This window comes from Pseudomonas sp. CCOS 191, from assembly GCF_001007005.1.
Lineage (GTDB): Bacteria > Pseudomonadota > Gammaproteobacteria > Pseudomonadales > Pseudomonadaceae > Aquipseudomonas > Aquipseudomonas soli.
In genome coordinates, this window is sequence record NZ_LN847264.1 from 1,405,001 (window position 1) to 1,461,665 (window position 56,665).

The following is a 56,665-nucleotide window of genomic DNA, read 5'->3' on the forward strand; positions in this document are numbered from 1 at the left end:
CGGTTACCACGGTGTGATTCATGACTGGGGTGAAGTCGTAACAAGGTAGCCGTAGGGGAACCTGCGGCTGGATCACCTCCTTAATCGAAGACATCAGCCTGCTGATGAGCTCCCACACGAATTGCTTGATTCATTGTGTAAAGACGATGCTGTAACGCGACCCTGTTATAGGTCTGTAGCTCAGTTGGTTAGAGCGCACCCCTGATAAGGGTGAGGTCGGCAGTTCAAATCTGCCCAGACCTACCAATTACTTGGTGCGGCTGGTCAAATGGGGCCATAGCTCAGCTGGGAGAGCGCCTGCCTTGCACGCAGGAGGTCAGCGGTTCGATCCCGCTTGGCTCCACCACTCTTTCAGGTTTCGCAGCACTGCTCAGAACTTAGAAATGAACATTCGTTGATGAATGTTGATTTCTGACTTTTGTCAGATCGTTCTTTAAAAATTCGGATATGTGATAGAAATAGACTGAATGCCAGTTTCACTGCTGGTTATTCAGGCTAAGGTAAAATTTGTGAGTTCTGCTCAGTAATGAGCGAAATGCGAATTTTCGGCGAATGTCGTCTTCACAGTATAACCAGATTGCTTGGGGTTATATGGTCAAGTGAAGAAGCGCATACGGTGGATGCCTTGGCAGTCAGAGGCGATGAAAGACGTGGTAGCCTGCGATAAGCTTTGGGGAGTCGGCAAACAGACTGTGATCCAGAGATCTCTGAATGGGGGAACCCAGCCAGCACAAGCTGGTTATCTTGTACTGAATACATAGGTGCAAGAGGCGAACCAGGGGAACTGAAACATCTAAGTACCCTGAGGAAAAGAAATCAACCGAGATTCCCTTAGTAGTGGCGAGCGAACGGGGACCAGCCCTTAAGCTGGTTTGAGATTAGTGGAACGCTCTGGAAAGTGCGGCCATAGTGGGTGATAGCCCCGTACACGAAAATCTCTTGCCAGTGAAATCGAGTAGGACGGAGCACGAGAAACTTTGTCTGAACATGGGGGGACCATCCTCCAAGGCTAAATACTACTGACTGACCGATAGTGAACCAGTACCGTGAGGGAAAGGCGAAAAGAACCCCGGAGAGGGGAGTGAAATAGAACCTGAAACCGTATGCGTACAAGCAGTGGGAGCCTACTTTGTTAGGTGACTGCGTACCTTTTGTATAATGGGTCAGCGACTTATATTCAGTGGCGAGCTTAACCGAATAGGGGAGGCGTAGCGAAAGCGAGTCTTAATAGGGCGCTTTAGTCGCTGGGTATAGACCCGAAACCGGGCGATCTATCCATGGGCAGGTTGAAGGTTAGGTAACACTGACTGGAGGACCGAACCGACTACCGTTGAAAAGTTAGCGGATGACCTGTGGATCGGAGTGAAAGGCTAATCAAGCTCGGAGATAGCTGGTTCTCCTCGAAAGCTATTTAGGTAGCGCCTCATGTATCACTGTAGGGGGTAGAGCACTGTTTCGGCTAGGGGGTCATCCCGACTTACCAAACCGATGCAAACTCCGAATACCTACAAGTGCCGAGCATGGGAGACACACGGCGGGTGCTAACGTCCGTCGTGAAAAGGGAAACAACCCAGACCGTCAGCTAAGGTCCCAAAGTCATGGTTAAGTGGGAAACGATGTGGGAAGGCTTAGACAGCTAGGAGGTTGGCTTAGAAGCAGCCACCCTTTAAAGAAAGCGTAATAGCTCACTAGTCGAGTCGGCCTGCGCGGAAGATGTAACGGGGCTCAAACCATGCACCGAAGCTACGGGTATCACCTTTAGGTGATGCGGTAGAGGAGCGTTCTGTAAGCCTGTGAAGGTGAGTTGAGAAGCTTGCTGGAGGTATCAGAAGTGCGAATGCTGACATGAGTAACGACAATGCGAGTGAAAAACTCGCACGCCGAAAGACCAAGGTTTCCTGCGCAACGTTAATCGACGCAGGGTTAGTCGGTCCCTAAGGCGAGGCTGAAAAGCGTAGTCGATGGAAAACAGGTTAATATTCCTGTACTTCCAGTTATTGCGATGGAGGGACGGAGAAGGCTAGGCCAGCTTGGCGTTGGTTGTCCAAGTTTAAGGTGGTAGGCTGAGATCTTAGGCAAATCCGGGATCTCAAGGCCGAGAGCTGATGACGAGTGCTCACTAGAGCACGAAGTGGTTGATGCCATGCTTCCAAGAAAAGCTCCTAAGCTTCAGATAACTGGGAACCGTACCCCAAACCGACACAGGTGGTTAGGTAGAGAATACCAAGGCGCTTGAGAGAACTCGGGTGAAGGAACTAGGCAAAATGGCACCGTAACTTCGGGAGAAGGTGCGCCGGTGAGGGTGAAGCACTTGCTGCGTAAGCCCACGCCGGTCGAAGATACCAGGCCGCTGCGACTGTTTATTAAAAACACAGCACTCTGCAAACACGAAAGTGGACGTATAGGGTGTGACGCCTGCCCGGTGCCGGAAGGTTAATTGATGGGGTTAGCGCAAGCGAAGCTCTTGATCGAAGCCCCGGTAAACGGCGGCCGTAACTATAACGGTCCTAAGGTAGCGAAATTCCTTGTCGGGTAAGTTCCGACCTGCACGAATGGCGTAACGATGGCGGCGCTGTCTCCACCCGAGACTCAGTGAAATTGAAATCGCTGTGAAGATGCAGTGTATCCGCGGCTAGACGGAAAGACCCCGTGAACCTTTACTATAGCTTTGCACTGGACTTTGAGCTTGCTTGTGTAGGATAGGTGGGAGGCTTTGAAGTGGGGACGCCAGTTCTCATGGAGCCATCCTTGAAATACCACCCTGGCAACCTTGAGGTTCTAACTCAGGTCCGTTATCCGGATCGAGGACAGTGTATGGTGGGTAGTTTGACTGGGGCGGTCTCCTCCCAAAGAGTAACGGAGGAGTACGAAGGTGCGCTCAGACCGGTCGGAAATCGGTCGTAGAGTATAAAGGCAAAAGCGCGCTTGACTGCGAGACACACACGTCGAGCAGGTACGAAAGTAGGTCTTAGTGATCCGGTGGTTCTGTATGGAAGGGCCATCGCTCAACGGATAAAAGGTACTCCGGGGATAACAGGCTGATACCGCCCAAGAGTTCATATCGACGGCGGTGTTTGGCACCTCGATGTCGGCTCATCACATCCTGGGGCTGAAGCCGGTCCCAAGGGTATGGCTGTTCGCCATTTAAAGTGGTACGCGAGCTGGGTTTAGAACGTCGTGAGACAGTTCGGTCCCTATCTGCCGTGGACGTTTGAGATTTGAGAGGGGCTGCTCCTAGTACGAGAGGACCGGAGTGGACGAACCTCTGGTGTTCCGGTTGTCACGCCAGTGGCATTGCCGGGTAGCTATGTTCGGAAGAGATAACCGCTGAAAGCATCTAAGCGGGAAACTTGCCTCAAGATGAGATCTCACTGGAGCCTTGAGCTCCCTGAAGGGCCGTCGAAGACTACGACGTTGATAGGTTGGGTGTGTAAGCGCTGTGAGGCGTTGAGCTAACCAATACTAATTGCCCGTGAGGCTTGACCATATAACACCCAAGCAATTTGCGCTGAGGCCAAATTGTGGTGGTGAAGACGAAACGAACCGAAAGTTCGCGACGAACCACACATATCGCATATCCGAATTGGCTGGCATGTCTGCAAAGACGTACTGGCAACCGAATTTCTTGACGACCATAGAGCATTGGAACCACCTGATCCCATCCCGAACTCAGTAGTGAAACGATGCATCGCCGATGGTAGTGTGGGGTTTCCCCATGTGAGAGTAGGTCATCGTCAAGATTCATTTCGCAAAACCCCTATCTGCGCGAGCAGGTAGGGGTTTTGTCTTTGTGCCCGAAAAATCGGCAGGCCATATCAACAGCAAGCCAGTTCTCACGGGTACTGCGCGGTCAGTGTGGGAGCCGGCTTGCCGGCGATGCGCCGCGTAAGCGGCGCTCTCTATGGCTGATTGGCTTCATCGCAGGACATCCCTGCGTTCACCGCAAATATCCTTTGCTCATCGACTACCTCACACCGCCTCGTCACAGGTGCGACAATATTGCCGTCACATTAAGTGACTTCCCCGCACCTACCCTGCGTCAAGGCTTAGGTTCGGGGCAATCCTGGCACCCGGACCGAGCGATGCCAGCGTACCGTGCTGCGCATTTCTGGACTTTCACCGTCCTATTACTTGAGGTTAGAAGCAAGATGGCCAAGGCCGCCGATGTCGTTGTGCAATGCCTGGAAAACGAAGGTGTCGAGTATGTGTTCGGCATTCCTGGTGAGGAAAACCTCGACCTGCTCGAGTCCCTGCGCAAGTCGAAGATCAAGCTGGTACTGACCCGCCACGAACAGTCTGCGGGCTTCATGGCCGCCACCTATGGCCGCCTGACCGGCAAGACCGGCGTCAGCCTGTCGACCCTCGGTCCTGGCGCGACCAACCTGGTGACCGCCAGCGCCTACGCCTACCTGGGCGGCATGCCGATGATGATGATCACCGGCCAGAAGCCGATCAAGAAGTCCAAGCAAGGCCGCTTCCAGATCATCGACGTGTGCGGCATGATGGACCCCATCACCAAGTACACCCACCAGTTCGCTTCGGCCGACAACATCCCTGCGCGCATGCGTGAAGCCTTCCGCCTGGCCGAGGAAGAGAAGCCGGGCGCCGTGCACCTGGAACTGCCGGAAGACATCGCCGCCGAGCAGACCGACGCCCTGCCGATCCCGCGCAGCCTGCACCGTCGCCCGCTGGCCGAGCACGTGGCCATCGAAGCCGCCGTGCAGAAGCTGCAGAACGCCCGCAACCCGATCCTGGTGATCGGCGCCGGTGCCAACCGTAAGATGACCGCCAAGGTCCTCAAGCAACTGATCGACAAGACCGGCATCCCGTTCATCACCACCCAGATGGGTAAAGGCGTGGTCGACGAGCGCCACCCGCGCTTCCTGGGCAACGCCGCGCTGTCCTCCGGCGATTTTGTACATCGTGCGGTTGAAGCCGCCGACCTGATCGTCAACATCGGCCACGACGTGATCGAGAAGCCACCGTTCTTCATGGTTCGTGGCGGTACCGAAGTGATCCACGTGAGCTTCCGTTCGGCCGAGGTGGATGCCGTGTACTTCCCGCAGGTGGAAGTGATCGGCGACATCGCCAACGCCGTGTGGCAGATCAGCGAAGCGCTGACCGACACCAGCCACTGGGACTTCACCCGCCTGATGGCCATCCGCGAAGCCAACGAAGCGCAGATCGCCGAAGGCGCCGACGACAACCGCTTCCCGGTCTACCCGCAGCGCATGGTTGCCGACATCCGTCGCGCCCTGCCGTCCGAAGGCATCGTCGCCCTGGACAACGGCATCTACAAGATCTGGTTCGCCCGCAACTACAAGGCGCACAAGCCCAACACCGTGCTGCTGGACAACGCCCTGGCGACCATGGGCGCCGGCCTGCCATCGGCCATGGCCTCGCACCTGGTCTACCCGGATCGCCCGGTGATCTCGGTCTGCGGCGACGGCGGCTTCATGATGAACAGCCAGGAGCTGGAAACAGCAGTTCGCTTAGGGATGCACATCACCGTGGTGATCCTGCGTGACGACGGCTACGGCATGATCCGCTGGAAGCAGGCCAACATGGGCTTCACCGATTTCGGCCTGGACTACGGCAACCCGGACTTCGTCAAATACGCCGAAGCCTACGGTGCCAATGGCCACCGCGTGGAGAGCGCCGAAGGCTTCCTGCCGCTGCTCGAACACTGCATCAAGACCCCAGGCGTGCACGTGATCGACTGCCCGGTCGACTACAGCGAGAACGACCGCATCCTCAACAGCGAGCTGCGTGAGCGCGCGCTGGCGGTCTAAACCGTAGCACCCTCATCGCGGGGCAAGCCCGCTCCCACGTTGTGCAAGAACAACGTGGGAGCGGGCTTGCCCCGCGATCGTTTTATTGGCGCGGTGAATGCCTGCGCCGCTTTTCCCATGTGTTAGGGTGCACCCATATTTTGTTTCCTCAGGACTCCTACCCCATGCTCCCCGCGCTCAGCGAAAAAGAACTCGACCGCCTCGAAGACCTGCTGATCACCTACGGCAACGATTATTCGGTACTCAACCTCGCCGAGCTCAACGGTTTCTTCACTGCTCTGGCCAGCTCCCCCAGCAAGGTCAACCCTGAGCAGTGGTTGCCTTCTGTCGCCGGTGGCAAGGTGCCCAAGTTCAAGAAGCCCGCCCATGAAGAAGCGTATACCGCGCTGATGCTGCGTTATGCCAGCCAGGTGGCCGAAGAGTTGGCCACCGATCTCGAGGGCTTCGAACCGATGTTTGAAGAGGGCGAGAGTGAAGAGGGCCCGGCGATCATTCTCGAGGAATGGTGCTTCGGCTACATGCGCGGCACGCAAGTGGCCGAGTGGAGCGAGCTGCCGCCAGAGCAGGATCGTCTGCTCAAGGCCATTTCGCTGCATGGTTTGGAAGACAACTTCGAGCTGCTCGACTCGATGAGCTTCGATGAGCGCCAGGCCTGTGTACCGCTGGTGGTCGAGGCGGCGCGGGGGTTGTACCAGCACCAGAAACAGCACCGGCATTGAGATCGTAACCGCGGGTGCGTGGGAGCGGCGATGCGGCGACCCGACCTGCTCCCCGATCGTGATTATTCCACTTGCCGAAATACTGGATTGCTCCCAGCACTGATTCTGCTGCCGGTCGATCCAGTGCAGCATGTCCTCCAGCAGCGCCACTCCCGGCGCTGACCTGGAGCCCCGCACATGCCAAGCCCGATCAAGCTCTACAACTTCCCCAAGTCCGGCCACGCCCACCGTATCGAGCTGATGCTGTCACTGCTCGAACTGCCTACCGAGCTGGTATTCGTCGACCTGGCCAAGGGTGAACACAAGCAGCCTGAGTTCCTGGCCATCAACCCCTTCGGCCAGGTGCCGGTGATCGATGACAACGGCATCGTCATCGCTGACTCCAACGCCATCCTCGTCTATCTGGCCAAGGCCTATGGCGGCGAGCGCTGGTTGCCCGAAGATCCGGTCGGCGCCGCCCGTGTGCAGCGCTGGTTGTCGGTGGCGGCAGGCCCGCTGGCCTTCGGCCCGGCCGCCGCACGCCTGGTGACTGTATTCGGCGCCTCGTTCAACACCGACGAAGTGATTGGCCGCGCCCATACCCTGCTCAAGGTGATCGACGCCGAACTGGCCAAGGGCCCGTTCCTGGTTGGTGACCAGGCGACCATCGCCGATATCGCCAACTACTCGTACATCGCCCACGCCCCCGAAGGCAATGTGTCGCTGGAGCCGTACGCCAATGTGCGCGCCTGGCTGGCCCGGATCGAGGCGCTGCCGGGCTTCGTGCCGATGCCACGCACTGTCATCGGTTTGCAGACCACGCTCTGAACCCAGAGGAATGCCGCCATGCGATCGCCCTGGCATGCAGGTGAAAAGCGGCTGCAGGAGCAAGTCGGTGTTGCAGAGCGCATGGAGGTGTTCGGCCAGAAGGTCATCCGCGACTTCATGCCCGACCAGCATCGCGCGTTCTACCAGCAGTTGCCGTTCCTGGTGGCCGCTGCCGTGGATGCCGCCGGCACCCCTTGGGCGACGCTGCTCGAAGGCGCGGAAGGTTTCGTCAGCTCGCCCGATCCCCGGCAACTGCTGATCGGCGCCGCGCCTGCCGCTGATGACCCGGCCACGCCGGGCCTGGTGGATGGCGGTGCCATTGGCTTGCTGGGGATCGAGCTGCATACCCGGCGACGCAACCGGCTCAATGGCCTGATCCGTCGGGCAGGCAACGGTCAGCTGGAGGTGGTGGTCGAGCAGTCGTTCGGCAACTGCCCCCAGTACATCCAGCTGCGCGAATACACCCGCGTCGATGAACCGCCGCAGGCGCGTCGGGATTCATCGGCACTCGATGCCGCGTCCCGCGCGATGATCGAAAACGCCGACACCTTCTTTGTCGCCAGCTACGTCGAGCAGGAAAGCGGCCAACGTGCCGTGGACGTGTCTCACCGCGGTGGCCGCCCTGGTTTCGTCAGGGTCGAAGGCAATCGCCTGACCATTCCGGACTATGCCGGCAACCTGCATTTCAACACTCTCGGCAATTTGCTGGTCAACCCGGTTGCCGGCCTGTTGTTCGTCGACTTCACCACGGGCGATGTGCTGCAGGTTTCAGGGCGAACCGAGGTGGTTCTCGAAAGCCCGCTGATCAGCGCTTTCGAGGGGGCCGAGCGCATCTGGACCCTGGACATCGAGCAGGTGGTGGTCCGCCCGGCTGCGATGTCGTTGCGCTGGGCCTTCCAGGAGTACGCCCCCACCAGCTTGATGACCGGTACCTGGAGTGAAGCCGAAGAGCGCCTGCAACAGCGTGAGCGCCAGCGCCAATGGCTGACCTGGCGCGTGCTGCGTATCGAGCAGGAAAGCCGCGATATCCGTTCGTTCTACCTGCAACCCGAGGAGGGTACGGCGGTGGCCTTCGCGCCCGGCCAGCATATTCCCGTGCGCTTGCAGGTTGATGGAGAGGCACCGCTGATCCGCACCTACAGCCTGTCCAGCGCACCGTCTGATGGCCACCTGCGCATCAGCGTCAAGGCGCAGGGGCCTGCCTCACGCTATCTGCACCAGCAACTGGAGGTCGGCGACCCTTTGCAGGTGCGCCTGCCCATGGGCAGCTTCACCCTCGATCACACCAGCGACTGCCCCCTCGTGCTGGTCGGGGCGGGCGTCGGCATCACCCCGTTGATCGCCATGCTGCGCGAACAATTGGCCTTGGGGCTGGGGCGGCGCATCTACCTGTTCCACGGTGGCCGTACGCTGGCCGACCTGCCGTTCCAGCACGAGCTTGCCGAACTCCAGCAACACGCCGGTGGCCTGCTGAGCATTCACCGCGCCTTGAGCCTGCCCGAACCCCAAGCCGTGCAGGGCCGCGACTATGCGTTCGCCAGCCGCCTGAGCATCGAACAGATCAAGGCCACGCTGCCATTGGACGACTACGACTTTTACCTGTGTGGCCCGGCCAGCTTCACCCAGGATCTCTACGAGGGGCTGCGCACGGTGCATGTCCCCGACGCCCGCATCCATGCCGAAGCCTTCGGCCCTTCGACCCTGCGCCGCCATACCGACGACAACCAGCCCACCCTGCAGCAACCGCCGCCCGCCAGCGAGCCGGTGCCGGTGTACTTCGCCAGCTCCGCCAAGGAAGCGCGCTGGGCACCTGGTGGCGGTACTTTGCTGGAACTGGCGGAGAGTCGTGGCCTGTCGCCGGACTTCAGTTGCCGCGGTGGCTCCTGCGGCACCTGCAAGACCAAGCTGGTCAGCGGCCAGGTCCACTACCCGAACCCACCAGCCGAGCTGCCCGAAGCCGGTAGCGTGCTGATCTGCTGCGCGATTCCGGCCCAGGCCGAGGACGGCGCGCAAGCCGTGGTGCTGGAGCTCTAGCGTGCGCACAGGGATAATCGCCCCACGACAACGCGTGGGGCGCGGCATGGACCAGATCCACCTGATGAAAGTGTTCGTGGCCGTCGGCGAGCTGGAAAGCTTCGCCGCCGCCGCCCGCCGCCTGGCCATCTCGCCAGCGGCGGTGACTCGCGCCGTCAGCGCCCTGGAGGAGCAGCTCGGGGTCAAGCTGCTGCTGCGCACCACCCGCAGCGTGCGCCTGACCGAGGCCGGCGGGCGCTATCTGGAAGACACCCGGCATATCCTCGCCAGCATTATCGAAGCCAACGAAGCCGCCGCCGGTATCAATGCCGCGCCTAAGGGCGACCTGGCGGTGACCGCGCCGATCCTGTTCGGCAAGAAGTTCGTCATGCCCTGCATCGTGCGTTACCTGCAGCAGTACCCCGAGGTGGACGTCTCGGCGTTCTTCCTCGACCGCGTGGTGAACCTGGTGGAGGAGGGCATGGACGTGGCCGTGCGCATCGGCCAGTTGCCCGACTCGGGGCTGAAGGCGCTGCGGGTGGGCAAGATGCGCCGGCTGCTGTGCGCCTCGCCCGAGTACCTGGAACGCCATGGCACGCCGCGGCATCCCTCGGAGTTGCAGAAGCACGAGGTCATTGCCGCCGGGACGCTGTCACCTCGCACCGACTGGCGTTTCGGCGCCATAGACGACCCGACGCTGATCCGCATGAAGCCGCGCCTGACCGTGACCAGCAACGACGCCGCCATCGCCGCGGCCAGTGCCGGGCTGGGGATCGCCCGGCTGCTGTCGTACCAGGTGGCGGATGAGGTCGCGGCCGGGCGCTTGCAGGTGATCCTGGCCGAGTACGAGGAAGCGCCCTGGCCGATCCATATCCTGCATCGCGAGAGCAAGTATGGGTCGACCAAGGTGCGTACCTTCATCGACATGCTGGCCGAGCATCTGCGTAGCCATGCGCACCTGAGCTGACTCGATAATTTCAGTCAGATAACGTGACAGGGGCCGCTTTGCGGCCCATCGCCGGCAAGCCGGCTCCCACAGGTAATGTGCAGGCTTGAGGAATTGCGCGGTGCCTGTGGGAGCCGGCTTGCCGGCGATGGGCTGCGTAGCAGCCCCATTGACCTAAACTGACTGATATCAGCCTTGTCCCGCCTGCTGTGCGCATTCCGCCAGCGCTCTCAACCCGCCCATCACCTCCGGCGTAATCACCCGCCCAAGGCACACCCGCAACCCCGTGCCACATTCCCCATCGGCAAAGAACATCCCGCTGTCGCCCACCTTGCATCCGCGCTCGGCGGCAAGCCCTCGCAACACCGCCATATCAGTCCCTTCCGGCAATTCGAGCCAGTGGATGAATCCTCCAGCAGGCGCCACATACCGCGTCCCCGGCGCAAACTCCGAGCGCACCAGCGCCTCCATCACCTCGGCCTGCGCCGCCAGCCGCCCACGCAGCTTCGCGCAATGTGCCTCCATGTACCCGCGCCCGATGAACTCGTCCAGCACGCGCTGGGCCAGGCTCGACACCGCCAGGTTGCGCGAAAACAGCTGGGCCAGGATCGCGTCCCGATAACGCCCGGCCACGCACCAGCCCACCCGGTAGCCCGGCGCCACGGTCTTGGAGAACGACGAGCAGTAGATCGTCTGCCCGGTCGCGTCGTAGTGCTTGATCGCCTTCGGGCGCTGCGCCTCGTCCACCAGGTCGAAGAAGATGTCGTCCTCGATGATCGGCACATCCGCAGCCTGCGCCAGGCGCGAAAGCTCGGCCCGCGCGGCATCGGGCATGATGAAGCCGCGAGGGTTCTGCAGCGTCGGGTTGAGGAAGACCACATCGACCTTCTTGCGTTTCAGCGCCCATGCCAGGTGGTCGAGGTCCATGCCGCTGCCTGCGTGGGTGCGCATGGGCAGGGCGCGCATCCCCAGGCGTTCGATGGTCTGCAGGATGCCGTAGTAGGTGGGTGTCTCGATGGCCACCGTGGCACCCGGCCGGGCCACGGCCTCGAGGGCCAGCTCCAGGGCCACGGTGTCGCCCGAGGTCACCAGGATTTCATCCGGGCCGCAGGCCACGCCGCGCTGCAGCATCAGCCCGGCGATACGTCGGCGCAGCGAGGCCAGGCCAGGCGGGGCGATCAAGCCGGCCAGCGGCTGATCGGCCTTGCTGGCCAGGGTCGTCAGGCATTTGTTCAGCAGCACCTGGGGCGTGAGTTCGTCGTGCAGTACCGCCGAGCTCAACGACAACCCGCCGTTGCTGGCGGCCTGGGCGAGCATGGCGACCACCGCGTGGTTGACGTTGACGCTGACACTGGCGAGGTCAAAGCCCTGCACCTGGGCCGCGCCCTTGGCGACGAAGTACCCTACCCGGGGCGTGGCCTGCACATAGGCATTGGCTTCCAACTCCGCGAGTGCTCGTTGCACCGTGGCCAGGCTGCTGTCGAACAGCCGCGCCAGCTCGCGCACCGAGGGCAGTTGCGTGCCGGTGGGCCATTCGCCGCTGTCGATCTGGCGCAGCAGCCAGGCGTTGACCGTGTGCCAGCGTTTGTCGGGCTTGGGGGTGCTGTCCATGGGGGCCTTGTGTCGTGTCAGGCGGGGGCTCCGGAAAGGTAGAGCAAAACCACGCCGGTTGCAGCCACGATGACGATGTTCAACAGCACCAGGGCGAAGCCGAAGCGGATCAGCCCGTGCTCTTCTTCGCGGTTGGCCCCGGCCAGCCCGATGATCAGCGACAGGATCGACAGCGAGCCCAACGCGCCATGCCCGGCGGCGCTGTTGACCATCGCCGCCAGCCACGGGCCGTGGACCGTGGACAGCGCCGCGATGGAGGGCATCACCAGTGTGTTGCCGCCGACATTGGAGCCGGTGACATAGCCAGCCAACCCCGCCAGCAGCGACACCGTCGAGGCCAGCGACACCCCGGACAGCGCCTGCAACGCCCGCTGCGCCTCGACCAGGAAGCCGGCCTTGACCATCACCTGGGACAGCAGCAGGAACAGGAAGATCGTCGCCACCGGGAACCGCGCCCGAGTGACCAGCGCCTGCCACGGGAAGCCCGAGCCCTGGCGGCCAACCATCATCAGCACCACCAGCAGCAAGGCCAGCCCCGGCGAAGCCAGCGGCTTCCACGACACATTGGCGCCGTGCACCACCCACAGCCCGTCCCAGCCCGACAACAGGAACAACGCCCGCGACGCGATGATCACCGCCAACAGGGCCAGGTAAGGCCACGCGGCCTGCGGCCAGCGCACCAGTGCCCCGCGCCGCGCCCAGGAGATACCCAGGCCGACCGCGGCCACTGCAAGCCCGGCCAGCACACCCGAGGCCTCCGGCCCGATCCAGCGGTTGACTGCATACAGCACTGTGCTGAACAGCAGCGAGATCAATCCCAGCCCGAGCCATGCCCGTACACTGCGAACACCCGCCAGGCCCAACGCCACGGCGGCCAGGCAGAGGAACACCGGAGCGCTCATCAATGCCGAATGGCTGCCCAGCTCCTGCGCCGGCACATGCGCCAGCAACGCGCCGATTACCGTCGCCAGCCCGAGCGTGCCCCAAGGCATCACCACCATGCCGGCCAACGCCATCTTCATGCCCACCTGGCGCGAGAACAGCCCCATCAACAGCGGCACGGTAGCGATCAGCGATACGCCGAACCCGGTCATCGCCTCCAGCAGCGGCGCCAGGCCCAGCACGATGAAGATCATCTGCATCGGCGGCGTCCAGCCCAGCTCGCGCACCCAGGCGCCAATCGCCTGCGGCGCGCCAGCCCGCTCGACCAGAATGACGAAGGCCAGCCCCGGGACGATCACGCAGGCGGTACTGAGGAACAGGATCAGCGTGTCTTGCAGTATCGCGCCGGACACCGCCGTCGACAGCGGCTGCGCGGCGCCCAGGCCCCACAGCAGCAGGACACCGGCCACGCCGGCCAGCGCGGCCTGTACGGGCGGACGGCGCAGCAGCAGGATCAGGGCGATCACCAGGCCTATGGGGGACATTTGCAGCAGCAGGGCAGCCATGATGCGGGTTCCTTTAGCCATCCGGGGGAGTGTGGAAGGGATGGTGGAACGAAGGACTAGGCAGCGACAGATACAGGGGGTGGGGGTTTTTCAATACAGACCCGGGGCTTGTGGCGTTGGAGCCACCTGTTTGCACCTCCTCTCACGCCAATGCCCGGATTTCTGGGCACTGACTGCGATATTGGCCGTTAATGCCTGCAATCCGAGGCGTTATCTGGCCAAACCTTCCAGCACCTTCCCCAGTTTCACCATCGCCTCCCTCATCTCGGCGGGCGCCAGTGCCGCAAACCCCATCAGCAAGCCAGCATCGTTCCTCGGCACCGCGTACAAACTGCCCAGCCCCAACAGATCGATCCCCGCTCCGCGTGCCGCCCTGACCACAGCGTCTTCCGCCAAGTTTTGAACGAAGTGGCAGGGCATCTGCAGCCCACCCACCGGCACTTGCGGGCGCAGGAACGCCCCCAGGTGCCGCTGTACCAGATCCGCCAGCACGTCGCGTCGCTCGGCATAGAGGCTGCGCATGGCCCGTACATGGGCGTTGAAGTGCCCGTCTTCCATGAACCGGGCCAGGGTCAGCTGGGCGATGGATGCATTGTGGCCATCCTGCAGCGTTCGCGCGGCGGTCATTGGCGCGACGAGCTGAGGTGGCAGCAGCAGGTAGCCGATGCGCAGCCCGGCGCCCAGCGACTTGGTGAAGGTGCCGATGTACAGCGTGCGCGCATGCGAATCCAGTCCCTGCACGCAGGCGGTGGGGCGACCGGCGTAGTGGAACTCGCTGTCGTAGTCGTCCTCGATGATCCACGCCCGCTGCTGGCGCGCCCATTCGATGGCCAGCAGGCGTCGGTCCAGCGACAGGGTGGCACCGGTCGGGTATTGGTGCGAAGGGGTGAGGAACAGCGCCCGGGCATCCGGCGCTAGCTGGGCCATGCCGTCCACCTGCAGGCCGTACGCGTCCACTGGCACCGGCACGCCTTGCAGCCCGGCGGCGCTGATGGCCTTGTGGGTGCCTTGGTACAGCGGGTCCTCGACCAGCACCCGGTCGCCTGCGTCCATGAGTACCTGGGCGCACAGGCCCAAGGCCTGCTGCGAGCTGGTGAGGATCAGGATGCGGTCAGCGGATGCCTGCGCGCCGCGTTCGAGGTTGAGGTAGTCGGCGATTGCACTGCGCAAGGCGAACATGCCCTGTGGCTCGCTGTGTTCCAGGGCGCGAGTGCCGTATTCCTTGTACACCTGCCGCTCCAGCTTCTCCCAGACGGCCAGGGGGAAACGCCGGGTTTCTGCCACGCCCGGGGCGAAGGGGCGGGGTGATTGGAAGTTGTGAACGCCACCGCTGTGCAATAGCGCTTCACCTCGGCGGCTCAACTGCACCGGGGCCTCGCTGTGTGACGGCCGATGGCGCTTGCGCAACGGCAGGCAGCGGGCGCGTTGCGACACGAAGCTGCCGCTGCCTACGCGCCGTTCGATAAAGCCCTCGGCGTGCAACTGGCTGTAGGCCGACTCCACGGTGTCCCGCGAGACGCCCAGGGAACTTGCCAGCGACCGCGACGCCGGCAGTGGCTTGCCGACCGACAGGGCACCCTCAAGGATCAATTGGCGGATGGCCCGCTGGATGCGCACATGCCGCGCCAGTGCGCCATGGGCGGGATCCGTTAGCCAGGCTTTTACCGATTCCAGCTGGGCGTGTTTGAACATTGGCCTGGTCCTTGGCGCGTGGATTTGAAAGGTGCCTGCCTATCCTGGAACGGATCGCGCCCCTGAAAATGGTCTGGTAACTACCGAATAATTGGCAGGTAAAAACCAGCCATTTATCCGCTATAAAACCCAGGTCCGCAAGCAATCACCAAGGAAGGCAAGCGCTGCGGGCAGGCCGGCCCCCTCACTCATTCAGCTGTGTTGTCCAAAAGGGGTTTCAACAATGAGCACCACCCAACTGCCCGTTTTCGTACGCGAAGTGAAGCAAGCCGATCAGCAGCCATGGTCCGCCTACTGGGCGCAATACCAGGCCTTCTACCAAGTGGAGCTGGGCCCGGCCATCACCGAGCGCACCTGGGCGCGCTTCTTCGACCCGGCCGAGCCCATGCACTGCGCCGTGGCCACGGACGGCGAGCAAATCTTCGGCTTCGTTCACTATGTGTTCCACCGCTCGACCTGGGGGCGCAATGATTTCTGTTACCTGGAAGACCTGTTCGTGTCGCCGAGTGCGCGGGGGAGGATGATCGGCAAGCGGCTGATCGAGTTCGTCCAGGACCAGGCCCGGCAGCAGCGGTGTGATCGGTTGTACTGGCATACCCAGCAGACCAACAAGACTGCGCAGCGGTTGTATGACTGGATTGCCGAGAAGCCGGGGGTGATCGAGTACCGGATGCCGTTGGATGTTGCTCACTAAGTCCATAGTGAGCAGATGAGGGCGTGGGAGCGGCGATGCGGCGGCCCGACTTGCCCCGCGAAGGGTAGCACCGGCTTCGGGGTGTAGGTCCCTGTGGCGCACAGCCGCTCCCATGCCCAGGCATCAGAAATTCCCATTCGAAATCTGCCCAAGTCTTAAGGTGCTGTCAGACCATTCAGAAAGATGAATCCCTCCCTGGCAGAGGAATACTTAATCCAATATTTTGTGCCTTAACTGCCATCTATTCAGATAACACACATGAATATGGATTTAAGTCTTACCAAACCCAGTGAACTCATGAGGGCGCTGTGCGAGCGCTTGCGCACCGAGCGGCTCGCGCAACAGATGTCGCAAGCGGAAGTGGCTGCTCGGGCTGGCATCGGCACCAATACTGTGTCCAACCTTGAAACGGGACGTAATGTCGGTTTTGAGAACCTGATCCGAGTGGCGATGGTTCTAGGCCGAAGAAAAGAGCTTGAGGCGCTGTTTTTGCCGAGGGTGGAGTGCATAGCCGACATTGCTCGCTACGAGCTCGGTGCCAAGCGCCAGCGCATCCGGAAGAAGTCAGGGCAGGGTTGAACAGGGCTGCATGGCAGCCCTTTCAGTGGATCGCAGGGTTCAATCGCCAACCCCATGCAACCGCAACGCCCGCTGCGCACATTCCTTCCAGCTCAACTTGCGCCGCTCGGGCACTACCACGGGCAACTCCGCCGCCATCACCACCGGCATATCCCGCATTCGTACCCAAGGCTCACTCTGCCAATACAACAGACTCGCCGTATGCCCACCCGGCCAGCACATCCTGCCCAGGCGCGGTAGGTCTTCCAGCGCCGAGTCCTGCCCATCGCGCAGCACCGCCACCACCTCATGGGTCAGCCAGTGCCGCAGGTGGCGGTTTTCCGGAATGTGATGATGGGCCAGCAGGGTATAGGCCCCGGACTCGCTGACCATGGTGGTTTCGCTGTACTGGCCGTAGCGCATCAGCTGCACGGTGCGATGCTGGTCCGGGTCGAGCTTGCGGATGCAGTGTTCGTCGAAGAAGCGCCCGGTCATCCGGCCGAGTTCGTGGGCGCAGAACCAGGCTTGGGATTCGAGCCAGAGGGTGTGGAGGGGGCGGTTGTGGCGGGTGAAGAGGGAGGGGGAAAAGTGGTTGTCCATGATTGGCCTTCCAAAATCAGGAGAGCCGTTTCTAACGGGAACGGGATTCCGCTGCGTGAGCGTTCTTAAGCGCTTGGAGGATGATGGGCGAACTCGAGAGGAATCGGTTGAGGATTTGAGTGTTTTTAGAATCGGAAGATTCTGAAAGATTGGTCAAGAAATCCCGACACGCTTGAAGGGTGGTTGGTCTTGTGCTTCGATGATGGCGTTTGGCTACTTTTCGCTGGAGGCGTGATGCATATAAATGATTATGTTGCGGGCTTTAGTAACCACCCGGTGCTTTTCGTGGGCACGGGATTCAGTTTGAGGTATCTGGAAAAGTCGTACACGTGGGATGGACTCCTAAAGTTCATTGCATCCGAATTTACAGGAAGTAATGAATACTATTTTGATGTTAAAGCTCGTAGTTGTGTTGATGGGAAATTTCAGTTTGATTTGATTGCAAGCAGGTTGGAGGAGGATTTTACAAAGGCTCTTGAGCTGGATCGGAATGGTAAGTTCAAGGCGGTTAATGATAGCTTCTATGAGTATATGGAGCAGGGAAGGTTTATAAGTAGGCTGAAGATATATATTTCCAAGCTTTTGGACTGCTCGGCTGTTAATGAAGAGAAGAGAGAGGAGTTGGCTGATTTAAAAAAAGCAGTCAAGAATATAGGTTCAATAATTACGACGAATTATGATCAGCTTCTGGAGGAGGTTTTTGAATTTAGCCCTCTAATAGGAAACGACATATTGCTAAGCAATCCATATGGTTCTATATATAAAATTCATGGGTGTGTGTCTAGTTCTGATCGGGTCATAATAACTAAGGATGATTATGATAAGTTTGATAAAAAATATGAGTTGATTCGAGCTCAATTGTTGTCGCTGTTTATTCACAATCCTATTGTGTTTGTTGGATATAGTATTAATGATGATAATATTAAAAAAATACTTAGGACTGTGTTTACATATGTTGAGCCTAACTCTGAGCAAGCGGCAAGAATAAGAAGAAATTTCCTATTGGTCGAGTACGAAAGTGGGTCTGCCTCTGAAGATATATTTGAACATGATATTGAGTTGGAGGGGATGGCAACAATCAGAATTAGCAAGATAAAAACCGATAACTTTTCATCGGTTTATCGCGCTTTGTCTTCGTTGAATCTTCCAGTCTCAGCGATGGACGTTCGGAAGGTCCAAAATATAGTTCATGACTTAAAATCCGGCGGGGATATTAAGGTTCACGTCACAGAGGACCTTGATGAGCTTGGTAATGGAGACAAAATTATCGCCATTGGTTCAAGTAAATCAATTACCTACAGGTACATGAATTCGGCAGAAACCATTTCTAACTACTTCAAGATTATTGATGAAGAGAACTCCCAGCTTCTTTCTTTGGTTAATAAATTCACAATTGGTAAGCAGCAATTCTTCCCTGTGTTTGCCTTTTCAACGATTCAGCCTGATATAGAGAAGGTTGACAAGCTTAAAGAGCAGCAAAGAAGAAAGGTTACAGAGGCACTTGGAGGAGTTTTAGACAGCTGTAAGATTCCACACTCTGAGGTGGAGGCTATTATGGCGGACGCTCAAGTTGCTGCTAGCTACAAGACGAGAACACTATTTTGGTGTGCTCATGAAGGACACATTGCTCTTGACGCATTGGAGGTTTATCTCAGAAACTCCAACGACCATAAGAGTACAGAATATCGCAAGCTACTCTGTCTATATGATGTTATGAGATATTCGTGATGCTGTTATAAAAAGGCCGCCATGATTGGCGGCCTCGTAGTTTTTAGTCCCAGCTCAACGCCCCACCAGTCTGATACTCAATCACACGAGTCTCAAAGAAGTTCTTCTCCTTCTTCAAGTCCATGATCTCGCTCATCCATGGGAACGGGTTAGTAGTCCCCGGATACTCTTCCTTCAACCCAATCTGGGTCAGTCGACGGTTGGCAATGAACTTGAGGTAATCCTCCATCATCGCCGCGTTCATGCCCAGCACGCCGCGTGGCATGGTGTCACGGGCATATTCGATCTCCAGCTGGGTACCCTGCAGGATCATCTGGGTAGCCTCTTCCTTCATCGCGGCATCCCACAGGTGCGGGTTCTCGATCTTGATCTGGTTGATCACGTCGATGCCGAAGTTCAGGTGCATGGACTCGTCGCGCAGGATGTACTGGAACTGCTCGGCGACGCCGGTCATCTTGTTGCGGCGGCCCATCGACAGGATCTGGGTGAAGCCGCAGTAGAAGAAGATGCCTTCCAGTACGCAGTAGTAAGCGATCAGGTTGCGCAGCAGCTCTTTGTCGGTTTCGACGGTGCCGGTGTTGAACTCCGGGTCCGAGATGGCGCGGGTGTACTTCAGGCCCCAGGCGGCTTTTTTCGCGACCGACGGGATCTCGTGGTACATGTTGAAGATCTCGCCTTCATCCATGCCCAGCGACTCGATGCAGTACTGGTAGGCGTGGGTGTGGATCGCCTCTTCGAAGGCCTGGCGCAGGATGTACTGGCGGCACTCGGGGTTGGTGATCAGGCGGTACACGGCCAGGGCCAGGTTGTTGGCAACCAGGGAGTCGGCGGTGGAGAAGAAGCCGAGGTTGCGCATCACGATGCGGCGCTCGTCTTCGGTCAGGCCGTCCATGCTCTTCCACAGGGCGATGTCGGCGGTCATGTTGACCTCTTGCGGCATCCAGTGGTTGGCGCAGCCGTCGAGGTACTTCTGCCAGGCCCAGTCGTACTTGAACGGGACCAGCTGGTTGAGGTCGGCGCGGCAGTTGATCATGCGCTTTTCGTCAACGGCGACGCGGGCCGAGGAGCCTTCCAGCTCGGCCAGGCCTTCGGCGATGTCCAGGGCGTCCAGGGCAGCCTTGGCGCGCTTGACCGCGTCGGAGTCGGCGGCGGTGGCGGCGCGGGCTTCCAGGGCGGCGGCACCGCCGGCGCTGTCGAGCTTGTCGAGGGTGGTGGTGGCAGCGGCCTGTGCGGCGGTGTTGCCTTTGGCGGCGACTTCGCCGTCTTCTTTGTCGAATTCGTCCCAGCTCAGCATGGTGAGATCTCCTGCTTGAGGGCCATCAATGAGTATGGCCGGTGGATCTTGGTTGCGGTGCGGTGCACGCAAATCTGGAGTGCCCGGGGAGGGCTGACCGGGGCGTTGGGCCCCGGCTTGTTATGTCTGGCTGTGGGGAGGTGCTGGCAGTGCCGGCCTCATCGCTGGCAAGCCAGCTCCCACAGGGTTCTGCGCCGTGGCGCAGAAAAGAGGCTACCCGGGGGTAGCCTCTGCGCAGCCCTTATTGGCAGGCTTCGCAATCCGGCTCGTCGATGGCGCAGGCCTTCGGTACCGGGGCTGGGCCCGCGGCCTGGACCGGGGCGCTGTCGCCGCCGCTCGACACGGCGTTGAGCTTGCCGGTGTTGATGGTCGACTTCTCGGTGCTGGTCGCGGCCAGGGCACGGAGGTAGTAGGTGGTCTTCAGACCACGGTACCAGGCCATGCGGTAGGTCACGTCCAGCTTCTTGCCCGAAGCGCCAGCGATGTACAGGTTCAGCGACTGGGCCTGGTCGATCCACTTCTGGCGACGCGAGGCGGCATCGACGATCCACTTGGTCTCGACTTCGAACGCGGTGGCGTACAGGTCTTTCAGCTCTTGCGGGATACGCTCGATCTGCTGCACGGAACCATCGTAGTACTTCAGGTCGTTGATCATCACCGAGTCCCACAGGCCGCGGGCCTTGAGGTCGCGGACCAGGTACGGGTTGATCACGGTGAATTCGCCCGACAGGTTCGATTTCACGTACAGGTTCTGGTAGGTCGGCTCGATGGACTGCGACACGCCGGTGATGTTGGCGATGGTCGCGGTCGGCGCGATGGCCATGATGTTCGAGTTACGAATACCTTTTTGTACGCGCTCGCGCACCGGTGCCCAGTCCAGGCTCTCGGTCAGGTCGACGTCGATGTACTTCTGGCCACGGGCCTCGATCAGGATTTGTTGCGAATCCAGCGGCAGGATGCCCTTGGACCACAGCGAACCCTGGAAGGTCTCGTAGGCGCCGCGCTCGTCGGCCAGGTCGCAGGAAGCCTGGATCGCGTAGTAGCTGACCGCTTCCATCGACTTGTCGGCGAACTCGACGGCAGCATCGGAGCCGTACGGGATGTGCTGCAGGTACAGCGCGTCCTGGAAGCCCATGATCCCTAAGCCGACCGGGCGGTGCTTGAAGTTCGAGTTACGCGCTTGCGGCACCGAGTAGTAGTTGATGTCGATCACGTTGTCGAGCATGCGCACGGCGGTGTTCACGGTGCGTTGCAGCTTGGCAGTGTCCAGCTTGCCGTCGACGATGTGGTTCGGCAGGTTGATCGAGCCCAGGTTGCAGACCGCGATCTCGTCCTTGTTGGTGTTCAGGGTGATCTCGGTGCACAGGTTCGAGCTGTGGACCACGCCCACGTGCTGCTGCGGGCTGCGCAGGTTGCACGGGTCCTTGAAGGTCAACCATGGGTGGCCGGTCTCGAACAGCATCGACAGCATCTTGCGCCACAGGTCTTTGGCCTGGATGGTCTTGAACACCTTGATCTTGTTGTACTCGGTCAGGGCTTCGTAGTACTCGTAGCGCTCTTCGAAGGCCTTGCCGGTCAGGTCGTGCAGATCAGGCACTTCCGATGGCGAGAACAGGGTCCACTTGCCGTCATCGAAGACGCGCTTCATGAACAGGTCAGGGATCCAGTTGGCGGTGTTCATGTCGTGGGTACGACGACGGTCATCACCGGTGTTCTTGCGCAGCTCGATGAATTCTTCGATGTCGAGGTGCCAGGTTTCCAGGTAAGCGCATACGGCGCCCTTGCGCTTGCCACCCTGGTTCACGGCGACGGCGGTGTCGTTGACCACTTTCAGGAACGGCACGACGCCTTGCGATTTGCCGTTGGTGCCCTTGATGTACGAGCCCAGGGCACGTACCGGGGTCCAGTCGTTGCCCAGGCCACCGGCGAATTTCGACAGCATGGCGTTGTCGTGGATCGCGTGGTAGATGCCCGACAGGTCGTCCGGCACGGTGGTCAGGTAGCAGCTCGACAGCTGCGGACGCAGGGTGCCGGCGTTGAACAGGGTCGGGGTCGAGGCCATGTAGTCGAAGGACGACAACAGGTTGTAGAACTCGATCGCACGGGCTTCTTTATCTTTCTCTTCCAGCGCCAGGCCCATGGCCACGCGCATGAAGAACACCTGCGGCAGCTCGAAGCGCACGCCATCCTTGTGGATGAAGTAGCGGTCGTACAGGGTCTGCAGGCCCAGGTAGGTGAACTGCTGGTCGCGCTCGTGGTTGATCGCCTTGCCCATGCGCTCCAGGTCGTAGCCTTTCAGCGCCGGGTCGAGCAGTTCGAACTCGACGCCTTTCTCGACGTAGGCCGGCAGGGCCTTGGCGTACAGGTCGGCCATCTCGTGGTGGGTGGCGCTGTCGGCGACGTTGAGGAAGCCCAGGCCTTCGGCGCGCAGGGTGTCCATCAGCAGGCGGGCGGTGACGAACGAGTAGTTCGGCTCGCGCTCGACCAGGGTACGGGCGGTCATCACCAGGGCGGTGTTGACGTCCTTCAGGGCCACGCCGTCGTACAGGTTCTTCAGGGTTTCGCGCTGGATCAGCTCGCCATCGACTTCGGCCAGGCCTTCGCAGGCTTCGCTGATGATGGTGTTCAGGCGCGCCATGTCCAGCGGCGCCAGGCTGCCGTCGGCCAGGGTGATGCGGATGCTTGGGTGCGGCTCGACCACGCTGTCGGCGTTGGAGCGGGTGGCACGCTCCTTGGCACGCTGGTCGCGGTAGATGACGTAGTCACGGGCGACTTTCTGCTCGCCGGCACGCATCAGGGCCAGTTCGACCTGGTCCTGGATTTCTTCGATGTGGATGGTGCCACCCGATGGCATGCGACGCTTGAACGTGGCGGTGACCTGCTCGGTCAGGCGCGCGACGGTGTCGTGGATGCGCGACGAGGCGGCGGCGGTGCCGCCTTCAACTGCGAGGAACGCCTTGGTGATGGCAACGGTGATCTTGTCGTCGGTGTAGGGGACGACAGTGCCGTTACGCTTGATCACGCGCAGTTGGCCAGGGGCGGTGGCGGCCAGATCCTGGTTCGAATCGGCGGCCTGAGGCGCCTTGGCCTGCGGGTTCTCGCGAGTTGTGTCGGTTTGCATGGGTGGGTGTCTCCACAGTTTCTAGTTTGTTCAGGCGCCGTTGTCGGGCGCCACCGTTCCGTCCACTTGCTCGATGGCCCGGGCGGGGATGCGCGTGAAGCACACGCATCCGCCCGCTCGGGCTTACCGACTTCGGGACAGACTCAGGAATTAGGGGCAGTAACCTGCCGCTCCCTGGCCGAAGTCAAAGGTTCTGGGCGTACCCAAAATCTGTTGCTGATGAGTGCGGGCATTGCCTGCAACACTCATACCCGAACAAGGCCGTCTGCGGCTTGCCTCGGTCGCCCTCCGCAGGAGCGGTTTGGCTGTTGAAATCACCTTAAGTTCAGTCAGTAAATTCGCTTGAATTTGCCTGTTGACTTGTGTTTGTGATTTTGCGCAAAACCCAATATCTAGTGGTTCGCTGCGATAGGGATACAAGATAATGCGGTCCATGGGGCTTTGCAAGGTCGGCGCCTGTGGATAACTTGTGGGTACTTTGTGAGTCATCCGTGGGTATTCGCTGTAGGCCTTGTCCCAAGAGGTTTGCACTATTTTTTGCCTGTGCTACGCCGCCGCGAAGATTTTTTAGGGCGCGCACCCTATCACAAAAAACGGTTCAGTCGAGGGCTGTTTGCGGTGGTTGGCAGGGGTGGGGGCGGGACGTAGTATCCGGGGCTGATGTTGCGCTTTGGTGAAAGGGAATACCCGTAGGATCAGGCATTTACATTGCCTGCACCGGCCTCATCGCCGGCAAGCCGGCTCCCACAGGTACGGCGCGGCTGTTGTGGGAGCCGGCTTGCCGGCGATGAGGCCGCTGCGGACAACGCAAAACAACAATAAAAGACCAGCACACAAGGGAGAGGCCATGGACCAGCCAATCAACCGCATCCTGATCGTCGAGGACGACCAGCGCCTGGCCGAACTGACTGCCGAATACCTCCAGGCCAACGGCTTCGAAGTGGCGGTGGAGGGCGACGGTGGCCGCGCCGCGCGGCGTATCATCGACAGCCAGCCGGACCTGGTGATCCTCGACCTGATGCTGCCCGGCGAAGACGGCCTGAGCATCTGCCGCCGCGTGCGCGGCCAGTACGCAGGCCCCATCCTCATGCTCACCGCGCGCAGCGACGAGCTCGACCAGATCCAGGGTCTGGACCTGGGCGCCGACGACTACGTATGCAAGCCGGTGCGCCCGCGCGTGCTGCTGGCACGTATCAATGCTCTGCTGCGCCGCAGCGACGCCCCGGAGCGCCGCCAGGACCTGACCTTCGGTCCCCTGCATATAGACAGCCGCCAGCGCGAGGCACGCCTGCACGGCCAGTTGGTCGACCTGACCGGCGCCGAATTCGACCTGCTCTGGCTGCTGGCCAGCAACGCCGGACGCGTGCTGTCCCGCGAGGAGATCTTCACCTCGCTGCGCGGCGTCGGCTACGACGGCCAGGATCGCTCCATCGATGTGCGCATCTCCAAGATCCGACCCAAGATCGGCGACGACCCGATCACCCCGCGGCTGATCAAGACCCTGCGCAGCAAGGGCTACCTGTTCGTCGGCGAGGCGCCATGAACTCGATCTTCCTGCGCATCTATGGCGGCATGCTCGCGGTGCTGGTGCTGGTGGCCGTGCTCGGTGTGCTGAGCCTGCACCTGCTCAACGAGATCCGCGCCGGCCAGCACCGCGAGCGCCTGGCCCAGGGCACCTTCAGCCTGATGGCCGACAACCTGGCGCAGCAGAACGCGGTGGAGCGCACCCGTTCGCTGGTGATCTGGGAGCGCCTGCTCGGCGTGCCGCTGGACCTGCAACCGCTGTCGGCCTTTACCCTCGACGGCGGGCAGCGGGCGCGCCTGTACCGAGACCTGGTGGTGGTGGAGAAGACCGGCCCGCATGCCGCCCGGGTGCTGCGCCGGGTTGGCCACGAGGACCTGCTGCTGGTGGCCGAGGTCAAGCAGATCAGTGAGCAGCTGGCCCGCGCCACCCTTTATCTGTTGGCCGACGAGCTGGTGCGCTACCCGGTGACCGAGCAGCAGGCGCGCCTGGCGCAGCTACGGCAGAGCAAGGGCTTCGGTTTCGACATCGCCTTGCAGCGCATCGAGCGCGCCGCCCTGGACGACGACCAGCGCCGTCGGGTGGAGGAGGGCGATACGGTGATGGCCCTGGGCAGGGACGGTGATTCGATTCGCGTGTTCTCGGGGCTGTCCGGTTCGCCCTGGGTGCTGGAGATCGGCCCGTTGTATCAGCTCAATCCCTATCCGCCGCAGTTGCTGATCCTGATCGCCTTTCTCGGCCTGTGCCTGATCGGCCTGGTGGTCTACCTGCTGGTGCGCCAGCTGGAGCGGCGAGTGTCGGGCCTGGAGGTGGCGGCCACGCGTATCGCCCAGGGCAGCCTCGACACCCGGGTGCCGGCCGGCGATGCCGACTCGGTGGGGCGCCTGGCCGAGGCCTTCAACGGCATGGCCGAGCATCTGCAGCGTTCATTGACCATGCAGCGCGAGCTGGTGCGGGCGGTGTCCCACGAGCTGCGCACCCCGGTGGCGCGGCTGCGCTTCGGCCTGGAGATGATCGAGAGCGCCGGCAGCGACGAGGCCCGGGCCAAGCACCTGGCGGGCATGGACGGTGATATCCAGGACTTGGACAAGCTGGTCGACGAAATGCTGACCTACGCCCGCCTGGAGCAGGGCGCGCCGGCCCTGCATTTCCAGGTGGTGGACCTGGACGAACTGCTGGCGCGGGTGATCGAGGAGCTGGCGCCGCTGCGCGCCGAGGTGCGGGTGGTGCGTGGCGAATGCCACGGGCTCGACGGCGGCGACGCCCGGGTCGAGGCCGAGCCGCGCTACCTGCACCGGGCCCTGCAGAACCTGGTGCGCAATGCCATGCGCCATGCCGAGTCCGAAGTGCGCGTGAGCTATCACCTGGGACAGCAACGTTGCCGCATCGATGTGGAGGACGACGGCCCCGGGATTCCCGAGGGCGTGTGGCACCGTATCTTCACCCCCTTCACCCGCCTCGACGACAGCCGCACCCGGGCCTCGGGCGGGCATGGCCTGGGGCTGTCGATCGTGCGGCGGATCATCTACTGGCACGGCGGCCGCGCCCTGGTCGGGCACAGCGAGCAGTTGGGCGGGGCGTGTTTCAGCCTGAGCTGGCCGCGGGAGCAGCCACGCGACTAAACGCTGATCAGGCTGAGCAGATGGCCGTCCTGCAGGCAGAACTGGCCATCCAGCTCGACGCCGTGGTGCCACTCGGCCGACAGGTCGGTGAGCAGGCGCAGGCGGGCGTGGCCGTCGGCGGACCATTCCAGCAGTTCGGCGTGCTCGAAATAGAAGCGCTTTTTCGTCAGCGGGTAGAGCGTCTTGAACAGGCTTTCCTTGAGCGAGAAGGTCAGGGTCACGGCCAGGGCCTGTTGGCTGCGGTCCAGGCGTTCGAGTTCCGCGGGGGTGAGGATCTCCCCGGCGAGGCGTTCGGCGCGGTCCTCGCCGAGCAGGGTTTCCTGGTCCAGCCCCAAGCCGCGGCATTGGCCGTCGGTAGCCACCACGGCGGCGGCCCAGCCCTGGCCGTGGGTGATCGAACCGTGGATGCCGGCGGGCCAGATGGGCGAGCGGTCTTCATGAGGGGCGGGAGCGTAGCTGCGACCGTCGAGTATCCGTAGCGCCTCGCGGGCGCAGACCCGACCGGCCAGGTACTCGGCCTGGCGCTTGGCCACCGAGCGTTGCAGGCTGGCGGTCTGTTCGATGCCGGCGCGCTGGAAGTCGTCCGGCGCGAGATTGGCCGGATCGAAGGCGCAGCTGACCAGCACCGCGCCAGGGACCGGGCGTGGCAGGGGCCAATGGTGCTGGAGCGGGGCGCAGCAGGTGGGGAGTCTGTTCATGGCGGGTATTGTGCCAGCCTGGTGGCTGGTGGTGGAGCACAGATTTTGGGGCTGCTGCGCAGCCCTTTCGCCGGCGAGCCGGCTCCCACAGGGGGCGTCGCCATCTTTGTGGGAGCCGGCTTGCCGGCGAAAGGGCCGCAAAGCGGCCCCGGCGATCATCAGTCGAGCGCATCCTTCAGGAACGCCTGCATATCCTTCCATGAGCTTTCATCCGCCGCCTTGTCATAGCCGATATCCGGCCCGCCATGCTCGCCATGGCTCAAGCGGTCGGCATCCGGGTTGGTGAAGCCATGCTTGGCCCCCGGGATCCCGACGAACTTGTAGTCGGCGTTGACCGCATCCATCTCCGCCTTGAACGCCGCGACCTGCTCTGGGGTGACCATACTGTCGGCCTCGCCATGCTCCACCAGGATCTTGGCCCGGATCACCCCCGGCTTGGCCGGCGTCTGGGTCACCAGCGCGCCATGGAAGCTCACCACGCCGTCGAGCTTCTCACCGCGGCGCGCCGCGTCCAGCACCACCTTGCCGCCAAAGCAGTAGCCGATGGCCGCCAGCTGGTGCTTGTTGGTGTTGGGCTGGATCTTCAGCAGCTCCAGCCCGGCATCGAAGCGCCGGGCGGCGGCCGCTGGGTCCTTCATCGCCGCGGCCATGAACGCCTGGGCATCGGCGGGGTGCTCGGTGTTCTTGCCGTCGCCGTACATGTCGATGGCCAGGGCGTTGTAGCCCAGCGCCGCAAGGTCGCGGGCGCGGCGCTTGGCGTAGTCGTTCAGCCCCCACCATTCATGCACCACCACCACGCCTGGGCGCTTGCCCTCGACGGCGTCGTCGTAGGCGTAGTAGCCGATCAGGCGGTTGCCATCGGCATCCTGGTAGGGGATCTCGCGGGTCTGCACCGCCGCCTGGGCGAGGGTGGCGCCGCACAACAGGGCCAGTGCAAGCAGGGTACGCATGGTCGAGCTCCTTGTTCGGTTCGTTCAGCCCAGGTTCAGGCCGGGTTCAGCAGGGGTTCAGGGCGCCCTCCCTACTCTAGTCCCCAGACAGAAACAACGCATCCAACCCGGAGTACCTGAACCATGAAAACGCTCAATACCCTGATCGCCGCCATGGCGGTTTGCGCCGCCGGCCTCACCACCGCCGCCCAGGCCGATGACAACTTCGCCAGCCTGACCTACGGCCAGACCAGCGACAAAGTGCGCAAGTCCGGCCTGTTGCAACGCAACACCGACGGCCTGAATGCCGACGGCATCATCGGCAAGGACAGCACCTGGGGCGTGCGCCTGGGCAAGATCAACGACCAGGGCCGCTACTACATGACCTACGACAACGTCTCGGGCGATCACAGCGGCGTCAAGCTGCGCCAGGAAAACCTGCTCGGCAGCTACGACCTGTTCCTGCCGGTGGGTGATACCACCAAGCTGTTCGGTGGCGGCACCCTGGGCATGACCAAGCTGACCCAGGACTCGCCGGGCGCCAGCCGCGACACCGACTACGGCTATGCCGTGGGCCTGCAGGCCGGCGTGATCCAGGAAATCACCGACAAGGCCTCGGTGGAGATGGGCTACCGTTACCTGCGCAGCAACGCCGCCACCGAGATCGGCGCCCACGGCGGGCCGAAGGACGGCACCCTGCGCCTGACCAGCAGCGCGCAGACCTACCTGGCGGCAAGCTACAAGTTCTGAGGTCGCTGTTATCCTGTACCGGCCTTATCGCGAGGAGTGCATGACCCGTGGGAGCGGGCTTGCCCCGCGATGAGGCCGGTACAGGCATTCGCTATTCAAAGGAGAACTGCATGAAATTGCTGGTGGTCGAGGACGAGGCGCTGCTGCGTCATCACCTGTTCACCCGCCTCGGCGAGGGCGGCCATGTGGTGCAGGCGGTGGCCAACGCCGAGGAAGCCTTGTACCAGGCCGAGCAGTACAACCATGACCTGGCGGTGATCGACCTGGGCCTGCCGGGCATGAGCGGGCTGGACCTGATCCGTCAGTTGCGCAACCTTGGCCAGACCTTCCCGATCCTGATCCTCACCGCCCGTGGCAACTGGCAGGACAAGGTCGAGGGCCTGGCCGCCGGCGCTGACGATTACGTGGTCAAGCCGTTCCAGTTCGAAGAGCTGGAGGCGCGCCTGAACGCCTTGCTGCGCCGCTCCAGCGGCTTCACCCAGTCGACCATCGCCGCCGGCCCGCTGGTGCTCGACCTCAACCGCAAGCAGGCCACCCTGGACGAGCAGCCGCTGGCGCTGACCGCCTACGAATACCGCATCCTCGAGTACCTCATGCGTCATCACCAGCAGGTGGTGGCCAAGGACCGGCTGATGGAACAGCTGTACCCGGACGACGAGGAGCGCGACCCGAATGTCATCGAGGTGCTGGTCGGCCGCCTGCGCCGCAAGCTCGAGGGCGACAACGGCTTCAAGCCGATCGATACCGTGCGTGGCCTGGGCTACCTGTTCACCGAGCGCTGCCGATGATCCGCTCGCTGCGGGTGCGCCTGATGCTGGCGGCGGCGTTGCTGGCGCTGCTGTTCATGCTGGCGCTGCTGCCGGCGTTGCAGAAGGCCTTCAGCCTGGCGTTGCAGGAGTCCATCGAGCAACGCCTGGCCTCGGACGTGACCACGCTGATTTCCGCTGCGCGCATCGAGCATGGCCAGCTGCAGATGCCGGCGCTGCTGCCGGACGAACGCTTCAACCTGCCGTATACAGGCCTGCTCGGCTACATCTTCGACCGCCAGGGCAAGCTGGTGTGGCAGTCGCGGGCCACGCGCAACCGCAACATCAACTACCACCCGCGCTATGACGGGCGTGGCAACGAATTCGCGCGTATTCACCAGGACGACGGCGAGGAGTTCTTCGTCTATGACGTCGAGGTCAAGCTGCTTGGCGGCAAGAGCGCGGCGTTCAGCATCGTCGCCCTGCAACCGGTCCGCGAATACCAGGACACCCTCAATGGCCTGCGCGAGAAACTCTACTTCGGCTTCGGCGCGGCGCTGCTGGCGCTGATGGTGCTGCTGTGGGCCGGCCTGACCTGGGGCCTGCGCTCGCTGCGCCGGCTTAGCTCCGAGCTGGATGACGTGGAGAGCGGCGCGCGGGATGGGCTCAGCCGTGAACATCCACGCGAGCTGCTGCGCCTGACCGGCTCGCTCAACCGCCTGCTGCGCAGCGAGCGCGAGCAGCGCCAGCGCTACCGCGACTCGCTCGACGACCTGGCCCATAGCCTGAAGACCCCGCTGGCGGTGCTGCAGGGCGTGGGCGAGAGCATGGAGCAGGGCGACCGCGAGCAGGCGCGGGTGCTGCAAAGCCAGATCGAGCGCATGAGCCAGCAGATCGACTACCAATTGCAACGCGCCAGCCTGCGCAAGAGTGGCCTGGTGAAGCACCAGGTCGAGCTCAAGCCGTTGCTCGACAGCCTGTGCAGCACCTTGGCCAAGGTCTATCGCGACAAACGCGTCGAGGTCGGTTTCGATCTCCCGGCCGATGCGCGGGTGCCGATGGAGCAGGGGGCCTTGCTCGAGCTGCTCGGCAACCTGCTGGAGAACGCCTACCGGTTGTGCCTGGGGCAGGTGCGGGTCAGCCTGCGCGAAGCGCCGGGGCAACTGGAGCTGTGGATCGAGGACGACGGCCCGGGCGTGCCGCCTGACCAGCGTGAGCGCATTCTCGAGCGCGGCGAGCGGCTGGACCGCCAGCACCCCGGGCAGGGGATCGGCCTGGCGGTGGTCAAGGACATCATCGACAGCTATGACGCCGAGTTGAGCCTGGGCGACTCCGAATTGGGCGGGGCTGCGTTCCGCATCGCTTTCCGGCTCGATTGAAATCGCGCAAGACTTGTAGGAGCGGCTTTAGCCGCGATCACCGGCACAGCCGGTGCCATGCACCGCGTCGCTGACTTCGCGGCTAAAGCCGCTCCTACAGGATGCGCGCTGGGCGGAAATCCGCCAACCAGCCCTGTACGATTTCCGCCATCGGGCGGAAATCCGCCATTTCCTACCGGCTATTACGCCCCGTCCCAGGGCATTCACACCCTGTAATCATTGGCTGTGCACCTCGAGCGGGCACTTTGGCATCGCCCTTGCTATTCACCTGGCAGAGGCCTGCCCAGGCGCTCGAACACAACGACAAATCCCTCCGGGTACAGGAGGGTTCGCGATTCAGGTGCCCCGACATCCTGGGAAGGATGCGCCGGCCCACTTGAGGAAAAACTAGCCATGACGACTCGTCAGCCGCTGTACAAATCGCTGTATGTCCAGGTGATCGTCGCGATCACCATCGGTATCCTGCTCGGCCACTACTACCCAGAAACCGGCGTAGCCCTCAAACCCTTGGGTGACGGCTTCGTCAAGCTGATCAAGATGGTCATCGCGCCGATCATCTTCTGCACCGTGGTCAGCGGCATCGCGGGCATGCAAAGCATGAAGTCGGTCGGCAAGACCGGCGGTTACGCGCTGCTGTACTTCGAGATCGTCTCAACCATCGCCCTGATCATCGGCCTGGTGGTAGTCAACGTGGTGCAGCCGGGCGCCGGCATGCACGTCGACGTCAGCACCCTCAACGCCAGCAGCGTGGCTGCCTATGCCGCCGCCGGCGCGCAGCAGACCACCGTCGGCTTCCTGCTCAATGTCATCCCCAACACCGTGGTCGGCGCCTTCGCCAACGGCGACATCCTGCAAGTGCTGATGTTCTCGGTGCTGTTCGGCTTCGCCTTGCACCGCCTGGGCAGCTACGGCAAGCCGGTGCTGGACCTGATCGACCGCTTCGCCCATGTCATGTTCAACATCATCAACATGATCATGAAGCTGGCCCCGATCGGCGCCTTCGGTGCCATGGCCTTCACCATCGGCCAGTACGGCGTGGGTTCGCTGGTGCAACTGGGCTACCTGATGGCCTGCTTCTACATCACTTGCCTGCTGTTCGTCCTGGTGGTGCTGGGCGGTATCTGCCGCGCCCATGGTTTCAGCGTCATCAAGCTGATCCGCTACATCCGTGAAGAGCTGCTGATCGTACTGGGCACCTCGTCCTCGGAGTCGGCCCTGCCGCGCATGCTGGCCAAGATGGAGCGCCTGGGCGCGAAGAAATCGGTGGTTGGCCTGGTGATCCCGACCGGCTACTCGTTCAACCTGGACGGTACCTCGATCTACCTGACCATGGCCGCGGTGTTCATCGCCCAGGCCACCGACACCACCATGGACATCACCCACCAGATCACCCTGCTGCTGGTGCTGCTGGTGGCCTCCAAGGGTGCCGCGGGCGTCACAGGTTCCGGCTTCATCGTCCTGGCCGCCACCCTGTCGGCCGTCGGCCACCTGCCGGTTGCCGGCCTGGCGCTGATCCTGGGTATCGACCGCTTCATGTCCGAAGCCCGCGCCCTGACCAACCTGATCGGCAACGCCGTGGCCACCGTGGTCGTGGCCAAGTGGGTCAAGGAGCTGGACACCGACACCCTGCAGGCCGAACTGGCGTCTGGCGGCTCGCCGCTGATCGACACCCGTCCGACCGACGACCTGGGCGTGGCCGAAGGCCCGGCGCGTTGAGCGTGAGTTGAAATGCGAAAAGGCGATCCTCGGGTCGCCTTTTTCATGCGTTGACGATTATTCGACCCGTGTTTCGCCGCTGTACACCAGGATCTCCCGGCAGCGCCGGCACAGGTAGCGCCGCCCCTGGCGCACCAGCTTGTGGCGTTGGGCGGTGAACGGGAAATCGCTTTCCGGGCACGGGCAACGGTAGATGTAGCGTGTCGCCACGCGCCGCTGCACTTCGTAGTTGTGGCAGCGGTTCGGCGGCAGCTCGTACACCCCGCGCATGATCAACTGCCACTCCTCGCCATGGGCCTGGATGCGCTCGCCGAACAGCTGGTGGGCGATCAGGTGGGCGACCTCGTGGGCCACGGTCTGGCGCAGGAAGTCTTCGGCGTTCTCGCGGTACAGTTGCAGGTTGAAGCGCAGCAGGTTCTCGTGCAGGTGGGCGACGCCGGCCTTCTGTCCGCGCAGCTTGAAGCTGACCTGCGGGCGCGGGAAGGGGCGTTTGAAGAAGGTTTCGGCTTGCTGGTAACAGGTTTCGACGCGTTGTCTGAGCAGCTCGGGCATGGCGGGGTAGTTCTCCTGACCGGGCATTATGCCGCAGGCAACGGGCGGCTGCCGAGCCGCCGGTCAGGCACACGAAGCGAGGCCGCCTTGCGGCGGCCTCGGTGATGCCCCAGTGTTGGTTGGATCTGGTTGGTATGCGTTCAGTTGGTATAGACGGGCCCCACGCCCAGTCCCCAGATGATCACGGTCGCGGCCATGATCGCCACCAGAACCACGAGGCCCACCGCCAGCACCGAGCTGGAGAACAGGAAGCCTTCATCCGACGGTATGTTCATGAAGGTCGGCAAGCCGACATACAGCAGGTACACGGTGTAGCAGATCGCCGCCGTGCCGATCAGCATGCCCAGCCACAGGTGCGGGTACAGCGCCGCAAGGCCGCCGATGAACAGCGGGGTGGCGGTGTAGGTGGCAAAGGCGATGCACTGCGCCATACTCGGGTTGGCGTCGTAGGTGCGCGCCATCCAGTGGATGAAGGCGCCCATCACCGCCACGCCTGCGAGCATCGCCAGGTAGGACATGATGCTCATCCACAATGCGCTTTCCATGGTCAGCATCACGGCTGGCCGCTCGCCGATCACCCAGCCGACCTGGGTGGTGCCGATGAACGCCGACACGGCGGGGATCGCCGCCAGGATCAGCGTGTGTGTCAGGTACATGTGGCTGATGCTTTCATCCTCGCCACGAATCTCCCGCCACTCCTGGTCGGGGTGGGTGAACAGCCCAACAACGTGATGAATCATACGGGTCACTCCTATCGTCGTTGCCAAACGCCCCCCGGATGGAGCGCCTATGGCCCGAGGCCAGGACACCAGGTGCTGCGCCAATGTGGCCTTATGTCGCAGTATAGGAAGCGGATTCCCGCACAAAACCGGCTTTTTAGAGCAAATCGCGCTGTCAGGACGGTTGTTGATTCCCTTGAAGTCTTTATCGGATTCACCTACTGCGTCGCCCGGTTTGTGCGTAAAATAGCCGGCTTTTGTCACACCTCGCGGATCCAAGCGCTATGGGCACCCTCTCGGTCAACCAGAACAAACTGCAAAAACGCCTGCGTCGCCTCGCCGGCGAAGCCATCACCGACTTCAACATGATCGAGGATGGCGACAAGGTCATGGTCTGCCTGTCCGGCGGCAAGGACAGCTACACCATGCTCGACGTTCTGTTGCACCTGCAGAAGGTGGCGCCGATCAAGTTCGAGATCGTCGCGGTGAACATGGACCAGAAGCAGCCGGGCTTCCCCGAGCACGTGCTGCCGGCCTACCTCAAGGAACTGGGCGTCGAGTACCACATCGTCGAGAAGGACACCTACTCGGTGGTCAAGGAGCTGGTGCCCGAGGGCAAGACTACCTGCTCGCTGTGCTCGCGCCTGCGCCGCGGCACCCTGTACACCTTCGCCGACGAGATCGGCGCGACCAAGATGGCCCTGGGGCACCACCGCGACGACATCGTCGAGACCTTCTTCCTCAACATGTTCTTCAACGGCGCGCTCAAGGGCATGCCGCCGAAGCTGCGCGCCGATGACGGGCGCAACGTGGTGATCCGCCCGCTGGCCTACTGCAGCGAGAAGGACATCCAGGCCTACTCGGACATGAAGGAATTCCCGATCATCCCGTGCAACCTGTGCGGCTCGCAGGAAAACCTGCAGCGCCAGGTGGTCAAGGACATGCTGGTGGAGTGGGAGCGCAAGCACCCTGGCCGTACCGAGAGCATCTTCCGCGCCCTGCAGAACGTCGCGCCGTCGCAATTGGCCGACCGCAACCTGTTCGACTTCACCAGCCTGAAGATCGACGAGAGCGCCACCCCGCGCTTCCTCGACGTGCTGAACATCTGACCTTATGCGCGACTACCAGTGGTTGCATGAGTACTGCCTGAACCGTTTCGGTTCGGCCCAGGCGCTGGAAGCCTTCCTGCCGCAGCCGCGCACACCCGCACAGCTGCGCGACATCACCGACGACCGCTACCTGTCGACCCTGGCCCTGCGCGTGTTCCGCGCCGGGCTCAAGCACAGCCTGGTGGATGCCAAGTGGCCGGCGTTCGAGCAGGTGTTCTTTGGCTTCGACCCGGAGAAAGTGGTGCTGATGGGCGCCGAGCACCTGGAGCGGTTGATGCAGGACGAGCGCATCATCCGCCACCTGGGCAAGCTCAAGAGCGTGCCGCGCAATGCGCAGATGATCCTCGACGTGGCGAAGGAGAAGGGCAGTTTCGGCGCGTTCATCGCCGACTGGCCCGAGACCGATATCGTCGGGCTGTGGAAGTACCTGGCCAAGCATGGCAACCAGCTGGGCGGACTATCGGCTCCGCGTTTCCTGCGCATGGTCGGCAAGGACACCTTCATCCCCACCGACGACATGGCCGCCGCGTTGATCGCCCAGAAGATCATCGACAAGCCGCCGACCAGCCTGCGTGACCTGGCACTCGTGCAGCAGGCGTTCAATCAGTGGCACGCCGAAAGCGGGCGGCCGCTGTGCCAGTTGTCGGTGATGTTGGCGCATACCGTCAACCATTGAGATCGCCGGGGCCGCAACGCGGCCCCGATACGTTCAGGCACCTTCGCCGGCCAGGCGTCGATCCTGCTGGAACTTCCAGCGCACGAACAGCAAGCCACTGACGAACAGCCCCAGGCTCACCAGCACTTCGACCCAGCCGAACAGCGCTCGGGCGGGGTCGAAGGCGGCCAGCACGCCCTTGATGAAGTAGATATTGACCACGAAGCAGGTCCAGGCATGCGCCCGGGCGCTGCCCATCAGCATACCCGGCAGAAGCAGCAGCAGGGGGATCAGCTCGATGGCCAGGATCACCTCGACCCGCGCCCCGTGCAGATTGGCGAACCACAGGTTGTTCACCAGCAGCAGGGCGATCAGGCCGAAGAAGCAGGCCAGGCTCAGGGCGCGGGTCAGCCGTACGCGTGGGGCGAGCCACTCCAGTGGCGGCAGCACCTTGGGTTTTCTAGCCACGCTGGCCACCCAGGGCCTTGGCGGTATTGGCCAGGCGTTGGCCGAGGGCGCGGCACAGGGTGATCTCGTGCTGGTCCAACTCGCGCTTGCCATCGGCGCCGGCATGGTGGCTGGCGCCGTACGGGGTGCCGCCGCCGCGGGTATCGAGCAGCGCCGACTCGCTGTAGGGCAGGCCGGTGACCAGCATGCCGTGGTGCATCAGCGGCAGCAGCATCGACAGCAGGGTGGTTTCCTGGCCGCCGTGCAGGCTGGCGGTGGAAGTGAACACCGCCGCCGGCTTGCCCACCAGTTCGCCGCCCAGCCACAGGCTGCTGGTACCGTCGAGGAAGTACTTGAGCGGCGCGGCCATGTTGCCGAAGCGGGTCGGGCTGCCCATGGCCAGGCCCGCGCAGTGGCGCAGGTCGTCGAGGGTGGCGTACAGCGCGCCGCTGGCCGGGATGTCCGGGGCCACGGCTTCGCACTCGGTGGAGATCGCCGGCACCGTGCGCAGGCGCGCCTCCAGGCCGGCCATCTCGACGCCGCGGGCAATGTGCCGGGCCATCTCGCTGGTCGAGCCGTGGCGGCTGTAGTACAGCACCAGGATGTAGGGTTCGCTCACGGCAGGATCTCCAGGACCTTCTCGGGTGGGCGACCGATCACGGCCTTGTCACCGGCTACCAGGATCGGGCGCTCGATCAGCTTGGGATGCTCGACCATCGCCTTGATCAGCTGAGCGTCGCTCAGGGCGGGGTTGGCCAGGTCGAGTGCCTTGTATTCGTCTTCGCCGGTGCGCAGCAGTTGGCGCGCGCCGATGCCCAGCTTGGCAAGCAGCTGTTCGAGAGTGGCGGCGTCCGGCGGGGTCTCGAGATAGCGCACGATGGTCGGTGCGAGGCCGCGTGCCTCGAGCAGTTCCAGGGCGCCGCGGGATTTCGAGCAGCGCGGGTTATGATAGAGGGTCAGATCGGTCATGACGGGTCGCATCCAGCTGGGTGTGGCGGCTATTCTAACCGCAGCGACCGACTTCAATGCTTGAAAACTTCGAGAAGGATTGACCCATGGCAAGGCGTTTGGCAGCTGCACTGGCCATCACCGCGAGCCTGCTGCTCGGCGGCTGCGGTGCGGACTACGGCGTGGACCAGCACGGCAATACGGTGAAGGCCGAACAGGTCGAGGGGCACTGGCTGGTGCTCAATTACTGGGCCGAATGGTGCGGCCCGTGCCGTACCGAAATCCCCGAGCTCAATGCTGCGGCGAAGCAGTGGGATGCCCAGGGCATCAAGGTGCTGGGGGTGAACTTCGATGGCTTGCAGGGCGCCGACCTCAAGGCCGCCGCCGAGACCCTCGGCATCGGCTTCACCGTGCTCGCGCAAGACCCGGCCGAGCGCTATGAGCTGCCGCGCAGCGAGGCGCTGCCGGTGACCTATATCATCGATGACAAGGGCAAGGTGCGTGAGCAACTGCTGGGCGAGCAGACCCTCGAGGGTTTGCAGGCGAAGATCAAGGCGTTGAAAGGCGGCGCCTGAACCCTGCATCGCGGGGCAAGTCGCATCGGCGCACCGTCGCTCCCACGTAGGAGCGGGCTTGCCCCGCGATGGTTTCAGCCTTCCTCAGGCCAGAACCGCAGCGGCTTGCCCTCGGCCGGCCAGAAGCGGATCTGCTCGATTGGCGACACGTCCCAGCGCTGCACCGTCTCCAGCGCCTGCAGGAAGCGTTTCTCCTGGTCCATCAGCGCTGGCGCGCACAGCTTGCGGGTCTTGCCGACCTTGCCGAAGCTTAAGTGCTCGCCGTCCAGCGTATAGGGCGCGAACCAGTGGTTGCAGCCGGCATTGCCATAGGCACGGCCATCGCTGGCCAGGGTCAGGGTCAGGTGGCTGTAGTCGATCAGCGGGCGTTCACCGATCCACTCCAGCAGGTAGCTTTGCTCCTGCTGCAGCTTCGAAGGTTGCGACGCGCAGCCCATCAGGCCGGTGGCGATCAGCACGCCGGTCAGCAGCTGTTTCACTCAGGCGCGCTCCTGGCACTGCGGGCACAGGTGCTTGTCGCCCTGGCTGGCCCAGCCCAGCTCCTGGACGCGGGCGGTGGCTGCCGGGGCGTGGCCCTTCTTGCCGAGCTTGGCTTCGACGGCGAACTCGAAGTCCAGCACTGCGTCGCAGCCGTCGCACTTGACCTGCCACTCGTGGATTTCCAGTTCGTTGAATACTGGCCCCTGGGCCACGGCCACCCACTGCCCGGTGGGGTTGATCAGGTGGCGCACGCTGTCCACGGTCAGGCGCATGGACAGGGTTTTGCTGCCTTTGAGCGAAACCAGCAGCGCGTCGCCTTTCTGGATCGAGCCGCCGTTGCCGGTGACCTGGTAGCGGCCCGGTACCAGCGCGCGGCACTCGATCAAGGTGTGTTGCGGGTTGAAAAGGGTGTAGCGGAAATCGTGTTCGACCATGGGTCCTCCAAAAGTGCCGCGTATCCTAGCATCAACCGTTTACAAGATTCTGTGGATTGCCTGCCGCCCAGCGGGAGATGTTGTCCAGGGTGGTGGCCGCGATGGCATCCAGGGCCTCGCGGGTAAGGAACGCCTGGTGCGCGGTGACGATCACGTTGGGGAAGGTCAGCAGCCGTGCCAGCACGTCGTCCTGCAGCGGCAAGTCGGAGCGGTCCTCGAAGAACAGCTGCGCCTCCTCTTCATAGACATCCAGCCCCAGGTAGCCGAGCTGGCCACTTTTGAGCGCGTCGATCAGTGCCGGGGTGTCGACCAGCGCGCCGCGGCCGGTGTTGATCAGCATGGCGCCGGGCTGTAGCTGGGCCAGGCTCTGGGCGTTGATCAGGTGGCGGGTGTGCTCGGTGAGCGGGCAGTGCAGGCTGATGATGCGTGCCTGGCGCAGCAGCTCGGGCAGCTCCAGGTAGCGGGCGCCGAGGGCGACCAGCTCAGGGTTGGGGTAGGGGTCGTAGGCCAGCAGCTGGCAGCCGAAACCAGCCATGATACGGGCGAAGGCCGCGCCGATCTGGCCGGTGCCGACCACGCCGACGGTCTTGCCGTGCAGGTCGAAGCCGGTCAGGCCGTGCAGGGTGAAATCACCTTCGCGGGTACGGTTGTAGGCCCGGTGCAGGCGGCGGTTGAGGGCCAGGATCAGGGCCACGGCATGTTCGGCGACGGCGTGCGGCGAATAGGCCGGGACGCGTACCACGCTGAGCCCGAGGCGCTGCGCGGCAGCTAGGTCGACGTGGTTGTAGCCGGCCGAGCGCAGGGCGATCAGGCGCGTGCCGCCGGCGGCCAGGCGCTGCAGGACCTGGGCGTTGAGCTCGTCGTTGATGAAGGCGCAGACCACTTCGAAGCCCTGGGCGAGGGCGGCGGTGTCCAGGGTCAGGCGGGCGGACTGGTAGTGCAGCTCCAGGGCGCTCGCGCTGGCGGCGCGGGTGAAGCTTTCCTGGTCGTAGTGCTGGCTGCTGAACAACAGGGCGCGCATGGGGAGCTTCCTTCTGTGAGTCGGCAACAGTCTAGGCCGTCAGGGAGATCGGGTATTGATCTGTGACGGCCCTGTCGCGGGGCAAGTCGCACCGCCGCTCCCACGACGCTTGCAAAGCCTGTGGGGGATTCAGGCGCTTTCGCGCGCCTGCTCGGCCAGTCGGCTGATGGCCTGGTCCAGTTCGTCCAGGGCCTGCAACGCCTGGGGGCTGTCCTGCTTGAGCAAGGTCTCGCTGCGCTGGCAGGCCGCGCGCAACTGCGGTACGCCGCAATAACGCGAGGCGCCGTTGAGCCGGTGCACCCGCTCGATCATGGCGTTGCGGTCGGCAGCGTCGCGGGCGGCCTGGATGGCTTCGCGGTCGGACTCCAGCGAGGCCAGGAGCATGGCCAGCATATCCGCCGCCAGGTCCGGCTTGCCGGCGGCCAGGCGCAGCCCTTCCTCCGGGTCGAGCACCTTCAGCTCGCTGCTGTCGGGCAGGCGCTCACTGGGCCGTTCCTGTGGCGGTGATCCCAGGCTCAGGCCGGTCCATTTCATCACCACCTGGGCCAACTGGCGCTCGCTGATTGGTTTGGTCAGGTAGTCGTCCATGCCGCTGTGCAGCAGGGCGCGCTTTTCGTTGGCCATGGCGTGCGCGGTGAGGGCCACGATGGGCAGGGGCGGGCCGCTCTGGCTGGCTTCCCACTGGCGGATCTGTTCGGTGCAGGCACGGCCATCCATGCCGGGCATCTGCACATCCATCAGCACCAGGTCGAAGGGCTCGTCCTGCACGGCCTGCACCGCGGCATAGCCACTGTTCACCGCCAGCACCTCGGCGCCCATCCCTTCGAGCAGGGTCTGCACCAGCAGCAGGTTGGCCGGGTTGTCGTCGACGCAGAGGAGCTTGGGCATGCGCTGGCCGCCGTTGCTGCGTTGCTCGCACACCGGCCGACGCGGCTGCACCAGCTCCAGCAGCAGGCGACGCAGCTTGCGTGTGCAGGTGGGCTTGGCCAGCAACTGGCCGTGGGCGTTGGGCAGGAAAGGGTGGTAGAGCGGCTGCTCGGTGGTGGGGCACAGCACCACGCACTGGCAACCCAGGCGCTCGAGCTGTTGGTGGTACTGCCCCAGTTGTTCCGGCGCCAGGCTGCCGAGGTTGACCCCGAGCACGGCGAACTCGAACGGCTGCCCGGCCTGGCTTGCCGCCTGCACGCCGTGCAGCAGCTGGTCGCAGGAAGCGAACACGGTGACCGCCAGGCCGCAGTCCTCGAGCTGGTGCTCCAACGCCTGGCGGGCCAGGTCGTGCCCGTCGACGATGGCCACGCTACGGCCGACCAGGGCCTGGGCGGGTTGCTCCTCGGTGTCGTCGTGGGCCTTGGGCAGGTTGAGGCTGATCCAGAACTGCGAGCCTTCGCCCGGCGTGCTGTCGACGCCGATCTCGCCGCCCATCTGTTCGATCAGGCGTTTGGAGATCACCAGGCCCAGGCCGGTACCGCCGGGCTGGCGTGACAGCGAGTTGTCCGCCTGGCTGAAGGCCTGGAACAGGGTGCGCACATCCTGTGGCGACAGGCCGATGCCGGTGTCCTGCACGCTGATGCGCAGTTGCACGCTGTCTTCCTGCTCGTCCTCGAGCATGGCGCGCACGACGATGGTGCCTTCGCGGGTGAACTTGATGGCATTGCTCACCAGGTTGGTGAGGATCTGCTTGAGCCGCAACGGGTCGCCCACCAGCGACAGCGGGGTGTCGCGGTAGACCAGGCTGAGCAGCTCCAGCTGCTTGGCGTGGGCGGCCGGGGCAAGGATGGTCAGGGTGTCCTGGATCAGGTCGCGCAGGTTGAGCGGGATGCTGTCGAGCACCAGCTTGCCGGCCTCGATCTTGGAGAAGTCGAGGATCTCGTTGATGATCCCCAGCAGGTTGTCGGCGGATTTCTCGATGGTGCCGAGGTAGTCGAGCTGACGCGGGCTGAGCTCGCTTTTTTGCAACAGGTGGGTGAAGCCGAGGATGCCGTTGAGCGGGGTGCGGATCTCGTGGCTCATGTTGGCGAGGAACTCGGACTTGATGCGGCTGGCCTCCAGGGCCTCCTTGCGCGCCATGTCCAGCTCGATGTTCTGGATCTCGATGGTTTCCAGGTTCTGGCGCACATCCTCGGTGGCCTGGTCGATGCTGTGCTGCAGCTCTTCGTGGGCGCTGTGCAGGGTCTCGGCCATGCGGTTGATGCCGGCGGCCAGTTCGTCGAGCTCGTGGCTGCCCATGGCTGGCAGGCGCTCGTCGAGGTGGCCGTCCTTGAGCTGGTTGACCGCGTGCTTGATGTGGTTGATCGGGTCGTTGATGGTGCGGCTCATGCGCAGGGCGAGCAGCGCGGTCAGGCTCAGGCAGGCGAGGATCAGCAGCAGGCTGGTGAACAGGTTGCGGTAGCCGCGCAGCAGGGTGCCGTCGTGGGACAGCTCGATCTCCACCCAGCCGAGCAGGCGCTCGGCTTCGGCGGGTACGGCGTCGGTGGCCAGGTCGCGGTGATGGCCGAACACCGGCATCAGGTAACGGGTGGCATCGTTGCCGGTGCGCTGCAGCAGCTGCGTGCCGGTACCGCCGCTGGGCGGCTGGTTGAGCATGCTGGGGCCGGCGTGGGCCAGGCGCGTGCGGTCGGCGGCGAGGAACGCCACGGCGCGCACGTCGACCTGCTCCAGGGCCTGGGCCGCGATGCGCTCCAGCTGCGCCGGGGACTGGCGGGCCAGGGCCGGCGCCGCCAGGGGCGCCAACTGCTCGGCGATCATCTTGCCGCGTTGCAGCAGCTGCGTGCGCAGGTCGCTCTGTTGCAACCAGGTGAAGTAACTGCCCAGCACCAGGGCCATCAGGCTGGCGGGGAGCAAGGCCAGCAGCAGGACGCGGCTGCGGATTCCCAAACGGTCGAGCACACCTGTCTCCTGTCATGTGCCTTGAAAAGCGCTGTTCGCGCATCAGCGGGAACGTTACTCCGCACCGCAGGCATTTGTAAGGCTTTTGTTTGCCAAGTGAGGCTGGCTGTTCGATGGCGCGTCAGTCGGGCGACGGTTGCCTTGCCGGGCGTGCTTGCCCAATAATCACGCAACTGAGAATCGATGGCAGTTGCCAATGCATCCCGAAGCTATTCATGCCACCAACATCCTGGCCATCGAGGACGACCCCGTGCTCGGTGCCTACCTGCACGAAGAGCTGCGCCGCGGCGGCTTCCAGGTGACCTGGTGCCGCAGTGGCCTGGAGGGGCTGGAGGCTGCGGGGCGACAAGTCTTCGACCTGGTCCTGCTGGACATCCTGCTGCCCGGCCTCAATGGCCTGGACGCCCTGGCCAGCCTGCGCCGGCGCAGCGCCACGCCGGTCATCCTGATGTCCGCGCTGGGGGCCGAGGCTGACCGTATCAGCGGCTTTGAACGCGGCGCGGACGATTACCTGCCAAAGCCTTTCAGTTTCGCCGAGCTGCGGGTACGCATCGAGGCGATCCTGCGTCGGGTGGCCTTCGAGCGCCGGGCGCTGGCACCGCGCGAGGTAGCGGCGGGGCAGTTGCGCTTCGATGAGCAGGCGACCGATGTCTGCCTCGCCGGCCAGTGGGCCGGGCTGACGCCCAGCGAGTACCGCCTGCTCGACACCCTGCATCGCAGCCAGGACGAGGTGCTGAGCAAGCCGTTCCTTTACCAGCAGGTGTTGCAGCGGGGCTACTCGCGGCATGACCGCAGCCTGGACATGCACGTCAGCCAGATCCGCCGCAAGCTCAAGGTCATTGGCTATCACGAGCGGCAGGTCCGCACCGTCTGGGGCAAGGGCTATGTGTTCGGCGTGGGCGAGGCCGACTGAACCGTGCTCGATCGCCATTCGCTGTTCTGGAAACTGACCGTCCTGCTGGTGGGCTTCTGCCTGCTGATGATCGGCCTCAGCTACAGCTGGGGTCGCCATATGGAGACCCAGGACGCCTTCCTTTCCGAACCTGCGCGTCAAGTGCTGCGGGGTTACGCGGCCGAGGCGGAGCAGGCCTGGCGCAGCGGCGGCGCTGAGGGTGTCGACGCCTGGCTGGCCGAGATGCGTGGGCGCGAGCAAGGCTGGGTGGGGGTGCTCGATGGCGACCTGCAGCCGTTGGGCAGCGCCGACCTCACCGCCGGGCAGGCCCAGCGTCTGACCCGCCTGCGCGGCGTCGACTGGCCGATGAGCCGGCGCAGTATCGGCCAGCCCTGGTTGCGCCTGCCGTTCCCCGGCGCGCCGGAGCAGGGCATGCTGGTGATCGAGCTGCCGGAGCGCTTCAACCCGGGCCAGTACCGGTTGTTCTGGCGCATCGTCACCAACGGCATCATTCCTGGGCTATTTACCCTGCTGCTGTGCGTCGGCCTGTACCGCATGCTGATCGTGCCGCTCAATCAATTGCGTGAACAGGCCAACGCCTGGCGCGCCGACCAGCTGGCGGCGCGCCTGGATTCGCGCACCACACGGCGCAAGGACGAGCTGGGCGAACTGGCCAGGGCCTTCGACCAGATGGCCGAGCGCCTGCAGGGCACCGTGGCCTTGCAGCAGCAGTTGCTGCGCGACCTGTCCCACGAAATGCGCACGCCGCTCAGCCGCCTGCGCGTGGCCTGCGACGGCGAAACCGACCTGCAGCGCCTGCGCGAACGCCTGCACCGTGAGGTGGATGGCATGCAACAGCTGGTCGAGGACACTTTGCAACTGGCCTGGCAGGACGCCGAGCGCGCCCCGGTGAATCTGGAGCCGATCCAGGTGCCGGCGCTGTGGGACCTGCTCAGCGAAAATGCCTGTTACGAAAGCGGCTGGGCACCTGGGCGGTTGCACTGTGCGTTGCCGGCCGACTGCTGGGTGCGGGGCAGCCTCAACGACCTTGCCCAGGCACTGGAGAACATGCTGCGCAACGCCATCCGTCACTCGCCCGAGGCGGGTGTGGTGCGCCTGGGCGGCTGGCGTGAAGGCGGGTATTGGCGTATCGACCTGGAGGACGATGGCGGTGGCGTGGCCGAGGAAGACCTCGAGCGGATCTTCGCGCCGTTTTCCCGGTTGGACGGGGCGCGGCCCGGGGACGGTGGCTTCGGCTTGGGCTTGAGCATTGCCCGCAATGCGATCCGCCGCCAGGGTGGGCTGGTGTGGGCGGTCAATGGCGAGCGTGGCCTGCGCCTGTGCATGCGCCTGCCTGCCCATGAAGCGGGGCCATCGGTTGGTCCGGCGCGGGCAAGCCCGCTGCCAGGGAGCAACTGCTTATAGCTACCCGCTATAACCACCGACAATTGCGTGATATGGCCGCGCCGGGTTTGCCGGTATGATAGGCGCCCCTGCCGTCCGGATTGCGAAAACGCCCATGACCCTGCAGTACCCAACCATCGCCGACTGCGTCGGCCATACGCCGCTGGTTCGCCTGCAGCGCATCGCCGGGAACACCAGCAATACCTTGCTGCTCAAGCTCGAAGGCAACAACCCGGCAGGTTCGGTCAAGGACCGCCCGGCGTTGTCGATGATCACCCGTGCCGAACTGCGTGGCCAGATCAAGCCCGGCGACACCCTCATCGAAGCCACCTCCGGCAATACCGGCATCGCCCTGGCCATGGCCGCGGCGATCAAGGGCTACAAGATGATCCTGATCATGCCGGACAACTCCACCGCCGAACGCAAGGCGGCCATGACCGCCTATGGCGCCGAGTTGATCCTGGTGACCAAGGAAGAGGGCATGGAAGGGGCCCGCGATCTCGCGGAAAAACTGCAGGCCGAAGGCCGTGGGCTGGTGCTTGACCAGTTCGCCAACGGCGACAACCCGATCGCGCACTACAACAGCACGGGCCCGGAGATCTGGCAGCAGACCCAGGGTACGATCACCCACTTCGTCAGCTCCATGGGCACGACCGGCACCATCATGGGCTGTTCGCAGTACCTCAAGGAGCAGAACCCGGCGGTGCAGATCATTGGCCTGCAGCCGATGGAAGGCTCGGCCATTCCGGGCATTCGCCGTTGGCCCCACGAGTACCTGCCGAAGATATTCGACGCCACCCGGGTCGACCGCGTGGTCGACATGTCCCAGCAGGAGGCCGAGGAAACCACCCGTCGCCTGGCCCGCGAAGAGGGCATTTTCTGTGGCGTATCCTCCGGCGGGGCGGTGGCGGCGATGCTGCGCCTGTCCCGTGAAGTCGAGAACGCGGTGATGGTCGCCATCATCTGCGACCGCGGCGACCGTTACCTTTCCACCGGCCTGTTCGATCCGACCTGATGTCCAGAAAGAAAAGCAACACCGGCCTGCGCTTCCAGCCGGCCGGCGGCAACCGTGCCGCACAAGTGCCGGTGGGCAAGAAGCAGCGCCTGCTGATCGAGCGCGTGGCCGGTGACGGCCGTGGCATCGCCTTCAGCGAGGGCCGTACCTGGTTCGTCAGCGGCGCGCTGGGCGGCGAAGACGTCGAGGCGCGGGTGCTTGCCGCACGCGGCAAAGTGGTCGAGGCGCGCCTGGAGCGGGTGTTCCAGGCCAGCGCCGAGCGCCGCGAAGCGCCCTGCCGTCACTACGCCCGCTGTGGCGGCTGCAACCTCCAGCACCTGCCCCATGACGGCCAGCTGGCGCTCAAGCAGCGCCTGCTCGCCGAGCAGTTGCAGCGGGTGGCCGGCGTGCAGCCCGAAGAGTGGGCTGTTCCCTTGTGCGGACCGGAATTCGGCTACCGCCGCCGGGCGCGGGTAGCGGTACGCTGGGACACCAAGACGCATCAGCTGGAGGTCGGTTTCCGCGCCGAGGCCAGCCAGGACATCGTTGCCGTCGACGACTGCGCGGTGCTGGTACAGCCCTTGCAGGCGATCATGCGCCACCTGCCGACCGTGTTGCGCAGCTTGAGCAAGCCGCAGGCGCTGGGGCATGTGGAACTGTTCAGCGGTACCGCCGAGGCGGTGTTGGTGCGGCATGTGGCGCCATTGCCAAGTGAAGACCTGGCGCGGCTCGAGGCATTCTGCCGCGAGGCCGGCGCCCAGTTGTGGCTGCAAGGCGAGGGCGAGCCGGCACCGGTGCAGGCCACGGCGCAACTGGGCTTTGCCCTGGAGCCCTGGGGCTTGGAGCTGGCCTGGCGACCGGGCGACTTCGTTCAGGTCAATGCCCAGGTCAATACCTTGATGATCCAGCAGGCTTTGGCCTGGCTGGCGCCCCAGGCGCATGAGCGGGTCCTGGACCTGTTCTGCGGCCTGGGCAACTTTGCCTTGCCCCTGGCGCGCCAGGCCCGCGAGGTGGTGGCGGTGGAAGGCGTGCAGGCGATGGTCAGCCGTGCCGAGGCCAATGCCCACGCCAACAATGTGCATAACGCACGGTTTTTTCAGGCCGATTTATCGCAGCCTTTGGCGGGCGCCGGATGGGCTGCCGAGGGCTTTTCTGCGGTACTCTTGGATCCACCGCGCGACGGGGCTTTCGAGGTGGTGCAGGGCATCGCCCGGCTGGGTGCGAAACGGCTGGTCTACGTATCGTGCAACCCGGCCACGCTGGCGCGTGACGCGCAAGTGCTGGTCGGGCAGGGGTACCGGTTAAAAAGGGCCGGGATTCTCGACATGTTTCCTCAGACGGCGCATGTCGAGGCCATGGCGTTATTCGAAGCGGGCTAGCCGGGCTGGCCCTCTTGGTGCGGCCTTCAGGGAGTGAGGGGCGCACAGGTGATAGCCAGTGCACCCGCGTGGTGCGCTGTATGGAAAGGTAAAGCAAAGATGGTACAGGTGAGAGTGCACCAGCCGGTCAACAACGACGGCAGTATCAATCTCGAAGCATGGCTCGATCATGTGGTGAGCGTCGATTCGCAACTCGATCGCCCGGGGTTGAAAGAGGCCTGCGAGTTTGCCCATGAGGTCGAGAAGAAAGGCAATCCGGCCAAGCATTCCTGGGCCGATGGCACGTCCAGTTTCCAGGCAGGGCTCGAGATCGCCGAAATCCTCGCCGACCTCAAGCTCGACCAGGATTCCCTGGTGGCGGCGGTCATCTATCGTTCGGTGCGCGAAGGCAAGGTGACCTTGGCCGAGGTCGGCCAGCGCTTCGGGCCGGTGGTGTCCAAGCTGATCGACGGCGTGCTGCGCATGGCGGCCATCAGTGCCAGCCTCAGCCCGCGCCAGTCGCTGGTGCTCGGCTCCCAGGCGCAGGTCGAGAACCTGCGCAAGATGCTCGTGGCGATGGTCGACGACGTGCGCGTGGCGCTGATCAAGCTGGCCGAACGCACCTGCGCCATCCGGGCGGTGAAATCCGCCGATGACGAGAAACGCCTGCGCGTGGCCCGCGAGGTGTTCGACATCTATGCGCCGCTGGCGCACCGTCTGGGTATCGGCCATATCAAGTGGGAACTCGAGGACCTGTCGTTCCGCTACCTCGAGCCCGACCAGTACAAGCAGATCGCCAAGTTGCTGCACGAACGCCGGCTGGATCGCGAGCGTTTCATCAGCGATGTGATGAACCAGTTGCAGAACGAGCTGCTGGCCACCGGCGTCAACGCCGATATCAGTGGCCGGGCGAAACACATCTATTCGATCTGGCGCAAGATGCAGCGCAAGGGCCTGGAGTTCAGCCAGATCTACGACGTGCGCGCGGTGCGCGTGCTGGTGCCGGAAGTGCGTGACTGCTACACCGCGCTGGGCATCGTCCATACCCTGTGGCGGCACATTCCGAAAGAGTTCGACGATTACATCGCCAACCCCAAGGAAAACGGCTATCGCTCCCTGCACACCGCGGTGATCGGCCCCGAGGGCAAGGTGCTCGAGGTGCAGATCCGCACCCATGGCATGCACGAGGAAGCCGAGCTGGGCGTCTGCGCCCACTGGCGCTACAAGGGCACCGACGTCAAGCCCAGCTCGAACCACTACGAAGAGAAGATCTCCTGGTTGCGCCAGGTGCTGGAGTGGCACGAGGAACTGGGCGATATCGGCGGCCTGGCCGAACAGCTGCGCGTCGATATCGAGCCGGATCGCGTCTACGTGTTCACCCCCGACGGCCACGCCATCGACCTGCCCAAGGGCTCGACGCCGCTGGACTTCGCTTACCGGGTGCACACCGAGATCGGCCACAACTGTCGCGGTGCCAAGATCAACGGTCGCATCGTGCCGCTGAACTACAGCCTGCAGACCGGCGAGCAGGTGGAGATCATCACCAGCAAGCACGGCAGCCCGAGCCGCGACTGGCTGAACTCCAACCTGGGCTATGTCACTACCTCGCGGGCCCGGGCCAAGATCGTCCATTGGTTCAAGCTGCAGGCCCGTGACCAGAACGTCGCCGCCGGCAAGACCCTGCTCGAACGCGAGCTGTCGCGTCTGGGCCTGCCGCAGGTGGACTTCGAGCGCCTGGCCGAGAAGGCCAATGTCAAGACTGCCGAGGACATGTTCGCCGCCCTCGGTGCCGGCGACCTGCGCCTGGCGCATATGGTCAACGCCGCCCAGCAGTTGCTCGAACCCGAGCGCCTGGAGCCGGTCGAGCTGATCCCGCGCCAGGCGCGGGGCATCCGTTCCGGCAAGCGCAACGACATCCAGATCCAGGGCGTCGGCAACCTGCTCACGCAGATGGCCGGCTGCTGCCAGCCGCTGCCGGGTGATGCCATCGTCGGCTACATCACCCAGGGTCGTGGCGTGAGCATTCACCGCCAGGACTGCGCCTCGGTGCTGCAGTTGGCGGGCAAGGAGCCGGAGCGCATGATCCAGGTCAGCTGGGGGCCGATCCCGGTGCAGACCTACCCGGTCGACATCATCATCCGTGCCTACGACCGCCCGGGTTTGCTGCGCGACGTTTCGCAGGTGCTGCTCAACGAGAAGATCAACGTGCTGGCGGTCAACACCCGCTCGAACAAGGAAGACAACACCGCCTTGATGTCGCTGACCATCGAGATCCCTGGCCTGGACGCCTTGGGGCGCTTGCTCGGCAGGATCTCGCAGTTGCCCAACATCATCGAGACGCGGCGTAACCGTACCCCTTGAGACAGAACGGGGCCGCTGTGCGGCCCATCGCTGGCAAGCCAGCTCCCACAGGTACGGCATAACCCTGTGGGAGCCGGCTTGCCGGCGATCGAGGGCAAGGCTCTCGCTGAGGAAAGATATTCATGACCTACACCCTCGACGACCTGCTGCACCTGATGGCCCGCCTGCGTGACCCGCAATACGGTTGCCCCTGGGACCTCAAGCAGGACTACGCCAGCATCGTCCCGCACACGATCGAAGAGGCCTACGAAGTGGCCGACACCATCGAGCGCGGCGACTTCGAGCACCTGCAGGGCGAGCTGGGCGACCTGCTGTTCCAGGTGGTCTACTACAGCCAGCTGGCACGGGAAGAAGGGCGTTTCGAGTTCGACGGCGTGGTCGATGCGATCACCCGCAAGCTGATCCGCCGCCACCCCCATGTATTCCCCACCGGCGAGCTCTATGCGCCACTGGACACCCCCATGCTGGACGAGGCCCAGGTCAAGTCGCGCTGGGAAGAGATCAAGGCCGAGGAGCGCGCCGAGAAGAGCGAGCCTGAACAGCTCTCGCTGCTCGACGACGTGCCGGCGGCCTTGCCTGCGCTGTCACGGGCGGCCAAGCTGCAGAAGCGCGCCGCCACGGTCGGCTTCGACTGGCCGGACGCGCTGCCGGTGCTGGACAAGGTCCGTGAAGAGCTCGACGAAGTGCTGCAGGCCATGGCCGATGGCGACAGCGATGCGCTGGAGGATGAGCTGGGCGACCTGCTGTTCGCCACCGTCAACCTGGCCCGCCACCTGCGCCACGACCCGGAAAACGCCCTGCGCCGCGCCAATCGCAAGTTCGAGCGGCGCTTCCGATTCATCGAACAGGCATTGCGCGAGCAGGGCCTGAACATCCAAGATCGTACCCTCGACGAGCTGGACGCCCTGTGGGGCGAGGCCAAGCGTCAGGAAAAGAACCTGCCCAGCTGCGGCTGAGCTGATGCATAAGTGAGTGAACTTCCATGAGCCTTTCCCTTCGCGACCAATTGCTCAAAGCCGGTCTGGTCAACCAGAAACAGGTTTCTCAGACCAACAAGGCCGAGAAAAAACAGAAACGCCTGGAGCACAAAGGCCAGGTCGAGGTGGACGACAGCCAGCAGCGCCTGGCCAAGGAAGCCCAGGCCGAGAAGGCCCGAAAAGACCAGGAGCTGAACCGCCAGGTCCAGGAGAAAGCCGAGCAGAAGGCCCGTGCCGCGCAGATCAAGCAGTTGATCGAGGCGACCCGCCTGCCCAAGCTGAATACCGAGGACTACTACAACTTCGTCGATGACAAGAAGGTCAAGCGCATCGCCGTCAACGCCCTGATGCGCAGCAAGCTGAGCAACGGCGCGCTGGCGGTCGTCGCCCATGGCGGTGGCTACGAAGTGATTCCACGCGAGGCGGCGGTGAAGATCCAGGAGCGTGACCCCAATCGCATCCTGCTGCTCAACACCCATGTCGAGGAGGCGGACGAGGACGACCCGTACGCCGCCTACAAGATCCCTGACGATCTGATGTGGTAAGCATGAAAAACCCCGCCTAGGCGGGGTTTTTCGTTTGAAGAGGGTGTTATTGCGACGGTCGCTGGTTCTCTAGGTATTCCAGCTCCATGCGGTACTGCTGGGCCTGGTGCTCATCATGGAACATGCCGACCAATTGGCCCTGTTGATGCACATCCCAGATCCGCACACCAGCGGCCAGGCCTTCGTGGGACATTTTCGATTCGTCGCGTTCGGTTACTTGGACTGTCATCGTTAAACTCCACTGCTTCAGTTGGCTGCGACAGCGTGTCGCACACCCTCTTTATAGAGTTTGTTAGCAGGCTAAGTAAATAAAACAGCGATGAAACAAGTTTCATGAAGCATGAATACGCTGGCGCGCACCTTGTAGGAGCGGCTTTAGCCGCGATGCAGGCGCCACAGGGGCACCTGCTTTGCTGGTGATCGCGGCTGAAGCCGCTCCTACAGCTGGCAGTGTTGGCCTGAAAAAGAAGCCCCGCACAAGGCGGGGCTTCGGGTATCACAGGCAGCACTATCAGTTGCCTTTGACTGCCTTGCCGTCCACCGTGCCATCCTGCAGCACGATCACGTATTCCTTGCCATCGGTCTCGACCTGGCGCAGTTGCACCAGCAGGTAGTCCCAGTCCTTGGCGAACCACAGCTCGGTGATGCGCTTGCTCTGGCTAGGGTCGCGCACGCGCTCGACCTTGACCGCATCGACCTGGCCGGTCTTGGTGGCCACTTTCTCGGTGCCCAGCACGCGGAAGTCGTAGGTGTCGATCTCGTCACCGTCGACCACCTGGTAGGTCATGCTTTTCTTGCCAGCGGCCACGTCATGCTGCAGCGCCAGTTGATAGGACGACTTGTCCAGCACGCCGCGGTTGAGCGGCAGGCTGATCGCGTCGCCACGGTCGCTGCCGGTCACCTTCTTGCCGGTCCAGTCGAAGGTAAGGTCGACCTTCTTCGCCTTGCCCAGGCCGCCGCGTTCGAAGTGGTACTTCTGCGGCAGCAGGGTGTCGTTGTCGAGCTTGAGGGTGCTTTGCTCGGTCAGGCTGGCGATCATCATGGAGGCCTTGAAATTAAGGTCCCACGTACCGTTGGCGTTCTTCACCAGGCTGCGCTCGGCAGTGCCGCTCATGGGCAGCTGCTTCCAGTCAGCCGTGTAGCTGGCCGCGAAAGGCTTCAGATCAGCTGCCTGGAGGGGCAGGGCGAGCACGGCGAGAGCCAAGAGCAGGGCGCGACGCATAAATTCTCCTAGGATCGAATCAAGTGACCGCTGGCCGCCAGCGGCTGGCCATCCAGTAATGCACCGTGCTCGCCCAGACGCAAGCGTCCTTCGGCGAACCAGCGCACCGCCAGCGGGTAGATCTGGTGTTCCTGCAGGTGCACGCGCTGGGCGAGCGTCTGCTCGGTGTCGTCCGTTGCAACCGGCACCACAGCCTGTACGACCAAAGGCCCGCCATCGAGTTCCTCGGTGACGAAGTGCACGCTGCAGCCGTGCTCGGCATCGCCAGCCTCCAGCGCACGCTGGTGGGTGTGCAGCCCTTTATACTTGGGCAACAGTGACGGATGTATGTTGAGCAGGCGGCCTTGATAGTGGCGCACGAAGCCGCCACTCAAGATGCGCATGAAACCGGCCAGCACCACCAGGTCGGGTGCGAAGCCGTCGATCAGTGCCATCAGCGCCGCATCGAAAGCTTCGCGACCGTCGAAGCCGGTGTGCGCGAGCACCGCGGTGTCGATACCGGCTGCCTTGGCGCGTTCCAGGCCGTAGGCATCGGCGCGGTTGGAAATCACCGCGCGGATGCGTACCGGGCTGTCACTGGCGCTGTTGCTGTCGATCAGCGCTTGCAGGTTGCTGCCGGAGCCCGACAGCAGTACCACGACGTTGCAGGTCTTGCCCGGCATCAGTGTGCCTTGAGGTTCTTGAGCTCGACCTGGGCGGCGCCTTCGGCGGCCTCGGCGATCTGGCCGATGACCCACGGCTGCTCGCCAGCGGCACGCAGCACGTTCAGGGCGTTGTCGACCTGGTCCTGGGCCACGCAGATGACCATGCCCACGCCGCAGTTCAGCACGCGGTGCATTTCATGTTCGTCGACGTTGCCTTTTTCCTGCAGGAAGTCGAACACCACCGGGCGCTGCCAGCTGGCCACGTCGACCACGGCCTGGGCGCCTTTTGGCAGCACACGCGGGATGTTGTCCAGCAGGCCGCCGCCGGTGATGTGGGCCATGGCCTTGACCGCGCCGGTCTGTTTGATCAGCTGCAGCAGGGGCTTGACGTAGATGCGGGTCGGCGCCATCAGCAGGTCGGCCAGCGGCTTGCCGTCGAGCTGGGTGTTGTCGATGTCGGTGCCGGACACTTCGAGGATCTTGCGGATCAGCGAGTAGCCGTTGGAGTGCGGGCCGGAGGATGGCAGGGCGAGCAGGGCGTCGCCGGTGACCACTTTCGAGCCGTCGATGATCTCGGCCTTTTCCACCACGCCGACGCAGAAGCCGGCCAGGTCGTAGTCTTCGCCTTCGTACATGCCTGGCATTTCGGCGGTTTCACCACCGACCAGCGAGCAGCCGGCCAGTTCGCAACCGGCGCCGATGCCGGTGACCACGGTGGCGGCCACGTCGACGTTGAGCTTGCCGGTGGCGTAGTAGTCGAGGAAGAACAGCGGCTCGGCGCCGCACACCACCAGGTCGTTGACGCACATGGCGACCAGGTCCTGGCCGATGCTGTCGTGCTTGTTCAGGTTCAGCGCCAGGCGCAGTTTGGTGCCGACGCCGTCGGTGCCGGAGACCAGCACCGGCTGCTTGTAGCCGGCCGGGATCTCGCAGAGGGCGCCGAAGCCGCCCAGGCCACCCATGACTTCAGGGCGTGCGGTGCGCTTGGCGACGCCCTTGATGCGTTCGACCAGTGCTTCGCCGGCGTCGATGTCTACACCGGCGTCTTTGTAGCTCAGGGAGGGTTGCTTGCTCATTGATCCAGGCCTTTAGGAGGGAGGGATTCAGAAAAACGACCGGGACGGCCAAGGCCACTTTCAGAAACGGCGGCTGCCTGTACGTCACTGGTCTGCGAAGGCGCGCGATTTTATCAGGGTTGCCCCAAGGCGGCCATCCTCAGGCCGACGGGCAGGCGGGAAATCTGGGCAAAAAACGCTGTTTCACCCTGTGCGACTGGTTGCCGCGTCGGCGCCTGTATAAGGTATAGGCATGGCGACGTGCGCAAAGGCGCGGCACGGCGGAGCATTTTCCGGCGTGGCGCGGTCACAGCCCACAGGCAAGGGCGCGTCGCCCCAAGGTCATCTGGACAGGAATCCTCAATGCGTCTTCTCAATTTCCTTGCTGGCGGCTGCCTTGTCGTGGCCGGCACCCTCGCGCAGGCCGAAACCGTCTCGGGCCTGTATCAGGTTCGCGAGCCCGTCGAAGGGCAGGGCAGCGAGGCCCGCGCCCAGGCGACCGGCAAGGCGCTCGACACCCTGGTGCTGCGCCTGACCGGCGATCCCAAGGCCGCGCAGAACCCGGCACTGGCCGCGCTGCGCAAGGACCCGCAACAGATCATCAACCAGGTCGGCACCGAGGCAGGCCCACCGGAGTCGGTGCTGGTCGAGTTCGACCCCGGCAGCACCGAGCGCGCCCTGCGCCAGGCCGGGTTGGCATTGTGGGGCAGCAACCGGCCGTCGGTCCTGGGCTGGTGGTTGAACGACAGTATCGAGGGCAGCAGCCTGGTCGGCGATGGCCAGAGCGCCGCCGAGCCATTGCGTCGGGCTGCCCAGCATCGCGGCCTGCCCCTGCGCCTGCCATTGGCCGATCTGCAGGAGCAATTGGTGGCCAATGCCAAGCTGCTCGAAGGTAACGACCCCGCGCCGCTGCGCGAGGCGTCCGAGCGCTATGGCGCCGACGCCTTGCTGGCGGTGCACGCCCATGAGGCCGACGGCAAGTGGCAGGGCAAGTGGCAGTTGTGGCTGGGCGACCAGCGCGAACAGGGCAACGCCGAAGGCAGCGACCAGGCGGCCCTGGCCGATGCGGTGCTGCTGGCGGTGAGCAACCGCCTGGCGCCGCGTTATGTCACGCGGCCCGGCGCCAGCAGCGACCTGCAGGTACAGGTGCAGGGGATGAACCTGCAGCGTTACGCCGAACTGAGCCGGGTACTGGAGCCTTATGGCGCCCGCTTGCAGATGGCTGAAGGCGGCACCTTGACCTACCGGGTCAGCGGCAATCGCGAGCAACTGCGCGCCCAACTGGGCCTGGCCAAGCTACAGGAGCTGCCTGCCGAGCCAGCCGCCGCCCCGCCTGCGCCGAGCGCGCAAGGCGATACCGGCACACCGCCGCCCACCACTGCCGCAACGCCGTTCGACGGCCTGCGCTTTCGCTGGTAAGGAGTGGCGCGAATGACTGACATGCGTCGTTGGATCTGGCTGGGCGCGGCCCTGGTGATCGCCGTGCTGCTGTACTTCCTGCACAACATCCTCTCACCGTTCCTGGTGGGCATTCTGCTGGCTTACCTCGCCGACCCACTGGTCGATCGCCTGGAGCGGCTCGGGCTGTCGCGCACCTGGGGCGTGGTGGTGGTGTTCAGCCTGTTCACCCTGATCTTCCTGGCCCTGCTGCTGGTGCTGGTGCCGATGCTGGCCAAGCAGCTGCTGCGCCTGTACGAGCTGGCGCCGCAGATGCTCGACTGGCTGCAGCACGTGGCGCTGCCCTGGGTGCAGAGCCGCCTGGGCCTGGCGGATGGCTTCTGGAAGTTCGACAAGATCAAGGCCGCGATCGGCGAGCACATGGGCCAGACCACCGACATCGTCGGCGTGCTGCTGTCCCAGGCCACCGCCTCCAGCCTGGCGCTGATCGGCTGGCTGGCCAACCTGGTGCTGATCCCGGTGGTGGGCTTCTACCTGCTGCGCGATTGGGACTTGATGATGGCCAAGCTGCGCAGCCTGCTGCCGCGCCAGCGCGAGCCGCAGGTGGTGGGGCTGGCCGGCGAGTGCCACGAGGTGCTCGGGGCGTTCGTGCGCGGGCAGCTGCTGGTAATGCTGGCGTTGGGCGTCATCTATTCCTCGGGGCTGATGCTGGTGGGCCTGGAGTTGGGCCTGCTGATCGGCATGCTGGCGGGGCTGGCGGCGATCGTGCCGTACATGGGCTTCATCATCGGCATCGGCGCAGCGCTGGTCGCCGGGTTGTTCCAGTTCGGCGGCGACCTCTATCCCATGCTCGGTATCGTCGCGGTGTTCATGGTCGGGCAGGCGCTGGAGGGCATGGTGCTGACGCCACTGCTGGTGGGCGACCGCATCGGCCTGCATCCGGTGGCGGTGATCTTCGCGATCCTGGCTGGCGGTGAGCTGTTCGGCTTTACCGGGGTGCTGCTGGCGCTGCCGGTGGCGGCGGTGATCATGGTGCTGCTGCGCCATGTCCACGACCTGTACAAGGAATCGGACATGTACGCCGGGGAAATAGACCCGGATCTGTGAGCGATCACGGGGCAGGCCCGCTCCCATGCCTGGAGTCTTGAACACTCGGGGGCGTGGGAGCGGGCCTGCACCGCAACGCAACTGCTTGATTTTACTTGTGCTATTCCCCTGCCGGATTGTGCCGCCCGCGTTGCGGGTATAGACTTTGCACACTGTTCATCAAAGGCCCCCTGTGGTCCCCGCGACCGCCCGCGAGCATGAAACCGATCCAGTTGCCCCTGGGTGTGCGTCTGCGCGACGACGCCACCTTCATCAACTACTACCCCGGCGCCAATGCCGCGGCACTGGGCTATGTCGAGCGGCTCTGCGAAGCCGACGCCGGCTGGACCGAAAGCCTCATCTACCTGTGGGGCAAGCAGGGCGTGGGCCGTACCCACCTGTTGCAGGCCGCCACCCACCGCTTCCAGCAACTCGGCGAGCCCGCCGTGTACCTGCCCCTGGCGCAATTGCTCGAGCGTGGCGTCGAACTGCTCGACCATCTCGAGCAATACGAGCTG

The 56,665-nt window shown here is 63.5% G+C and carries 48 protein-coding genes, 2 tRNA genes and 3 rRNA genes (2 of these 53 cut by a window edge); 32 read left to right on the plus strand and 21 right to left on the minus strand.

All coding sequences use genetic code 11. The annotated features are described in order from the left end of the window. The 10 genes from CCOS191_RS06385 to CCOS191_RS06430 form a co-directional block, all read left to right on the plus strand. A 16S ribosomal RNA gene (locus tag CCOS191_RS06385) occupies nt 1-83 on the plus strand; it begins 1,454 nt to the left of the window's first position. Between the two features lie 86 nt (nt 84-169). Then, a tRNA-Ile gene (locus CCOS191_RS06390) sits at nt 170-246 on the plus strand. A 24-nt stretch (nt 247-270) separates the two neighbouring features. After that, nucleotides 271-346, plus strand: a tRNA-Ala gene (locus tag CCOS191_RS06395). A gap of 247 nt (nt 347-593) precedes the next feature. Next, a 23S ribosomal RNA gene (locus CCOS191_RS06400) occupies nt 594-3,487 on the plus strand. Between the two features lie 137 nt (nt 3,488-3,624). Further along, nucleotides 3,625-3,740: ribosomal RNA gene (rrf, locus tag CCOS191_RS06405) — 5S ribosomal RNA — on the plus strand. Together the 16S, 23S and 5S rRNA genes with 2 tRNA genes alongside form the textbook arrangement of a ribosomal RNA operon. A 408-nt stretch (nt 3,741-4,148) precedes the next feature. Continuing rightward, nucleotides 4,149-5,792 carry an acetolactate synthase large subunit gene (locus tag CCOS191_RS06410; RefSeq protein ID WP_023629316.1) on the plus strand — a complete coding sequence of 548 codons (1,644 nt, stop codon included), beginning with the start codon at nt 4,149-4,151 and terminating at the stop codon, nt 5,790-5,792. Between the two features lie 164 nt (nt 5,793-5,956). Continuing rightward, the gene (locus CCOS191_RS06415) at nt 5,957-6,511 is read left to right on the plus strand and encodes a UPF0149 family protein (RefSeq protein ID WP_046854506.1); all 555 of its coding nucleotides are present in this window, start codon (nt 5,957-5,959) and stop codon (nt 6,509-6,511) included. A 177-nt stretch (nt 6,512-6,688) separates the two neighbouring features. Continuing rightward, a complete protein-coding gene (locus tag CCOS191_RS06420) occupies nt 6,689-7,318 on the plus strand; it encodes a glutathione S-transferase family protein (RefSeq protein WP_046854507.1) in 630 nt (209 codons plus the stop codon). An 18-nt stretch (nt 7,319-7,336) separates the two neighbouring features. Then, nucleotides 7,337-9,352 (plus strand): 2Fe-2S iron-sulfur cluster-binding protein, encoded by a 2,016-nt coding sequence (locus tag CCOS191_RS06425; RefSeq protein WP_046854508.1) that lies wholly within the window; start codon nt 7,337-7,339, stop codon nt 9,350-9,352. A 46-nt stretch (nt 9,353-9,398) separates the two neighbouring features. Further along, nucleotides 9,399-10,298: a LysR family transcriptional regulator gene (locus tag CCOS191_RS06430; protein WP_046854509.1), complete on the plus strand. Its 900-nt coding sequence runs from the start codon at nt 9,399-9,401 to the stop codon at nt 10,296-10,298. A 168-nt stretch (nt 10,299-10,466) separates the two neighbouring features. Here the strand turns inward: CCOS191_RS06430 and CCOS191_RS06435 are convergent, their stop codons facing one another. The 3 genes from CCOS191_RS06435 to pdxR all read right to left on the minus strand — a co-directional run bounded on the left by CCOS191_RS06435 (nt 10,467) and on the right by pdxR (nt 15,028). Beyond that, the gene (locus CCOS191_RS06435; RefSeq protein WP_046854510.1) at nt 10,467-11,888 is read right to left on the minus strand and encodes an aminotransferase-like domain-containing protein; all 1,422 of its coding nucleotides are present in this window, start codon (nt 11,886-11,888) and stop codon (nt 10,467-10,469) included. Nucleotides 11,889-11,905: 17 nt separating this feature from the next. After that, nucleotides 11,906-13,336 (minus strand): L-lactate permease, encoded by a 1,431-nt coding sequence (locus tag CCOS191_RS06440; protein ID WP_046854511.1) that lies wholly within the window; start codon nt 13,334-13,336, stop codon nt 11,906-11,908. A 210-nt stretch (nt 13,337-13,546) separates the two neighbouring features. Next, nucleotides 13,547-15,028, minus strand: a complete 1,482-nt coding sequence (pdxR, locus tag CCOS191_RS06445; protein ID WP_046854512.1) for a MocR-like pyridoxine biosynthesis transcription factor PdxR — start codon at nt 15,026-15,028, stop codon at nt 13,547-13,549. A 223-nt stretch (nt 15,029-15,251) separates the two neighbouring features. On the opposite strand from pdxR, the gene CCOS191_RS06450 reads away from it, so the two are divergent. Both CCOS191_RS06450 and CCOS191_RS06455 read left to right on the plus strand, forming a co-directional pair. Beyond that, nucleotides 15,252-15,722 (plus strand): GNAT family N-acetyltransferase, encoded by a 471-nt coding sequence (locus CCOS191_RS06450; RefSeq protein ID WP_046854513.1) that lies wholly within the window; start codon nt 15,252-15,254, stop codon nt 15,720-15,722. Between the two features lie 258 nt (nt 15,723-15,980). After that, nucleotides 15,981-16,301 (plus strand): helix-turn-helix domain-containing protein, encoded by a 321-nt coding sequence (locus tag CCOS191_RS06455; RefSeq protein ID WP_231867474.1) that lies wholly within the window; start codon nt 15,981-15,983, stop codon nt 16,299-16,301. A gap of 39 nt (nt 16,302-16,340) precedes the next feature. On the opposite strand, the gene CCOS191_RS06460 is transcribed toward CCOS191_RS06455, so the two are convergent. Further along, nucleotides 16,341-16,880, minus strand: coding sequence for a BRO-N domain-containing protein (locus tag CCOS191_RS06460; RefSeq protein WP_046854514.1), 540 nt, complete (start codon nt 16,878-16,880; stop codon nt 16,341-16,343). Between the two features lie 234 nt (nt 16,881-17,114). Here CCOS191_RS06460 and CCOS191_RS06465 point away from each other — a divergent pair, with 234 nt between their 5' ends. Beyond that, nucleotides 17,115-18,608 (plus strand): SIR2 family protein, encoded by a 1,494-nt coding sequence (locus CCOS191_RS06465; protein ID WP_046854515.1) that lies wholly within the window; start codon nt 17,115-17,117, stop codon nt 18,606-18,608. 43 nt (nt 18,609-18,651) lie between these two features. Here the strand turns inward: CCOS191_RS06465 and CCOS191_RS06470 are convergent, their stop codons facing one another. Further along, nucleotides 18,652-19,902, minus strand: a complete 1,251-nt coding sequence (locus CCOS191_RS06470; RefSeq protein WP_038706634.1) for a ribonucleotide-diphosphate reductase subunit beta — start codon at nt 19,900-19,902, stop codon at nt 18,652-18,654. A 241-nt stretch (nt 19,903-20,143) separates the two neighbouring features. Continuing rightward, nucleotides 20,144-23,023, minus strand: coding sequence for a ribonucleoside-diphosphate reductase subunit alpha (locus CCOS191_RS06475; RefSeq protein WP_038706633.1), 2,880 nt, complete (start codon nt 23,021-23,023; stop codon nt 20,144-20,146). 847 nt (nt 23,024-23,870) lie between these two features. On the opposite strand from CCOS191_RS06475, the gene CCOS191_RS06480 reads away from it, so the two are divergent. Further along, nucleotides 23,871-24,566, plus strand: a complete 696-nt coding sequence (locus tag CCOS191_RS06480; RefSeq protein WP_038706632.1) for a response regulator transcription factor — start codon at nt 23,871-23,873, stop codon at nt 24,564-24,566. Continuing rightward, on the plus strand, nt 24,563-26,167 hold the full coding sequence (locus CCOS191_RS06485; RefSeq protein WP_023632361.1) for an ATP-binding protein: 1,605 nt from the start codon (nt 24,563-24,565) through the stop codon (nt 26,165-26,167). The genes CCOS191_RS06480 and CCOS191_RS06485 overlap by 4 nt, the downstream gene beginning before the upstream one ends. Here CCOS191_RS06485 and CCOS191_RS06490 read toward each other — a convergent pair. Both CCOS191_RS06490 and CCOS191_RS06495 read right to left on the minus strand, forming a co-directional pair. After that, nucleotides 26,164-26,865 (minus strand): 4'-phosphopantetheinyl transferase family protein, encoded by a 702-nt coding sequence (locus CCOS191_RS06490; protein WP_046854516.1) that lies wholly within the window; start codon nt 26,863-26,865, stop codon nt 26,164-26,166. The two genes, CCOS191_RS06485 and CCOS191_RS06490, sit on opposite strands and share 4 nt — an antisense overlap. A 158-nt stretch (nt 26,866-27,023) precedes the next feature. Continuing rightward, nucleotides 27,024-27,815: a dienelactone hydrolase family protein gene (locus CCOS191_RS06495; protein WP_046854517.1), complete on the minus strand. Its 792-nt coding sequence runs from the start codon at nt 27,813-27,815 to the stop codon at nt 27,024-27,026. 123 nt (nt 27,816-27,938) lie between these two features. On the opposite strand from CCOS191_RS06495, the gene CCOS191_RS06500 reads away from it, so the two are divergent. The 4 genes from CCOS191_RS06500 (at nt 27,939) to CCOS191_RS06515 (ending at nt 32,385) form a co-directional block, all read left to right on the plus strand. Next, complete coding sequence (locus CCOS191_RS06500; protein WP_023632176.1) at nt 27,939-28,544, plus strand: outer membrane beta-barrel protein; 606 nt, start codon at nt 27,939-27,941, stop codon at nt 28,542-28,544. A gap of 110 nt (nt 28,545-28,654) precedes the next feature. Then, a complete protein-coding gene (locus CCOS191_RS06505) occupies nt 28,655-29,332 on the plus strand; it encodes a response regulator (RefSeq protein ID WP_023632177.1) in 678 nt (225 codons plus the stop codon). Continuing rightward, nucleotides 29,329-30,669 carry an ATP-binding protein gene (locus tag CCOS191_RS06510; RefSeq protein WP_046854518.1) on the plus strand — a complete coding sequence of 447 codons (1,341 nt, stop codon included), beginning with the start codon at nt 29,329-29,331 and terminating at the stop codon, nt 30,667-30,669. Before CCOS191_RS06505 ends, CCOS191_RS06510 begins: the two co-directional genes overlap by 4 nt. A gap of 393 nt (nt 30,670-31,062) precedes the next feature. Next, a complete protein-coding gene (locus tag CCOS191_RS06515) occupies nt 31,063-32,385 on the plus strand; it encodes a dicarboxylate/amino acid:cation symporter (protein ID WP_023630780.1) in 1,323 nt (440 codons plus the stop codon). A gap of 57 nt (nt 32,386-32,442) precedes the next feature. Here CCOS191_RS06515 and CCOS191_RS06520 read toward each other — a convergent pair whose 3' ends face one another. Together CCOS191_RS06520 and CCOS191_RS06525 are read right to left on the minus strand one after the other, a co-directional pair. Continuing rightward, nucleotides 32,443-32,937 (minus strand): SprT family zinc-dependent metalloprotease, encoded by a 495-nt coding sequence (locus CCOS191_RS06520; protein ID WP_046854519.1) that lies wholly within the window; start codon nt 32,935-32,937, stop codon nt 32,443-32,445. A gap of 140 nt (nt 32,938-33,077) precedes the next feature. Continuing rightward, on the minus strand, nt 33,078-33,677 hold the full coding sequence (locus CCOS191_RS06525; protein ID WP_023630778.1) for a Yip1 family protein: 600 nt from the start codon (nt 33,675-33,677) through the stop codon (nt 33,078-33,080). 263 nt (nt 33,678-33,940) lie between these two features. Here CCOS191_RS06525 and ttcA point away from each other — a divergent pair, with 263 nt between their 5' ends. Both ttcA and CCOS191_RS06535 read left to right on the plus strand, forming a co-directional pair. Continuing rightward, nucleotides 33,941-34,765, plus strand: a complete 825-nt coding sequence (gene ttcA, locus CCOS191_RS06530) for a tRNA 2-thiocytidine(32) synthetase TtcA (RefSeq protein ID WP_023630777.1) — start codon at nt 33,941-33,943, stop codon at nt 34,763-34,765. 4 nt (nt 34,766-34,769) lie between these two features. After that, nucleotides 34,770-35,441: a DNA-3-methyladenine glycosylase I gene (locus CCOS191_RS06535; RefSeq protein WP_023630776.1), complete on the plus strand. Its 672-nt coding sequence runs from the start codon at nt 34,770-34,772 to the stop codon at nt 35,439-35,441. Nucleotides 35,442-35,474: 33 nt separating this feature from the next. Here the strand turns inward: CCOS191_RS06535 and CCOS191_RS06540 are convergent, their stop codons facing one another. Genes CCOS191_RS06540 through arsC form a run of 3 tightly spaced genes read right to left on the minus strand, consistent with a single transcriptional unit; the run spans nt 35,475 to nt 36,836 of the window. Further along, nucleotides 35,475-35,888: a DUF2069 domain-containing protein gene (locus CCOS191_RS06540; protein ID WP_046857701.1), complete on the minus strand. Its 414-nt coding sequence runs from the start codon at nt 35,886-35,888 to the stop codon at nt 35,475-35,477. Further along, complete coding sequence (gene wrbA, locus CCOS191_RS06545; protein WP_046854520.1) at nt 35,881-36,486, minus strand: NAD(P)H:quinone oxidoreductase; 606 nt, start codon at nt 36,484-36,486, stop codon at nt 35,881-35,883. The genes CCOS191_RS06540 and wrbA overlap by 8 nt, the downstream gene beginning before the upstream one ends. Beyond that, nucleotides 36,483-36,836 (minus strand): arsenate reductase (glutaredoxin), encoded by a 354-nt coding sequence (arsC, locus tag CCOS191_RS06550; protein WP_046854521.1) that lies wholly within the window; start codon nt 36,834-36,836, stop codon nt 36,483-36,485. Before arsC ends, wrbA begins: the two co-directional genes overlap by 4 nt. A gap of 86 nt (nt 36,837-36,922) precedes the next feature. Between arsC and CCOS191_RS06555 the strand changes: the two genes are divergently transcribed. Then, nucleotides 36,923-37,390: a peroxiredoxin family protein gene (locus tag CCOS191_RS06555; protein WP_046854522.1), complete on the plus strand. Its 468-nt coding sequence runs from the start codon at nt 36,923-36,925 to the stop codon at nt 37,388-37,390. 74 nt (nt 37,391-37,464) lie between these two features. Here the strand turns inward: CCOS191_RS06555 and CCOS191_RS06560 are convergent, their stop codons facing one another. The 4 genes from CCOS191_RS06560 to CCOS191_RS06575 all read right to left on the minus strand — a co-directional run bounded on the left by CCOS191_RS06560 (nt 37,465) and on the right by CCOS191_RS06575 (nt 42,211). Next, nucleotides 37,465-37,869 carry an META domain-containing protein gene (locus tag CCOS191_RS06560; RefSeq protein ID WP_023632210.1) on the minus strand — a complete coding sequence of 135 codons (405 nt, stop codon included), beginning with the start codon at nt 37,867-37,869 and terminating at the stop codon, nt 37,465-37,467. Further along, on the minus strand, nt 37,870-38,304 hold the full coding sequence (locus tag CCOS191_RS06565) for a hypothetical protein (RefSeq protein WP_046854523.1): 435 nt from the start codon (nt 38,302-38,304) through the stop codon (nt 37,870-37,872). Between the two features lie 31 nt (nt 38,305-38,335). Further along, nucleotides 38,336-39,325: a 2-hydroxyacid dehydrogenase gene (locus tag CCOS191_RS06570; RefSeq protein ID WP_046854524.1), complete on the minus strand. Its 990-nt coding sequence runs from the start codon at nt 39,323-39,325 to the stop codon at nt 38,336-38,338. A 129-nt stretch (nt 39,326-39,454) separates the two neighbouring features. Continuing rightward, the gene (locus CCOS191_RS06575; RefSeq protein WP_046854525.1) at nt 39,455-42,211 is read right to left on the minus strand and encodes a response regulator; all 2,757 of its coding nucleotides are present in this window, start codon (nt 42,209-42,211) and stop codon (nt 39,455-39,457) included. Between the two features lie 196 nt (nt 42,212-42,407). Here CCOS191_RS06575 and CCOS191_RS06580 point away from each other — a divergent pair, with 196 nt between their 5' ends. The 7 genes from CCOS191_RS06580 (at nt 42,408) to CCOS191_RS06610 (ending at nt 50,742) form a co-directional block, all read left to right on the plus strand. Continuing rightward, nucleotides 42,408-43,124 (plus strand): response regulator transcription factor, encoded by a 717-nt coding sequence (locus tag CCOS191_RS06580; RefSeq protein WP_046854526.1) that lies wholly within the window; start codon nt 42,408-42,410, stop codon nt 43,122-43,124. Nucleotides 43,125-43,127: 3 nt separating this feature from the next. After that, nucleotides 43,128-44,528 carry a HAMP domain-containing sensor histidine kinase gene (locus tag CCOS191_RS06585; RefSeq protein WP_046854527.1) on the plus strand — a complete coding sequence of 467 codons (1,401 nt, stop codon included), beginning with the start codon at nt 43,128-43,130 and terminating at the stop codon, nt 44,526-44,528. A 94-nt stretch (nt 44,529-44,622) separates the two neighbouring features. Then, entirely contained in the window at nt 44,623-45,522 is a 900-nt protein-coding gene (cysM, locus tag CCOS191_RS06590; protein WP_046854528.1) for a cysteine synthase CysM, read from the plus strand. Further along, nucleotides 45,522-46,880: a 23S rRNA (uracil(1939)-C(5))-methyltransferase RlmD gene (gene rlmD, locus CCOS191_RS06595; RefSeq protein ID WP_046854529.1), complete on the plus strand. Its 1,359-nt coding sequence runs from the start codon at nt 45,522-45,524 to the stop codon at nt 46,878-46,880. Before cysM ends, rlmD begins: the two co-directional genes overlap by 1 nt. Before the next feature lie 99 nt (nt 46,881-46,979). Then, a complete protein-coding gene (relA, locus tag CCOS191_RS06600; RefSeq protein ID WP_046854530.1) occupies nt 46,980-49,220 on the plus strand; it encodes a GTP diphosphokinase in 2,241 nt (746 codons plus the stop codon). 122 nt (nt 49,221-49,342) lie between these two features. After that, a complete protein-coding gene (gene mazG, locus CCOS191_RS06605; RefSeq protein ID WP_023630168.1) occupies nt 49,343-50,176 on the plus strand; it encodes a nucleoside triphosphate pyrophosphohydrolase in 834 nt (277 codons plus the stop codon). A 26-nt stretch (nt 50,177-50,202) separates the two neighbouring features. After that, nucleotides 50,203-50,742 carry a DUF2058 domain-containing protein gene (locus tag CCOS191_RS06610; RefSeq protein ID WP_046854531.1) on the plus strand — a complete coding sequence of 180 codons (540 nt, stop codon included), beginning with the start codon at nt 50,203-50,205 and terminating at the stop codon, nt 50,740-50,742. 46 nt (nt 50,743-50,788) lie between these two features. Here the strand turns inward: CCOS191_RS06610 and CCOS191_RS06615 are convergent, their stop codons facing one another. The 4 genes from CCOS191_RS06615 to purM form a co-directional block, all read right to left on the minus strand. Then, nucleotides 50,789-50,971, minus strand: a complete 183-nt coding sequence (locus CCOS191_RS06615; protein WP_023630170.1) for a hypothetical protein — start codon at nt 50,969-50,971, stop codon at nt 50,789-50,791. 282 nt (nt 50,972-51,253) lie between these two features. Next, nucleotides 51,254-51,964 carry a DUF3108 domain-containing protein gene (locus CCOS191_RS06620; protein WP_023630171.1) on the minus strand — a complete coding sequence of 237 codons (711 nt, stop codon included), beginning with the start codon at nt 51,962-51,964 and terminating at the stop codon, nt 51,254-51,256. 8 nt (nt 51,965-51,972) lie between these two features. Then, a complete protein-coding gene (gene purN, locus CCOS191_RS06625) occupies nt 51,973-52,626 on the minus strand; it encodes a phosphoribosylglycinamide formyltransferase (RefSeq protein WP_046854532.1) in 654 nt (217 codons plus the stop codon). After that, on the minus strand, nt 52,626-53,684 hold the full coding sequence (gene purM / locus CCOS191_RS06630; protein ID WP_046854533.1) for a phosphoribosylformylglycinamidine cyclo-ligase: 1,059 nt from the start codon (nt 53,682-53,684) through the stop codon (nt 52,626-52,628). Before purM ends, purN begins: the two co-directional genes overlap by 1 nt. 342 nt (nt 53,685-54,026) lie before the next feature. On the opposite strand from purM, the gene CCOS191_RS06635 reads away from it, so the two are divergent. The 3 genes from CCOS191_RS06635 to hda form a co-directional block, all read left to right on the plus strand. Then, nucleotides 54,027-55,082, plus strand: coding sequence for a DUF2066 domain-containing protein (locus tag CCOS191_RS06635; protein ID WP_046854534.1), 1,056 nt, complete (start codon nt 54,027-54,029; stop codon nt 55,080-55,082). A gap of 12 nt (nt 55,083-55,094) precedes the next feature. Continuing rightward, entirely contained in the window at nt 55,095-56,168 is a 1,074-nt protein-coding gene (locus CCOS191_RS06640; RefSeq protein WP_046854535.1) for an AI-2E family transporter, read from the plus strand. Nucleotides 56,169-56,365: 197 nt separating this feature from the next. Continuing rightward, nucleotides 56,366-56,665, plus strand: partial view of a DnaA regulatory inactivator Hda gene (hda, locus tag CCOS191_RS06645; RefSeq protein ID WP_031314897.1) — the beginning only. It continues 405 nt past the right edge of the window; the window shows 300 of its 705 coding nt (coding positions 1-300); it begins with the start codon at nt 56,366-56,368; its stop codon lies off the right edge, out of view.

Coding starts and splice junctions, on each gene's coding strand:
- CCOS191_RS06515 (WP_023630780.1), top strand. CDS start 31,063: ATGACGACTCGTCAGCCGCTGTACAAATCGCTGTATGTCCAGGTGATC.
- CCOS191_RS06615 (WP_023630170.1), bottom strand. CDS start 50,971: ATGACAGTCCAAGTAACCGAACGCGACGAATCGAAAATGTCCCACGAA.
- CCOS191_RS06505 (WP_023632177.1), top strand. CDS start 28,655: ATGAAATTGCTGGTGGTCGAGGACGAGGCGCTGCTGCGTCATCACCTG.
- CCOS191_RS06610 (WP_046854531.1), top strand. CDS start 50,203: ATGAGCCTTTCCCTTCGCGACCAATTGCTCAAAGCCGGTCTGGTCAAC.
- arsC (WP_046854521.1), bottom strand. CDS start 36,836: ATGACCGATCTGACCCTCTATCATAACCCGCGCTGCTCGAAATCCCGC.
- CCOS191_RS06580 (WP_046854526.1), top strand. CDS start 42,408: ATGCATCCCGAAGCTATTCATGCCACCAACATCCTGGCCATCGAGGAC.
- CCOS191_RS06500 (WP_023632176.1), top strand. CDS start 27,939: ATGAAAACGCTCAATACCCTGATCGCCGCCATGGCGGTTTGCGCCGCC.
- CCOS191_RS06420 (WP_046854507.1), top strand. CDS start 6,689: ATGCCAAGCCCGATCAAGCTCTACAACTTCCCCAAGTCCGGCCACGCC.
- mazG (WP_023630168.1), top strand. CDS start 49,343: ATGACCTACACCCTCGACGACCTGCTGCACCTGATGGCCCGCCTGCGT.
- pdxR (WP_046854512.1), bottom strand. CDS start 15,028: ATGTTCAAACACGCCCAGCTGGAATCGGTAAAAGCCTGGCTAACGGAT.
- CCOS191_RS06460 (WP_046854514.1), bottom strand. CDS start 16,880: ATGGACAACCACTTTTCCCCCTCCCTCTTCACCCGCCACAACCGCCCC.
- CCOS191_RS06495 (WP_046854517.1), bottom strand. CDS start 27,815: ATGCGTACCCTGCTTGCACTGGCCCTGTTGTGCGGCGCCACCCTCGCC.
- CCOS191_RS06520 (WP_046854519.1), bottom strand. CDS start 32,937: ATGCCCGAGCTGCTCAGACAACGCGTCGAAACCTGTTACCAGCAAGCC.
- purN (WP_046854532.1), bottom strand. CDS start 52,626: ATGCCGGGCAAGACCTGCAACGTCGTGGTACTGCTGTCGGGCTCCGGC.
- CCOS191_RS06435 (WP_046854510.1), bottom strand. CDS start 11,888: ATGGACAGCACCCCCAAGCCCGACAAACGCTGGCACACGGTCAACGCC.
- CCOS191_RS06570 (WP_046854524.1), bottom strand. CDS start 39,325: ATGCGCGCCCTGTTGTTCAGCAGCCAGCACTACGACCAGGAAAGCTTC.
- CCOS191_RS06510 (WP_046854518.1), top strand. CDS start 29,329: ATGATCCGCTCGCTGCGGGTGCGCCTGATGCTGGCGGCGGCGTTGCTG.
- rlmD (WP_046854529.1), top strand. CDS start 45,522: ATGTCCAGAAAGAAAAGCAACACCGGCCTGCGCTTCCAGCCGGCCGGC.
- ttcA (WP_023630777.1), top strand. CDS start 33,941: ATGGGCACCCTCTCGGTCAACCAGAACAAACTGCAAAAACGCCTGCGT.
- CCOS191_RS06535 (WP_023630776.1), top strand. CDS start 34,770: ATGCGCGACTACCAGTGGTTGCATGAGTACTGCCTGAACCGTTTCGGT.
- CCOS191_RS06620 (WP_023630171.1), bottom strand. CDS start 51,964: ATGCGTCGCGCCCTGCTCTTGGCTCTCGCCGTGCTCGCCCTGCCCCTC.
- CCOS191_RS06450 (WP_046854513.1), top strand. CDS start 15,252: ATGAGCACCACCCAACTGCCCGTTTTCGTACGCGAAGTGAAGCAAGCC.
- CCOS191_RS06465 (WP_046854515.1), top strand. CDS start 17,115: ATGCATATAAATGATTATGTTGCGGGCTTTAGTAACCACCCGGTGCTT.
- CCOS191_RS06635 (WP_046854534.1), top strand. CDS start 54,027: ATGCGTCTTCTCAATTTCCTTGCTGGCGGCTGCCTTGTCGTGGCCGGC.
- purM (WP_046854533.1), bottom strand. CDS start 53,684: ATGAGCAAGCAACCCTCCCTGAGCTACAAAGACGCCGGTGTAGACATC.
- CCOS191_RS06425 (WP_046854508.1), top strand. CDS start 7,337: ATGCGATCGCCCTGGCATGCAGGTGAAAAGCGGCTGCAGGAGCAAGTC.
- CCOS191_RS06485 (WP_023632361.1), top strand. CDS start 24,563: ATGAACTCGATCTTCCTGCGCATCTATGGCGGCATGCTCGCGGTGCTG.
- CCOS191_RS06640 (WP_046854535.1), top strand. CDS start 55,095: ATGACTGACATGCGTCGTTGGATCTGGCTGGGCGCGGCCCTGGTGATC.
- CCOS191_RS06455 (WP_231867474.1), top strand. CDS start 15,981: ATGAATATGGATTTAAGTCTTACCAAACCCAGTGAACTCATGAGGGCG.
- cysM (WP_046854528.1), top strand. CDS start 44,623: ATGACCCTGCAGTACCCAACCATCGCCGACTGCGTCGGCCATACGCCG.
- CCOS191_RS06565 (WP_046854523.1), bottom strand. CDS start 38,304: ATGGTCGAACACGATTTCCGCTACACCCTTTTCAACCCGCAACACACC.
- CCOS191_RS06430 (WP_046854509.1), top strand. CDS start 9,399: ATGGACCAGATCCACCTGATGAAAGTGTTCGTGGCCGTCGGCGAGCTG.
- CCOS191_RS06555 (WP_046854522.1), top strand. CDS start 36,923: ATGGCAAGGCGTTTGGCAGCTGCACTGGCCATCACCGCGAGCCTGCTG.
- CCOS191_RS06490 (WP_046854516.1), bottom strand. CDS start 26,865: ATGAACAGACTCCCCACCTGCTGCGCCCCGCTCCAGCACCATTGGCCC.
- CCOS191_RS06470 (WP_038706634.1), bottom strand. CDS start 19,902: ATGCTGAGCTGGGACGAATTCGACAAAGAAGACGGCGAAGTCGCCGCC.
- CCOS191_RS06410 (WP_023629316.1), top strand. CDS start 4,149: ATGGCCAAGGCCGCCGATGTCGTTGTGCAATGCCTGGAAAACGAAGGT.
- relA (WP_046854530.1), top strand. CDS start 46,980: ATGGTACAGGTGAGAGTGCACCAGCCGGTCAACAACGACGGCAGTATC.
- CCOS191_RS06440 (WP_046854511.1), bottom strand. CDS start 13,336: ATGGCTGCCCTGCTGCTGCAAATGTCCCCCATAGGCCTGGTGATCGCC.
- CCOS191_RS06415 (WP_046854506.1), top strand. CDS start 5,957: ATGCTCCCCGCGCTCAGCGAAAAAGAACTCGACCGCCTCGAAGACCTG.
- CCOS191_RS06480 (WP_038706632.1), top strand. CDS start 23,871: ATGGACCAGCCAATCAACCGCATCCTGATCGTCGAGGACGACCAGCGC.
- CCOS191_RS06475 (WP_038706633.1), bottom strand. CDS start 23,023: ATGCAAACCGACACAACTCGCGAGAACCCGCAGGCCAAGGCGCCTCAG.
- CCOS191_RS06525 (WP_023630778.1), bottom strand. CDS start 33,677: ATGATTCATCACGTTGTTGGGCTGTTCACCCACCCCGACCAGGAGTGG.